Source organism: Paenibacillus xylanilyticus (assembly GCF_013359935.1).
Lineage (GTDB): Bacteria > Bacillota > Bacilli > Paenibacillales > Paenibacillaceae > Paenibacillus > Paenibacillus xylanilyticus.
In genome coordinates this window covers 115,343-172,860 of the sequence record NZ_JABMCB010000178.1, presented here as the reverse complement: position 1 = coordinate 172,860, position 57,518 = coordinate 115,343, and the positions used below count along the sequence as shown (strand labels likewise).

The 57,518-nt window shown below is 48.3% G+C and carries 56 protein-coding genes, 1 pseudogene and 1 riboswitch (1 of these 58 cut by a window edge); of the genes and pseudogenes, 36 read left to right on the top strand and 21 right to left on the bottom strand.

Annotated features, from left to right (window positions below):
• Positions 1 to 207 precede the first annotated feature (207 nt).
• The 10 genes from HP552_RS13080 (at position 208) to HP552_RS13035 (ending at position 10,528) form a co-directional block, all read left to right on the top strand.
• Positions 208 to 1,578, top strand: coding sequence for a transcriptional regulator (locus tag HP552_RS13080; protein ID WP_175395890.1), 1,371 nt, complete (start codon positions 208 to 210; stop codon positions 1,576 to 1,578).
• A gap of 139 nt (positions 1,579 to 1,717) precedes the next feature.
• Positions 1,718 to 1,894 carry an aspartyl-phosphate phosphatase Spo0E family protein gene (locus HP552_RS13075; protein ID WP_175395889.1) on the top strand — a complete coding sequence of 59 codons (177 nt, stop codon included), beginning with the start codon at positions 1,718 to 1,720 and terminating at the stop codon, positions 1,892 to 1,894.
• Positions 1,895 to 2,123: 229 nt separating this feature from the next.
• Positions 2,124 to 2,315: an aspartyl-phosphate phosphatase Spo0E family protein gene (locus HP552_RS13070; protein WP_095361627.1), complete on the top strand. Its 192-nt coding sequence runs from the start codon at positions 2,124 to 2,126 to the stop codon at positions 2,313 to 2,315.
• Positions 2,316 to 2,610: 295 nt separating this feature from the next.
• Positions 2,611 to 4,446 (top strand): cache domain-containing sensor histidine kinase, encoded by a 1,836-nt coding sequence (locus tag HP552_RS13065; protein ID WP_175395888.1) that lies wholly within the window; start codon positions 2,611 to 2,613, stop codon positions 4,444 to 4,446.
• Positions 4,439 to 5,215 carry a response regulator transcription factor gene (locus HP552_RS13060; protein WP_175395887.1) on the top strand — a complete coding sequence of 259 codons (777 nt, stop codon included), beginning with the start codon at positions 4,439 to 4,441 and terminating at the stop codon, positions 5,213 to 5,215. Before HP552_RS13065 ends, HP552_RS13060 begins: the two co-directional genes overlap by 8 nt.
• Positions 5,216 to 5,345: 130 nt before the next feature.
• Positions 5,346 to 6,539, top strand: a complete 1,194-nt coding sequence (locus HP552_RS13055) for an ABC transporter substrate-binding protein (protein WP_312884289.1) — start codon at positions 5,346 to 5,348, stop codon at positions 6,537 to 6,539.
• Positions 6,540 to 6,671: 132 nt separating this feature from the next.
• A complete protein-coding gene (locus HP552_RS13050) occupies positions 6,672 to 7,358 on the top strand; it encodes a hypothetical protein (protein ID WP_175395886.1) in 687 nt (228 codons plus the stop codon).
• Between the two features lie 113 nt (positions 7,359 to 7,471).
• Positions 7,472 to 8,305 (top strand): carbohydrate ABC transporter permease, encoded by an 834-nt coding sequence (locus tag HP552_RS13045; RefSeq protein WP_376768956.1) that lies wholly within the window; start codon positions 7,472 to 7,474, stop codon positions 8,303 to 8,305.
• A complete protein-coding gene (locus HP552_RS13040) occupies positions 8,289 to 9,143 on the top strand; it encodes a carbohydrate ABC transporter permease (protein ID WP_175395884.1) in 855 nt (284 codons plus the stop codon). The genes HP552_RS13045 and HP552_RS13040 overlap by 17 nt, the downstream gene beginning before the upstream one ends.
• Before the next feature lie 29 nt (positions 9,144 to 9,172).
• Positions 9,173 to 10,528 (top strand): FAD-dependent oxidoreductase, encoded by a 1,356-nt coding sequence (locus HP552_RS13035; protein ID WP_246310867.1) that lies wholly within the window; start codon positions 9,173 to 9,175, stop codon positions 10,526 to 10,528.
• A gap of 105 nt (positions 10,529 to 10,633) precedes the next feature.
• Here the strand turns inward: HP552_RS13035 and HP552_RS13030 are convergent, their stop codons facing one another.
• The 4 genes from HP552_RS13030 to HP552_RS13015 form a co-directional block, all read right to left on the bottom strand.
• Positions 10,634 to 11,284, bottom strand: coding sequence for an amino acid ABC transporter permease (locus HP552_RS13030; RefSeq protein ID WP_175395883.1), 651 nt, complete (start codon positions 11,282 to 11,284; stop codon positions 10,634 to 10,636).
• Positions 11,285 to 11,337: 53 nt separating this feature from the next.
• Complete coding sequence (locus HP552_RS13025) at positions 11,338 to 12,060, bottom strand: amino acid ABC transporter permease (RefSeq protein ID WP_175395882.1); 723 nt, start codon at positions 12,058 to 12,060, stop codon at positions 11,338 to 11,340.
• A gap of 106 nt (positions 12,061 to 12,166) precedes the next feature.
• A complete protein-coding gene (locus HP552_RS13020; RefSeq protein ID WP_175395881.1) occupies positions 12,167 to 13,000 on the bottom strand; it encodes an ABC transporter substrate-binding protein in 834 nt (277 codons plus the stop codon).
• A gap of 39 nt (positions 13,001 to 13,039) precedes the next feature.
• On the bottom strand, positions 13,040 to 13,768 hold the full coding sequence (locus HP552_RS13015; RefSeq protein WP_175395880.1) for an amino acid ABC transporter ATP-binding protein: 729 nt from the start codon (positions 13,766 to 13,768) through the stop codon (positions 13,040 to 13,042).
• A 462-nt stretch (positions 13,769 to 14,230) separates the two neighbouring features.
• Between HP552_RS13015 and HP552_RS13010 the strand changes: the two genes are divergently transcribed.
• A complete protein-coding gene (locus HP552_RS13010; RefSeq protein WP_175395879.1) occupies positions 14,231 to 15,850 on the top strand; it encodes a glycoside hydrolase family 28 protein in 1,620 nt (539 codons plus the stop codon).
• 191 nt (positions 15,851 to 16,041) lie between these two features.
• Here the strand turns inward: HP552_RS13010 and HP552_RS13005 are convergent, their stop codons facing one another.
• Positions 16,042 to 16,893 carry a helix-turn-helix transcriptional regulator gene (locus HP552_RS13005; protein ID WP_175395878.1) on the bottom strand — a complete coding sequence of 284 codons (852 nt, stop codon included), beginning with the start codon at positions 16,891 to 16,893 and terminating at the stop codon, positions 16,042 to 16,044.
• A 212-nt stretch (positions 16,894 to 17,105) separates the two neighbouring features.
• Between HP552_RS13005 and HP552_RS13000 the strand changes: the two genes are divergently transcribed.
• A complete protein-coding gene (locus HP552_RS13000) occupies positions 17,106 to 17,564 on the top strand; it encodes a cupin domain-containing protein (protein ID WP_175395877.1) in 459 nt (152 codons plus the stop codon).
• A 104-nt stretch (positions 17,565 to 17,668) separates the two neighbouring features.
• Here HP552_RS13000 and HP552_RS12995 read toward each other — a convergent pair whose 3' ends face one another.
• Positions 17,669 to 18,496: an aldo/keto reductase gene (locus tag HP552_RS12995; protein ID WP_217506407.1), complete on the bottom strand. Its 828-nt coding sequence runs from the start codon at positions 18,494 to 18,496 to the stop codon at positions 17,669 to 17,671.
• A gap of 355 nt (positions 18,497 to 18,851) precedes the next feature.
• Between HP552_RS12995 and HP552_RS12990 the strand changes: the two genes are divergently transcribed.
• The 4 genes from HP552_RS12990 (at position 18,852) to HP552_RS12975 (ending at position 22,375) form a co-directional block, all read left to right on the top strand.
• Positions 18,852 to 20,108 carry a DUF445 domain-containing protein gene (locus tag HP552_RS12990; protein WP_175395952.1) on the top strand — a complete coding sequence of 419 codons (1,257 nt, stop codon included), beginning with the start codon at positions 18,852 to 18,854 and terminating at the stop codon, positions 20,106 to 20,108.
• Positions 20,109 to 20,444: 336 nt separating this feature from the next.
• Positions 20,445 to 20,726 (top strand): hypothetical protein, encoded by a 282-nt coding sequence (locus HP552_RS12985; protein WP_127539116.1) that lies wholly within the window; start codon positions 20,445 to 20,447, stop codon positions 20,724 to 20,726.
• A 33-nt stretch (positions 20,727 to 20,759) separates the two neighbouring features.
• On the top strand, positions 20,760 to 22,046 hold the full coding sequence (locus HP552_RS12980) for a Tle-like phospholipase domain-containing protein (RefSeq protein WP_175395876.1): 1,287 nt from the start codon (positions 20,760 to 20,762) through the stop codon (positions 22,044 to 22,046).
• 56 nt (positions 22,047 to 22,102) lie between these two features.
• Positions 22,103 to 22,375, top strand: a complete 273-nt coding sequence (locus HP552_RS12975; protein WP_175395875.1) for a hypothetical protein — start codon at positions 22,103 to 22,105, stop codon at positions 22,373 to 22,375.
• A gap of 92 nt (positions 22,376 to 22,467) precedes the next feature.
• On the opposite strand, the pseudogene HP552_RS12970 reads toward HP552_RS12975, so the two are convergent.
• Both HP552_RS12970 and HP552_RS12965 read right to left on the bottom strand, forming a co-directional pair.
• Positions 22,468 to 22,624 (bottom strand): annotated as a pseudogene (locus tag HP552_RS12970) (IS3 family transposase); the annotation flags it as partial.
• Positions 22,625 to 22,694: 70 nt separating this feature from the next.
• The gene (locus HP552_RS12965; RefSeq protein WP_175395874.1) at positions 22,695 to 24,032 is read right to left on the bottom strand and encodes a chymotrypsin family serine protease; all 1,338 of its coding nucleotides are present in this window, start codon (positions 24,030 to 24,032) and stop codon (positions 22,695 to 22,697) included.
• Positions 24,033 to 24,338: 306 nt separating this feature from the next.
• Here HP552_RS12965 and HP552_RS12960 point away from each other — a divergent pair, with 306 nt between their 5' ends.
• The gene (locus HP552_RS12960; RefSeq protein WP_175395873.1) at positions 24,339 to 24,833 is read left to right on the top strand and encodes a hypothetical protein; all 495 of its coding nucleotides are present in this window, start codon (positions 24,339 to 24,341) and stop codon (positions 24,831 to 24,833) included.
• 226 nt (positions 24,834 to 25,059) lie between these two features.
• Here the strand turns inward: HP552_RS12960 and HP552_RS12955 are convergent, their stop codons facing one another.
• The 4 genes from HP552_RS12955 to HP552_RS12940 all read right to left on the bottom strand — a co-directional run bounded on the left by HP552_RS12955 (position 25,060) and on the right by HP552_RS12940 (position 29,234).
• Complete coding sequence (locus HP552_RS12955; RefSeq protein ID WP_246310866.1) at positions 25,060 to 25,842, bottom strand: YcnI family copper-binding membrane protein; 783 nt, start codon at positions 25,840 to 25,842, stop codon at positions 25,060 to 25,062.
• A 29-nt stretch (positions 25,843 to 25,871) separates the two neighbouring features.
• Entirely contained in the window at positions 25,872 to 27,566 is a 1,695-nt protein-coding gene (locus tag HP552_RS12950; RefSeq protein ID WP_175395872.1) for a copper resistance CopC/CopD family protein, read from the bottom strand.
• Positions 27,567 to 27,745: 179 nt separating this feature from the next.
• The gene (locus tag HP552_RS12945) at positions 27,746 to 28,402 is read right to left on the bottom strand and encodes a response regulator (RefSeq protein WP_175395871.1); all 657 of its coding nucleotides are present in this window, start codon (positions 28,400 to 28,402) and stop codon (positions 27,746 to 27,748) included.
• A gap of 1 nt (position 28,403) precedes the next feature.
• Complete coding sequence (locus HP552_RS12940) at positions 28,404 to 29,234, bottom strand: sensor histidine kinase (protein WP_175395870.1); 831 nt, start codon at positions 29,232 to 29,234, stop codon at positions 28,404 to 28,406.
• A 288-nt stretch (positions 29,235 to 29,522) separates the two neighbouring features.
• Between HP552_RS12940 and HP552_RS12935 the strand changes: the two genes are divergently transcribed.
• On the top strand, positions 29,523 to 29,690 hold the full coding sequence (locus HP552_RS12935) for a hypothetical protein (RefSeq protein WP_175395869.1): 168 nt from the start codon (positions 29,523 to 29,525) through the stop codon (positions 29,688 to 29,690).
• Positions 29,691 to 29,819: 129 nt separating this feature from the next.
• Here the strand turns inward: HP552_RS12935 and HP552_RS12930 are convergent, their stop codons facing one another.
• The 3 genes from HP552_RS12930 to HP552_RS12920 form a co-directional block, all read right to left on the bottom strand.
• Positions 29,820 to 31,652, bottom strand: coding sequence for a bifunctional diguanylate cyclase/phosphohydrolase (locus HP552_RS12930; RefSeq protein WP_175395868.1), 1,833 nt, complete (start codon positions 31,650 to 31,652; stop codon positions 29,820 to 29,822).
• Positions 31,653 to 31,903: 251 nt separating this feature from the next.
• Complete coding sequence (locus tag HP552_RS12925) at positions 31,904 to 32,536, bottom strand: DUF5317 domain-containing protein (protein ID WP_175395867.1); 633 nt, start codon at positions 32,534 to 32,536, stop codon at positions 31,904 to 31,906.
• A gap of 236 nt (positions 32,537 to 32,772) precedes the next feature.
• A complete protein-coding gene (locus tag HP552_RS12920) occupies positions 32,773 to 34,215 on the bottom strand; it encodes a hypothetical protein (protein WP_175395866.1) in 1,443 nt (480 codons plus the stop codon).
• 278 nt (positions 34,216 to 34,493) lie between these two features.
• Between HP552_RS12920 and HP552_RS12915 the strand changes: the two genes are divergently transcribed.
• From HP552_RS12915 to HP552_RS12890, 6 genes are all read left to right on the top strand, one after another.
• Complete coding sequence (locus tag HP552_RS12915; RefSeq protein WP_175395865.1) at positions 34,494 to 35,525, top strand: BMP family lipoprotein; 1,032 nt, start codon at positions 34,494 to 34,496, stop codon at positions 35,523 to 35,525.
• Positions 35,526 to 35,813: 288 nt separating this feature from the next.
• Positions 35,814 to 37,313 (top strand): ABC transporter ATP-binding protein, encoded by a 1,500-nt coding sequence (locus HP552_RS12910; protein ID WP_175395864.1) that lies wholly within the window; start codon positions 35,814 to 35,816, stop codon positions 37,311 to 37,313.
• Complete coding sequence (locus HP552_RS12905) at positions 37,310 to 38,377, top strand: ABC transporter permease (RefSeq protein ID WP_175395863.1); 1,068 nt, start codon at positions 37,310 to 37,312, stop codon at positions 38,375 to 38,377. Before HP552_RS12910 ends, HP552_RS12905 begins: the two co-directional genes overlap by 4 nt.
• Positions 38,361 to 39,284: an ABC transporter permease gene (locus tag HP552_RS12900; protein ID WP_175395862.1), complete on the top strand. Its 924-nt coding sequence runs from the start codon at positions 38,361 to 38,363 to the stop codon at positions 39,282 to 39,284. The genes HP552_RS12905 and HP552_RS12900 overlap by 17 nt, the downstream gene beginning before the upstream one ends.
• A 23-nt stretch (positions 39,285 to 39,307) precedes the next feature.
• Entirely contained in the window at positions 39,308 to 39,979 is a 672-nt protein-coding gene (locus tag HP552_RS12895) for a sulfite oxidase-like oxidoreductase (protein WP_175395861.1), read from the top strand.
• Position 39,980: 1 nt separating this feature from the next.
• Positions 39,981 to 40,739, top strand: coding sequence for a nucleoside phosphorylase (locus HP552_RS12890; RefSeq protein WP_175395860.1), 759 nt, complete (start codon positions 39,981 to 39,983; stop codon positions 40,737 to 40,739).
• Positions 40,740 to 40,862: 123 nt separating this feature from the next.
• Here HP552_RS12890 and HP552_RS12885 read toward each other — a convergent pair whose 3' ends face one another.
• On the bottom strand, positions 40,863 to 41,747 hold the full coding sequence (locus HP552_RS12885; protein ID WP_175395859.1) for a LysR family transcriptional regulator: 885 nt from the start codon (positions 41,745 to 41,747) through the stop codon (positions 40,863 to 40,865).
• Between the two features lie 105 nt (positions 41,748 to 41,852).
• Here HP552_RS12885 and HP552_RS12880 point away from each other — a divergent pair, with 105 nt between their 5' ends.
• From HP552_RS12880 to nfsA, 11 genes are all read left to right on the top strand, one after another.
• Positions 41,853 to 42,743 carry a DMT family transporter gene (locus HP552_RS12880; protein ID WP_175395858.1) on the top strand — a complete coding sequence of 297 codons (891 nt, stop codon included), beginning with the start codon at positions 41,853 to 41,855 and terminating at the stop codon, positions 42,741 to 42,743.
• Between the two features lie 182 nt (positions 42,744 to 42,925).
• On the top strand, positions 42,926 to 43,441 hold the full coding sequence (locus tag HP552_RS12875) for an HXXEE domain-containing protein (RefSeq protein ID WP_175395857.1): 516 nt from the start codon (positions 42,926 to 42,928) through the stop codon (positions 43,439 to 43,441).
• A gap of 32 nt (positions 43,442 to 43,473) precedes the next feature.
• Positions 43,474 to 44,085 carry a hypothetical protein gene (locus HP552_RS12870; protein WP_175395856.1) on the top strand — a complete coding sequence of 204 codons (612 nt, stop codon included), beginning with the start codon at positions 43,474 to 43,476 and terminating at the stop codon, positions 44,083 to 44,085.
• An 87-nt stretch (positions 44,086 to 44,172) separates the two neighbouring features.
• Positions 44,173 to 44,355 carry a hypothetical protein gene (locus HP552_RS12865; RefSeq protein WP_175395855.1) on the top strand — a complete coding sequence of 61 codons (183 nt, stop codon included), beginning with the start codon at positions 44,173 to 44,175 and terminating at the stop codon, positions 44,353 to 44,355.
• Positions 44,356 to 44,453: 98 nt separating this feature from the next.
• Positions 44,454 to 44,942, top strand: coding sequence for a GNAT family N-acetyltransferase (locus HP552_RS12860; protein ID WP_175395854.1), 489 nt, complete (start codon positions 44,454 to 44,456; stop codon positions 44,940 to 44,942).
• 127 nt (positions 44,943 to 45,069) lie between these two features.
• Complete coding sequence (locus HP552_RS12855) at positions 45,070 to 45,471, top strand: metal-sensitive transcriptional regulator (RefSeq protein ID WP_175395950.1); 402 nt, start codon at positions 45,070 to 45,072, stop codon at positions 45,469 to 45,471.
• A gap of 51 nt (positions 45,472 to 45,522) precedes the next feature.
• Positions 45,523 to 45,723 carry a copper ion binding protein gene (locus HP552_RS12850; protein ID WP_175395853.1) on the top strand — a complete coding sequence of 67 codons (201 nt, stop codon included), beginning with the start codon at positions 45,523 to 45,525 and terminating at the stop codon, positions 45,721 to 45,723.
• Positions 45,724 to 45,886: 163 nt separating this feature from the next.
• The gene (locus HP552_RS12845) at positions 45,887 to 48,409 is read left to right on the top strand and encodes a heavy metal translocating P-type ATPase (RefSeq protein WP_175395852.1); all 2,523 of its coding nucleotides are present in this window, start codon (positions 45,887 to 45,889) and stop codon (positions 48,407 to 48,409) included.
• A 249-nt stretch (positions 48,410 to 48,658) separates the two neighbouring features.
• Positions 48,659 to 49,819: a YhgE/Pip domain-containing protein gene (locus HP552_RS12840; protein WP_175395851.1), complete on the top strand. Its 1,161-nt coding sequence runs from the start codon at positions 48,659 to 48,661 to the stop codon at positions 49,817 to 49,819.
• A gap of 223 nt (positions 49,820 to 50,042) precedes the next feature.
• Positions 50,043 to 50,639, top strand: a complete 597-nt coding sequence (locus HP552_RS12835; RefSeq protein WP_175395850.1) for a TetR family transcriptional regulator — start codon at positions 50,043 to 50,045, stop codon at positions 50,637 to 50,639.
• Positions 50,632 to 51,375, top strand: a complete 744-nt coding sequence (gene nfsA, locus HP552_RS12830; RefSeq protein WP_175395849.1) for an oxygen-insensitive NADPH nitroreductase — start codon at positions 50,632 to 50,634, stop codon at positions 51,373 to 51,375. The genes HP552_RS12835 and nfsA overlap by 8 nt, the downstream gene beginning before the upstream one ends.
• 71 nt (positions 51,376 to 51,446) lie before the next feature.
• Here nfsA and HP552_RS12825 read toward each other — a convergent pair whose 3' ends face one another.
• From HP552_RS12825 to HP552_RS12805, 5 genes are all read right to left on the bottom strand, one after another.
• Entirely contained in the window at positions 51,447 to 52,253 is an 807-nt protein-coding gene (locus HP552_RS12825; RefSeq protein ID WP_175395848.1) for a TatD family hydrolase, read from the bottom strand.
• 98 nt (positions 52,254 to 52,351) lie between these two features.
• Positions 52,352 to 53,161 carry an ABC transporter ATP-binding protein gene (locus HP552_RS12820; protein ID WP_175395949.1) on the bottom strand — a complete coding sequence of 270 codons (810 nt, stop codon included), beginning with the start codon at positions 53,159 to 53,161 and terminating at the stop codon, positions 52,352 to 52,354.
• Between the two features lie 142 nt (positions 53,162 to 53,303).
• Complete coding sequence (locus HP552_RS12815) at positions 53,304 to 54,062, bottom strand: ABC transporter permease (protein ID WP_175395847.1); 759 nt, start codon at positions 54,060 to 54,062, stop codon at positions 53,304 to 53,306.
• Positions 54,062 to 54,352 carry an MTH1187 family thiamine-binding protein gene (locus tag HP552_RS12810; RefSeq protein WP_095291668.1) on the bottom strand — a complete coding sequence of 97 codons (291 nt, stop codon included), beginning with the start codon at positions 54,350 to 54,352 and terminating at the stop codon, positions 54,062 to 54,064. The genes HP552_RS12815 and HP552_RS12810 overlap by 1 nt, the downstream gene beginning before the upstream one ends.
• A gap of 34 nt (positions 54,353 to 54,386) precedes the next feature.
• Entirely contained in the window at positions 54,387 to 55,427 is a 1,041-nt protein-coding gene (locus HP552_RS12805) for an ABC transporter substrate-binding protein (protein WP_175395846.1), read from the bottom strand.
• A 313-nt stretch (positions 55,428 to 55,740) separates the two neighbouring features.
• Positions 55,741 to 55,853: riboswitch (TPP riboswitch) on the bottom strand.
• Positions 55,854 to 56,378: 525 nt separating this feature from the next.
• Here HP552_RS12805 and HP552_RS12800 point away from each other — a divergent pair.
• Positions 56,379 to 57,518, top strand: the 5' portion of a protein-coding gene (locus tag HP552_RS12800; RefSeq protein ID WP_175395845.1) for a phospholipase D-like domain-containing protein. It continues 150 nt past the right edge of the window; 1,140 of the gene's 1,290 nt are visible here — the first part of the coding sequence; the start codon lies at positions 56,379 to 56,381; its stop codon lies off the right edge, out of view.

Genomic DNA, 57,518 nt, shown 5'->3' with positions numbered 1-57,518 from the left:
ACACTTTCCTCTCAACATGGAACAGGAGATTTGTAAATAATCGTGTGTTATTAAAAGATTTCATTAAAAACAGTGCGGTTCCTAAATTTAGGACGCGCTGTTTTTATTATAGTAGTGATGATTGACCGTTGTAAAATACAGGATTAAAATTACATTTACTATACATGGCATATCATTAAGAAGTTTGGATTGTTGGGGGTGAGATATTTGCAACTTGCACCTACGATACGCTCGCATATAGAAAATCATATCAAGGTTAAGGGGTACAAACTTCAACAATTTTCTAGTATCTGTGGAGTTAATGTTGGTACGATGAGTGCCATACTTAAAGGAAGCAGACCTATAGCCATGAATCAATTGGATCAAATTACTGCTGGTATGGGACTTGAAAAGGGATACTTCTATGAGATGTACTGCGTGGAATGTTTCGTGGAAACTGCCCCACATTGGAGACGCTTGGAACCTTTTTTATATCGGTGCGCCGAACTAAACAAGCTGGATTGTATTAAAAAGGTTGTGGTCCAGGTAACCGATGATCGATCTTATACTTCAGAATTGTTTGAAATGGCTGAGAAGATCTATAACGAAGAGATGAATGAAGCAGCACTTATTTTGTATGAATGCGTGGCTGACAGTGAGAAATATCAGCACTCTGAACGGTTGGCTTTATGTCAGTACCGCATTTTTTCAATCAATAAAACCATGAGCAAATTCGATAATCTAAGCGCTGCAGTTCACATGGAACCTTATGTAGAAAAGTTGGATGAGGAAATACAACTGGATGCAATTAAAGACTTGGCCAATATATACCTCACAATACACCTCTGGGATAAGGTTTATTATCTGGCTGATGAGCTGGAAAGAAAAGTTGATTTTCAACTTAGTCTTCAATCTCGAAGACGAAAAAGCAGACAAAGAATTGCGTTTTATCCCTTATTCACGTACAAAGCATATGCAAACTTACTGAAGGCAGGTGTGTGTGAAGCTCGCCAAGAATATGAAAAGGCTTTAGAATACACCGATATTTATGAACGAGTCATTGAAATTCCAAACCCGACTGAAGAAGAGCAAGAATTAATAGAGCGTTTTCAGAGTTGGGCTAAGGGGAATCGATATTTATATCAAATGTTGTTAGGAAATCATAAGGTGCTTGAATCTTATCTGGATTATCTCAATGATCATCCTCAGGAGATTTTAACTGCCTTCGTGACTATTGTACAAGCAGCCAATCAACACGCACTAGATATCGATTTTGCGTTGGAGAGATTCGATCCCTACATTAAACAATTCAATACAGAGGAATATGTAAAAGGGACATATACTGATCAGGTAATAAATCATAGGTATATACGATTTTACTATGAACTTGCGAAATATAGGCTCAGCCAACAAAAGTACAAACAAGGAATGGAGAATTTACTCATCAGTTTGAAGCTCTCATCTGCCAGTGATGATGACTTAATGTCTATAAGATCTATTGATTTATATGGAAAGTTCAGAAATCATGCCAGTGACTCGCAGGAAAAACAGTATAGTTTGCTAATGGATAGTCTAAGTACCCAACATTTTGGAGTATAAGACTTATAATCAATTTAGGGGAAATTGTTGTGCATCCAGCTTTTTTCATTAACTTGCGTATCGGTCTATTTGCATCTATTTCCAGAGTATTTTCTTGTGATAACTTCCCCTAAAATATGTTGAAAAAGGGGTGCATGGCATGAAAGAAGTAGAATGGCACAAGGAACATATCGAACTGAACAGACAAGAGCTGCGTCGCTTGGTGCAAAATCATGGCATGCAGCACCATAAAGTTCTTCTTCAGTCCAGAATACTGGACGAACTAATTAATAACCATTACAAAATGAATGCTGTTAGTAAGTGTGAAACTCTCTAAGAAAATTTTTTGAGTAATGAATTAAATGCGTTCAGGGATACGATATGTGGACAGTTATATTTTTTTCGATCTACATATTGATGGTTTTGAGTTTGTTAGAGAACTGATGCAAAATGCTTGATTATGAAAGAATAACTATGTAAATAAACTTTTTAATTTGCAAAGGAAAAAAATATGAATTTTTTGGCAATCTATCCTAAAATGGTCTACAAAGAGGGGGGTGCATGCTATGAAAGGACCAAGTCAGGTTGTAGACCAGATTGAACGGAACAGGCAAGAATTAAGTCGTTTGGCGGAGCATCATGGCATGCAAGACTACAAAGTCCTTCAACAATCCATGGTACTGGACGAACTGATCAATGAATATAACCGATTCAAATATAGAAAACAACAATATATGAATAGACAGCCGATTGCATAATGCAGTCGGCTTTTTTAGTTGGATAAAACGACACAGCGCTATACCATCCATCTACTGGATAAATTGCGTCCCCTTTTGATTGACCAGATTCGTTTATATAAAACAGTCGACTGTCAGCGATACAGTCGGCTGTTTTTGTTTTTGATGAGGTGAAGCTTGCATCTCTTGAAATTCCGCACCCATTGAGATGTTGGCAGGATAGCTAACCATCATTAAAACTGAATATGATTAAATCCAATTCGTTCCTATTTTTTTGAAGCAATTCTTGAATGACGGGAGAGGGAGGATCCAGTGAATGATGGACAAAGCACTAGATTATTCGAAAAGAAACATGAACCTGCGCACCAAGCTGCTGGTGTTGTTTTTGGTACTGACTTTGCTTCCGCTAAGTTTGCAGGGATGGGTCAACTATCACCATTTTTCACAGACGATTGATCGTAAAACCGAGCAGTTCACTATTGATATTATTCGCCAGATTAACACCAATCTGAATCGGCTGCTTAAGGATTTCGAGCGTTTATCACTTCTGCCGCTCTACGATCAGATGGTGCTGGGCATTCTGGGGAAATACAATGCCCCAATGGGGACTGCTACGTGGGCAAAGTCTGACGATTACTTAAAGATGAAGCTCTATACTTCGGGTCAAGCCTATGATCGCCCCGAAATTCGGGGCATCCACCTCATCTCGAACAGTGGCATCCTGTTCTCCAACCTGGATTCGTTAGCGGTGAAGCCGGTATGGGACAGCAGGCAGGATGATTGGTTTGCAGAGCTTGGAGGCTCAGAGGGGGAGTGGCGACTGCTCCCTCCGCATAATCCAAGTTATTACACAGGCAAGAATGAAGAAGCCTATATCTCCGTTGCTCGAGAGATCCGTGATCCAAGCACCCTCAAACGGCTGGGATATATCCTGATTGATATCCGGCTGGACGCCTTTCGCCAGCTGCTGTCCAATCTGAATTTTGAGGAAAATGCGAGTCTCATGATTGTGGACAGCAAACAGCGCCTTGTGTTTGAGCGAACTTCAATCGGTGGACGGTCCGCGTACAACCAACTGCTGCAGCATGGACAACTTCAGGGTTATGCAGGAAACCAAAAGGTGGTACTGGATGGGAGTTCCTATCTGTATGTACAGCACCATTCAAATTATTCAGGACTATCAGTGATTAGTCTTACACCCAGTTCTGTCATTCAGAAGGAATCAGGAGAAATGCTTACGTTCACGTTTGGGTTCGCTGTTCTGTGCATGGCAGCAGTAGCCATTCTGGCTGCTCTATTATCCTACCGAGTAACAAGGCCGTTAATTAGTCTGAAGCAGAATATGATTCGTGTGGAGCAGGGGGATTTCACCCAACGTGTGACGAGCTTCAGCAGTGATGAATTCGGACAGATCAGCCGGGGGTTTAACCGAATGATGGAAGAGATTCACCGCTTGTTTAACGAGGTTTTTCTGCTCGGTATTCGGGAGAGGGAAGCAGAGCTGTCAGCATTGCAAAGCCAAATTCATCCTCATTTTATATACAACACGCTCGAGTCTATTAATATGATGGCCATCCGCAGGAAGCATGCAGAAGTGTCCCATATGGTGACGGCACTTGGCAAGTTGCTTCGTTACACGATTGATAAGGTGGACCGGATTGTTCTCCTGCAGGAGGAGATAGCTTTTGTCCAATCTTATGTACGCATTCAACAGGTACGGTTTGACGGTAGGCTGGAGGTCATTTTTGAATTTGAAGAAGAGGTAATGAGCTGTCCAATCCCCAAATTAATTTTGCAGCCACTGGTGGAGAATGCAGTTTACCACGGAATTGAAGGACAGGAGGATGGGGGAACGATTTGGGTATCGGCCTTACAGTTTGATCAAGAATTGCTGCTTACCGTTCGAGATAATGGGAAAGGTCTGAGCCAAGAAGAAATTGATGAATGGAACGAGTCATTATCCCAGATACCCTCTAGCGAATCCCTGCGCTGTAACGCGGAAGACAACTTAGGGCTTACCAATATCGCACAGCGACTCCACCTTATTTATGGTCAAGCCGCCAGTTTGAGCGTTTACGGAAGTTTAGGGCATGGCTTAGCCGCAACGATTACGATACCGCTTCAGGAGAAAGGGGATAACGTGCATGTATAAAGTGCTGCTTGTGGAAGATGAAAAAGTCATCCTCGAAGGGTTACGGGAAATGATTAGCCAGACGGCTCCCCAGTTTCGAGTTATGGGGACAGCTGCTGGCGGGACCGAGGCCCTTGAATTCCTGAGAAGTGATGTGCCTGACGTGCTGATTACGGATATTCGTATGCGCGAAATGGACGGACTGACCTTGGTATCCAAAGCAAGGGAGATGTACCCCGATCTGCTGATGGTCATTATTAGCGGCTATGGCGAGTTTGAGTATGCTCGCAGAGCGATGGAGTATGGTGTATTGAATTATCTGTTGAAGCCAGTGGAGCGCCATGAATGGGTAACCGCGATCCAGAAAATTCAGCTGCTGCTGGACCGCAGATACGGTGTTTCGTCCAGCCAGACGATGGATACACCGGGGGAAGCAGAGTGCAGCAGTGGAGATACACGAAAGATCATTCGGGATGTAAAGGAATATATCAGGCTCCATCCAGATGGGGATCTGCGTCTGCAGAACATAGCGGACCTTGTTCATTTGAACCCAACCTATCTGAGCAAACTCTTCAAAAATGAAACGGGAACAAATTATTCAGAATACGTCGCTGAGGCGCGCATGGAGCGGGCCAAGTGGCTGTTGGTCAACACTCAACTGAAAATCTATGATGTAGCCAGATTGTCCGGGCATCAAAGTCCCAAACACTTCATGCTGGTGTTCAAACAGCAGGTGGGCTGGACGGCAGGGGAATATCGTAACCGATTCAGCACGGATGAACAGCTGTAGCAGGTGCCTATCGATTTAAGTCCTTGAAAAACCATACCATTTCTGTAGCTGGCGTGATTTAGGAACAAGTTATTCTTTCGCTATACTTTGGTTGCACGTGTATATCACTAAGCGTATAAGGGGGATTTCCATGAAAAAGGCAGGACTGACGTTGATGCTCGTATTCATCATTGTTGCATTAATTGGCTGTGCAGGTGCTGATTCCGGCAGTGATCCTGAGAATGCATCCGCAGGAGATGGAGAGATTGAACTGAAGTTCATGATGTGGGGAAATCAGGCGCATATGGACGTGTATAACAAGTTGATTGATAGCTTCACACAGGAAAATCCCGGTATCAAGGTGACGATGGAATCCGTACCCTTTGCGGAATACCAGCAAAAAATTTCTGTGCTTGCCGCCGGCGGCTCGCTTCCGGATATCGCCTGGGTCTCTGAGCGGATGGTTCCACAATTCAAATCCAATCACATTCTGGCAGACGTATCCGAATTCAAGGATGATGCAGAGTTCAAGCTGGATGATTATATTCCAAGTACGCTGGATCTGTTTCGGGACGGTGACCAACTGCTTGGCTTGCCGTTCTCCACGCCTCCTGTCGTCATGTTCTACAACAAATCTCTGTTCGACCAGGCTGGTCTGACCGACCCCAACACACTCGCTGCACAAGGGCAATGGACGTGGGAACGATTTGAAGAGACAGCCAAAACAATTACCAGCAAGGAAGCGACAAACCGAATCTACGGTGCCAACTTTTTTCGTGATTGGAAGACTTGGGCTGTTCTTTCCTCCTATGCCTGGTCCTATGGCAGCGGGCCTTTCGATGAGGGGATGAAGCAGTTCACCTGGAATGATCCGTATGGTGTGCAAACCTTTGATTTATTGGAACGCATGATGTTTACAGATGAATCGCATCCGAAGGCGGGTGAGCAGGTCAGCTTCGATGCGGGCAATGTGGGTATGTTCTTCGACAACTACAGTTATGTGTCCAAAGCAAGAGACATAACGGATTTCGAATGGAGTATCGCACCGATGCCTTCAGGATCACAGGGTAGTGTGCCCATGCTGGGCCAGGCGGGATATGCCTTGTTCAACGATAGCAAGCATCCGGAAGAAGCGAAGAAATTGCTGAAATTTTTCGCCAGTGAGCAGGGAATTCAGGCAACAGCAACTTACTTTGTCCCTCCCCGCACCTCTGTACTGAATTCGGATGCTTTTATTAATCAGCCGAATAATCCAAGCAAGGAACATATTGTTCAGGCAGTGATTGATGAAATGCCAAAAGCACGCTTGATTCCGGGCCATATTCGCTGGCAGGGATATCGATAATGCAGTGCTGCAAGGTTTCGATCGTTTATTCGCCCGTTTAGCCACATCTCAGGATAATTTGAAGCAGATGCAGGAAGAGATTCAGGGTTTGCTGCAATAATAAATAATGGCTTAAATGCAGGAGGTAAGGATATGGGGCAATTGATGGAGGCACTGAACGGACAACGTATGCTGCTTGTGGTCAGCCTGCCCGCGAACAATGCAGCACTGGCCCAGGCAGCGATTGAAGAAGGCGCTGACGCGCTGAAAGTGCATTATAATGTCGGACACCGCGCAAGTGGAAACCATTTTGGTCCGCTGGATGAATATATCGATACCTTTCGTGAAATCCGATCCCAATTTACGGGTCCGCTTGGGGTAGTTCCTTCGGGTAGCATTGATGGGACACGACAAGAAGATGTGGGAAAGCTTTCCGGTCTGGGTTTTGATTTTTATTCCATATATGCTCACCATTTACCATCCTTCATGTTGGGTGAGCTCGGTCTGGATAAAACATTTGCCATCAATGAACACTACGACCCTTCTCTAATTAGGGAGGCAGCTCATTATGGTTTTACCGCGCTGGAAGCATCCATTGTGCCCGAGTACGGCACACCGCTAAGCTTCTCAGATGTCCTCCGGTATCGCCGGTTAGTAATGCAAGCACAGCTTCCCGTGTTGATCCCTTCCCAGCGGAGACTGGTACAGGAGGATGTGCGGGTGCTACACGATACCGGGATTAAGGCGATTATGCTTGGGGCAGTCGTAACAGGTAAAACGGAGGAAGAGCTGCGAAAAGCCGTAAATGGCTTTCGCAATGCCATGGACAAACTGAAGTAGAAGAAAGACGGATGAGAAGAGGAGGGCCAGAGTTGACCCATTCACGCAAGCATTCAGGAAGAGGACCGCTCGCAAGAGAGGCCCAGATTGCAGGATGGCTTTTCGTATCTCCGATGGTTCTTGGTTTTACTCTGCTGCTGCTCTTTCCAATGGGCCTTGCATTATACATGAGTTTGACCGATTGGCCATTGCTTGGAGATCATCACTTTATTGGGCTGGATAACTATCGCGAGATCATGACAGACAAAATGTTTTGGCGGGTACTGGGAAAAACGGTTTATTTCACAGCTGGACTTGTTCCGCTGAATATTGTACTGGCGCTGCTGCTCGCTTTGCTGCTATCCAAAAGTCTGCGGGGCATCGGAATATTCCGCACTGCCATCTTTGTTCCGGTCATGACTTCCCTTATTGTATGGGCAATTGTATGGAAGCTTATGTATGCAACCGAGTCGGGACTGATCAATCAGCTTCTGATGATGATGGGCATCAAGGGACCGGCTTGGCTCTACAATCAGGATCTGGCGATGCCCGCGGTTATAGTGACCAGTGTGCTTAAAAATGTTGGCCTGAATATGGTATTGTTCATAGCTGCCATTCAGCAGGTGCCGCGATCATTGTACGAAGCGGCCACACTGGACGGTGCAGGCAGGCGGAGGGCCTTTTTCCACGTGACGCTTCCCATGATTACGCCAACCGTGTTCTTGACCATGGTGATGACGGTCATTGGCTCGCTCAAAGTGTTCGGGCAGATATATGTGATGACACAGGGAGGTCCGAGCAATAGTACCAAGGTGTTGGTCTACTATATATGGGAAAAAGCGTTCAAGCTGTTTCAGTTTGGTTACGCCTCCGCATTGGCGTATGTGCTGTTTGCTATCGTACTGATCCTGACGCTGCTGCAATGGCAGCTTCGAAAGAGGTGGGTATTCAATGAAGGCGATGCCTAAGCCATCTGTTCGTACAGCAGGGGGTGCAATCGGTACGTATTTGTTGCTGACCCTGATTTCGCTGATTATGATTGTGCCGTTTATCTGGATGATATCTACGTCCTTCAAGGAGCCCCAGAGTATATTCACGTATCCACCGCAGTGGATCCCGGAACCGTTTCGTTTTCAGAATTATATCGATGTTTTTCGATTGATTCCGTTTCATCGATTCTATTTTAATAGTGTGTATATTGCTGTTGTGGTCGTGCTGGGTACAGTGTTTTTTGCTTCCCTTGCCGGATATGCATTTGCCAAGATTCCATTCAAGGGCCGCAATGTGGTGTTCCTTATCCTGCTGAGCGCCATGATGATTCCCCACGAGGTGACGGCAATTCCGATGTTTTTGTTCATGCGGCAGCTGGGCTGGATTGATACACATCTCCCGCTGATTTTACTTCCCATCTTCGGGGCAGGTGGCGTATTCGGCATCTTTGTGATGCGGCAGTTCTTTATTACAGTCCCCACCGAACTGGAGGAAGCAGCGATGATTGATGGCTGCAACCGGTTCCGGATATATGCGCGGATTATGCTGCCCATTGCCAAACCGGGCATGGCGACACTGACCATTTTTACCTTTGTGACCATCTGGAATGAGTTTTTTGACCCGCTGATATTCATTAACTCGCGCGAGTTGATGACACTGCCGCTAGGGTTGTCCCTGTTCACGGATGAAGTGGGTACGGCATGGCATTATCTGATGAGCGCCACCGTCATGGCAACCGTACCGCTTCTGGTTGTATTCTTCATAGCGCAGCGGCGTTTCATTGAGGGTGTTGCAATGACAGGGCTGAAAGAATAGGCGGCTAATCGATGGAGGAGGAGTGGAACATGAGCAAACGGATAAGCATGAAGACGGAGCAAGCCGATGTTGTTATTGTGGGAGGCGGACCCGCGGGCATTGCGGCGGCCATTGCTGCCGGACGACAGGGCGTGCGTACGGTGCTGATAGAGCGATATGGGTTCGTTGGCGGGATGTCGACCGCCGCCATGGTCTACCCTTGGATGACTTTCCACACAGAGAGCGGCGAACAGGTGATCAGAGGCATTGCCCAGGAGATCGTTGACCGGCTGAAGGAGCGAGGTGGTTCTCCAGGGCATCTCCGAGATACAGTTGGGTTTGTGCATACCGTTACACCATACCATCCGGCCATTTATCAAGTGATCGCGGCCGATATGCTGCAGGAGGCAGGTGTTCGGCTGCTGTTGCACAGCTTCGTGGATGAAGTGATTGTTCAGGATAATCGGGTAGAGGCGGTTCAATTGACAAACAAGTCGGGCCGATTGGAGCTTAAGGCCAAGATATTTGTCGATACCAGTGGAGATGCGGATGCAGCTTATCTTGCCGGTGCTGCTGTCGCGAAGGGACGGGATGGAGATCATCAGTCCCAGCCCATGACCATGAAATTTCGGATGCGCGGCGTAAACCTTGAGCGAGTTAAGCAGTATATTCTGGAGCATCCGGAAGATTTCTATGCCAAGACACCTTTCGCAGAGCTGGATCGTATTCCGCTCACCGGGGTGAGTGGTTTTTATTCGCAATGGCAGAAGTCGGGTATTCCGATTAACCGCGATCAGGTGTTATTTTTTACCGGGCCGGCTGAAGATGAAGTGCTGATTAACTGTACCCGGGTCCAGGGACTGGATGCTACCAATGCAGAGGATCTCACCTCTGCTGAGCAGGAAGGCAGAAAGCAGGTACTCATGATTGCTGAATTCTTGCAGCGCGATGTACCTGGATTCGAGCGGGCTTCGATTTCTGCAGTTGCTCCCCAGATTGGCATACGTGAATCCAGACGGATTATTGGACATTATTCTTTGACGAGGGAAGACGTAGTTACGGGGCGAAAGTTTGACGATGTTATCGCTAGAAGTGGTTATCCCATTGATATACATGATCCTTCAGGTCAAGGCGTAGCGGCTGCATTTATTGAAGGGGATGGAGCATACGACATTCCATATCGCTGCCTGATCTCTAGCAATATCCGAAACCTGCTGGCAGCAGGACGCTGCATCTCCACCACACATGAGGCCCATGCTACAACCAGGTTGACTCCCAGTTGCATGGCTACGGGGGAGGCTGCCGGAACATCCGCTGCATTGGCAGTGCAGCTGCAGCTTGATCCGCTGTCACTCCCGGTTGCGTTGCTGCAGAAAGAATTACGGCAAAATGGAGTGGCGATATGAAATCGGAAACAATACGCAAATAATAAAGAGTCCAGTTAGACACAGATATGTGTTTAGCTGGACTCTTATTTGCATACACAATGCCTTTCGATAGATCTAACCGAATCAATTCATTCTTGCCTCAAGGCGCCGGGCCACGATGGAAAGGGTGTAGTTGATGACAAAATACAATACCGCTGCGAGCAGAAGCGCCGGGATAACGTAATCGAAGCTCTGACCGCCCAGGATCTGCACGTTGTGCATCAACTCCGGCAAGGAGATGATAATGGCCAAGGACGTATCCTTTAGCAGGGAGATGAACTGACTGACCATCGGCGGCGACATGCGGCGCAGTGCCTGTGGCATAATGATGCCGCCCAGGGTCTGCATATAGCTGAGACCGGAGGAACGGGCAGCTTCCACCTGTCCGCGCTCGACCGATTTGAGACCGCTACGAACGATTTCGGCGATCATGGCGCCTTCGAACAGACTCAGTCCAACGACAGTGGACCAGAAGACAGACATTTTAATCCCCAGCTGGGGCAGTACAATATGAATGAAGAAAATGATCAGCAGCAGCGGCAGATTTCGAATCGTATCCACGATAACCGCAACGATCTGAGACAGGACCGGAATCCGGGTATACCGGACGGTACCCAGCACGGTGCCGAGGACAAAGCTGAAAACAATCGACAGCCCTGCGACTTGCAAGGTGATCAGAAATCCGTGCAGCAGGAAACGAAGGTTGGGCCAGGCATAGGCCCCGCTAAAGTCCATCGTACATCGACCTCCTTCTGTGAGTGGAACAATGGCTGAATAGTTGGCTGATATTACATCGTAACCTGTCCTGCTGGTTTGTTTTTCTTCGTCTTACCCTTGGTACTGCGTGCCTCGGCGTCACTTTGTCCGAATCTGCGCTCCAAATAATGAACGAGGAAACTGAGTGGCAGCGTCAGCACCAGATAGAACAGCGCAACAATGGTATATACACTCAGCGGCTGGAACGTATCCGAATTGACCAGGTCGGCAAAATACATCAGATCCATGCCGGCAACAACCGCAAGAATGGATGAGTTTTTGACCAGATTGATAAATTGATTGCCGATCGAAGGCAGTACAATCTTGATTGCCTGCGGCAAAATGACCAGGTTCATGGCCTGTACGTAAGAAAGACCGGAAGACCTTGCAGCCTCCAGCTGTCCCCGGGGTACGGTCTGAATGCCTGCACGGATGGCCTCTGCAATGAAAGCTGCCGTATAGATGGTCAGACCCAGCGTACCCGAGACAAACCCATCCAGCGAAATGCCGAGCGCAGGCAGTCCAAGGTAGAAGAAAAAGACGACCAGCAGGAGAGGGATATTCCGGATGAACTCCACAAAAGCCGTACCTATCCAGTTCAGCGGTTTGATCGGAGAAATCCGGAAGATCGCCATGATTGCTCCAAGGATAAAGCTGCCGATCAAGGCCATGATACTTACCTGAATCGTATTGAGGAACCCTTCCAAGAAACGGTCTGAATGTTTGAACAGAACATCGAAATCCAATTTGCCCATATAGGCGAAGCCTCCGTTCTCCAGATGGCGAAGCGGCGATTTATGCTGTGAAGATGATTCGGCTCCTTACAGATGAAACCGCCGCTCCCTCATCAATTAATCGAGTTTACTCGGGCTTGCTGCCAAGCCATTTCTCATGTAACGTATCGTATTCGCCGCTGTCTTTCATACTTTTGAGCAGGCTGTTCACTTCTTCTACGAAGGCAGAGTCGCCTTTGCGAATCGCCATTCCATAAGGTTCACTGGTAAAATTGCCGCCCACCAGTTTGTAGTTGTTGTCCGTTTGCTGCATGCCGATCAGGATGATGTTATCCGTGGTCAGTGCCTCACCTTTACCTGCTTTGAGCGCAGTGAAGGCATCCTGGTAGTTATCGAATTCGAGTACCTCAGCATCAGGGGCTTTCTCACGGATATTTTGTGCAGAGGTTGAGCCCTTAACGGCAAGCACCTTCACGCCTCCCAGACTCTCCAGTCCGGTAATCGCACTATCGTTTTTAACAAGCAGTGACTGCCCTGCCTCGAAGTAAACGTCACTGAAGTCCACTTGCTCCTTACGCTCGTCGGTGATGGTCATCGTCGCAATGATGATGTCAATATCACCGTTTTGCAGCATGGGAATACGGGTTTTGGATGTGACCTCTTTCAGCTCGACCTTGGTCTCGTCTCCAAGGATCTGTTTGGCGAGTGCCTTGGCGATATCAATATCGAACCCTTCCACCTCACCGCTTGCCGGGTCTTTCAAGCCAAAGAGCTTCGTATCGTATTTAACCCCGGCAATCAGTTTGCCGCGCTCCTTGATCTGCTCAATCGTACCTTTGGCAGCAGCATTCTCACCACCTCCACTGCTGTTGGTTGTTTCCTCTCCCGTACTACAGCCGGACAAGACCACCGAGAGAATCAACACAAGGACAAATGACGGCCACTTCAATACATTCTTCATGAATAAAGACCCCTTTCAAAATGGAATATTCTATAATTCTCAATGATGAATCAGGCGGCTGAGGAACTGCTGTGCCCGCTCTTCTCGCGGATTATCGAAAAATTCGGCGGCAGCGGCCTCTTCCACGATTCGGCCTTCGTCCATGAAGATAACCCGGTCTGCAACTTCACGGGCAAACCCCATTTCATGGGTGACAACCACCATGGTCATTCCGTTATGAGCGAGAGAGCGCATGACATCCAGAACTTCCCCGATCATTTCGGGATCAAGCGCAGAAGTCGGTTCGTCAAAAAGCATGATTTTGGGCTCCATGGCGAGCCCTCTCGCGATGGCTACCCGCTGCTGCTGTCCACCGGACAACTGGGAGGGATAACTGTCGGCCTTATCGGCGATGCCCACCCGGGTCAAGTATTTCATTGCTGTGGCGGCTGCCTGTTCTTTGGGCTGTTTACGAACCTTCACAGGTGCAAGAGTGATGTTATCAATGACTTTTTTGTGAGGATAGAGATTGAAGTGCTGAAATACCATGCCAATGTCACGGCGGAAGAGGTTGATGTCCACCTTTTTCTGATGTAAAGGGACACCGCTGACGACTAGCTCGCCTTCTGTGATAGTCTCCAGACGGTTAATACAACGGAGCAGCGTACTTTTGCCGGAGCCGGAAGGGCCGATAATGACAACGACTTCTCCTTCTTCAATGTGAAGATGAATATCTTTGAGGACATGAAAATGACCAAAGTGCTTCTGCACACCCCTAAATTCAATCAAGAGTACACCCCATCCTTTCTACGAGCGTCTGTTTGAAGAGGAATAAAAAGGAATAAATTGAAACTAGTTATTTAATCATACATAGTCATCCTGCTTATGGCAATTGGTTTGTGATAAAACATGACATAAGTATGGGGTTGAGTAGGGCTGTAGCCAGAATTTGTGTTATGTGTTTGTTATATTATGGAGTGGTTTGTGACGAATCCTGACAGAAAAATGAATCGAATCTCCTAGTGGATTTACAACCATTGGAATAGATGTATAGAGTATACTGATGTTGATACCCATCATATGTCCAAGGTAATGGAGCATATAACCTCAAGTTCCAACTCTACATGGCAAAAAAGCGCAACCTTGGGCCAGATCGCGTTGATATGATGGGGATAATACACATTTATGGAAACTATATAATACCAATCACAGTCCAATCCCAATTACAGAGAAGAGAGGATGTTCTGAACGATGAATACATACAACTCCCCATTAAGTACAGGAGAAGGTATCCAATCGGATATGAAAGCCTATGAGGTTGCTCTGCCTGTCATTCCTGCTCGAGATTTTCGGATTACGGACTATGGAGCAAAAGGAGACGGCGTGACGGACAATACCGAGGTGTTCAGGCTTGCTATAGCGGCTTGCGCGGAAGCGGGCGGAGGTCGAATCGTCATCCCGGCAGGTGTCTGGCTGACAGGTCCGATTGTGCTGCGCAGCCGAACCGAGCTTCATACAGAGGCTGGAGCATTGGTTACGTTTAGCCGCCATTTTGATCATTATCCTCTGATTGCATCAAGCTTTGAGGGCTGGCAGGTGGTGAGGTGCCAATCTCCAATCGATGGCGAGCTTCTCGAGGACATTGCGATTACGGGTGAGGGAATATGGGATGGCAGCGGTGAAGCATGGCGTCCTGTCAAGCGATCCAAGATGACCGCTTCGCAGTGGGATCGATTGGTTGCTTCAGGTGGAGTGGTGGAGCGTTCAGACGGAGACGGCAATGAAGAAATCTGGTGGCCTTCTATTGCGGCTCTCGAAGGTGGAGCTATAGCGAGTCGTCTGCACATGGAGCAGGTACGTGAGCTTACGGCTTACGAAGGAGTCAGGGACTTTTTACGTCCGAACATGGTTAGTTTGCGCAGATGCAAGCGGGTACTGCTGGACGGTCCGACGTTCCAGAATTCGCCTGCATGGAATCTGCATCCTTGGGCATCGGAGCATGTTACTATACGGAACGTGAGTGTACGAAATCCGTGGTTTTCTCAGAATGGGGATGGATTGGATATTGAATCATGCCGTCATGTTGTCGTGGAACGCAGTGTGTTCGATGTGGGGGATGACGCCATCTGCCTGAAATCTGGCAAGGATGCCGAAGGCCGCGAACTCGGTCTGCCATCCGAATATATTACCATTCGGGACTGCACCGTGTATCACGGACATGGCGGATTCGTGATTGGCAGCGAGATGTCTGGGGGTGTGCGGCATGTCAGAGTGTCAGATTGTACGTTTATTGGAACTGACATTGGGCTCCGATTCAAGAGTGCGCGCGGGCGAGGCGGGGTTGTCGAAGATATTGAGATACAGCGCATTTATATGAAAGATATCATCATGGAGGCCGTTTCGTTTTCCTTTTTCTATGCCAATCTGGAGGGATCGGCTCGCGGCAGCGATCTGTTTCAGGAGATTAGCGAAGAGACGCCGGTGTTCCGGGATATTCGCATATCGGATGTTGTCTGTGCGGGTGCGGAGACAGCTTTATTGGTAAGTGGGCTGCCCGAGATGCCTTTGGACGGTTTGGTCATTGAGGGGTATAACGTCACTGCGAGAAACGGGGTGCAGTGTGCTCATGCGAAGCACCTGAGAATTGCTGGGCTGAACGCCCAAATTACCGAAGGATCACTGATCCATCTGCATCAGTGCAAGGGAGCTGAAGTAGAAGGGATTGGGGGCAGGGGCGCGGATGGGCGGCTTTTGATTGTAACCGGGCATGAGTCTGCCGGGATTGTGTGCCGGGAAGATGATGCAGATGAAGAGGGGCGTCAGATTTCCATCGGACCTGAGGTGAGAAGCGGTGTGCTCATCCGGAGATAACAGGCCCTGACATAGGAACGACTACAATGATTCAATTTCAGCCGCAGTGGCGTAGCCGCATATCCAGTTATCCTGATTTATCTTCGATATAGGGATACGCATTCTTTTGAGCATGGCTACCCACACGGCTTCCTTTCCATTACCTATCTCTGGCTTAAATCCGGCTCGAAGAAGCCAAGACCGGTCGCTGATCATCGATGCTCTTTGCGATAGCGAAGAGGGGTGGTTCCTGTAACCTGTTTGAATGTTTTGTTAAAATGAGCCGTGTGCTCAAACCCGACTTTCTCCGCGATTAACTGCACCCGCTCCTGAGTGGACAGCAAACGCCTCTGTGCTTCCCGAACCCTCACCACCCGCAAATATTCGCTGAATCGAAATCCGGTAAACCGACTGAACATCCGACTCAAATAGGATGGACTGATATAAAAGCGTGCTGCTGCATCTTCAAGTGTAAGGGGTTCGTTATAATGTCTGTTTACGTAAGAGGCAATCTCGCTGATTTTGTCCTGCATCGGATGAATGGGGCCGGGTGACACCAGGCGGTTATTCTCCTCTACCCGATGGATATGAATAAGGAGCTGGGCGAGCAGGCTACGTACAACCATTTCATAGTGTGGGCGGCGCTCCTTGCATTCGCGCAGCATCTGCCAAAGCATCCGTTCCATCTCTTGCTGCTCTGCTTCAGGGAAGTGAAGGAGCCTTGAGCGTTCAAATGGGAGCAGGCCACACACGCCGAGTTCCATCCCGGTGGCAAATGAAGGTGAGAAACCGATGAGGATACGTTCAAATCCGGGCCTGTTTCCTCTGGAGGTTGTATGTACATCATGCGGATTAATGAGAATCAGATCACCCTTGCTGGCGGTCAGGAGCTGGCCATTCATGGAATACACCCGTTCCCCCTCAAGCAGATAATACAGCTCGTAAAACGGATGAGCGTGAGGCTGAGGCATGGCGCTGCCATCATGTCTGCGCATATGTTCGATGGTGAACGAATCTTCTCCAATGCGATATTTGGGTCCGATTCGATCCTCTATAATGCTCATAATCAAACTCCTCTCTGCTTCGGCTGCTTTACGTTTATATCCATATCATAACGGAAAATCCAGTTTGTTGTAAACGCTATCAAATGATGAGTACAAAAGGGATGAAAAGGTCTCAAGGGTGACAAACGACCAACGATGTTTTACAGTAGGGAGAGTGAGGCCAAACTCTGAATAGGGGGTCTCCAATATGATTTGGAAGGAAGGAACTGGTTATGACGACACATGAATTATCGCCTCTGGTTGCTGCGCTGGATATGCAGCCCCACGTTGAAGGCGGTTGGTATAAGGAAGTATGGAAGGCTTCTTATCAAATCCCGCAATCCGTTCTGCCGGAAGCATATTCGGGCCCAAGATTCTCTGCAAGCTCGACCTATTTTCTGCTGCACTCGCATGAAATTTCCGAGTGGCACACGGTCCTGTCCGATGAGCTGTGGCTGTGGCACAGCGGCAGTCCAATTGAATTGAAACTGGGTGGCAAAGGGGAGAACCCAGGGGATGAGGAAGTGCTTGTGCTTGGCATGGACCTTGCTGCAGGGCAATCACCGCAGGTGCTTGTTCCAGCGGGTGTATGGCAAACAGCGCGTCCGCTGGGAGACGAACCTGTGTTGGTAACGTGTGTGGTTGCGCCAGGTTTCCACTATGATGATTTCAAGCTGGTCTCCAAAGGTTAATCTGACAACGAATGAATGGTAAAATCCCGGTTCGGATACAGCATCCGAACCGGGATTTTTTGATTTTTCAGAACTTCATCAAGCAAGTACCCTTGTACAAGCTTCTAGAAGTTAAAGTTATCCGGATCCGAACCGAAGCGTTTGTTTTCGTTCAGTCCATTAATCTGTTCAACCTCATCCGCAGTCAGTTCAAAATCATATAGATCAGCATTCTCTCGAATACGCTGTGGCGTAACGGATTTGGGTATGGTCACGATGCCGTTTTGAAGATCCCAGCGCAAAATGACCTGTGCGGGGGATTTGCCGTACTTCGCTGCAATTTCATTAAGAAGCGGGTGCTCCAGCAGATTGCCTTGGCCGAGTGGAGACCAGGCCTCAATCTGGATCTGGTGTTTACTGCAGTAGTCTCGCAGCTCCGATTGGATCAGCAGAGGATGCAGCTCAACCTGATTCACAGCTGGCTTAATGGTGGCATCCGTCATCAGATCCTCCAGATGATGAATCTGGAAGTTGCTCACACCGATGGCGCGAATGCGTCCTTCCCTGTGCAGTTTCTCCAGCGCTCTCCATGTATCCTTATACTTGCCTTTGACTGGCCAATGAATCAGATAGAGGTCGAGATATTCAAGTTCGAGTCGTTCCATGCTGGCTTCGAAGGCGGCCAATGTCGATTCATAGCCTTGGTCGCTGTTCCATACTTTGGTGGTAATGAACAGATCCTCGCGGGCAACTCCGGATTCACGAATACCTTGGGCTACACCGGTCTCGTTATTGTAGGCTTTGGCTGTATCGATGCTGCGATAACCTGCCTGAATGGCCGTTTTGACGGCTTCAACCACTTCTTCTCCATCTTTCACTTTGAATACGCCAAAACCCAGCCAAGGCATTTTGACTCCGTTATAGAGTGTCGTTGTGTCCTGCACGTTTTTCATGATCCGAATTTCCTCCCCTGTTCCTTCAATTATCCCAATATGTAATTACCCTGCTGTAAGGCAGCCAATCGTATATGATAGGCCATCTTTCCTGATTATACTAAAAGCTCTTGGGGAATGGAAAAAGGTAGGCAGCAATTTTACGGAAAATCAATCTCTTTTACTCTTTTTTGGCAGCTGGAGGTTTGGTTTTGGTGCTTGCGGGTGATAAGATGAAGTATACGCGATGTGGAAGCGAGAATAATGAAAAGTGCTGGTTACGGCCTTGGAATACTCACATTCGAAAAAGAACGGAATATGCACGGATGGGTCAATCGGGATCAGACGTGCGATTAATGATAAAGGAGCAAGAATGATGGCAAAACCTAAACAAACTAAAAAGGCAGCAGCCTGGTCACTCGTCGTAATGGGGGCAGGCTTTGCCGCTTCATTGCCGTTTCAGGGCAGTGTTGTAGGCAAGCTGCTGGTGGGTTCATTTGAAGCGGGATTGGTAGGGGGGCTTGCCGATTGGTTCGCTGTAACGGCATTATTCCGCCACCCGCTCGGCATTCCGATTCCGCATACGGCCTTGCTGCCGAAGAACCGGGATAAGATGACGGAGGGCCTTGTTTCTGCGGTGGAGAACAATCTGCTCAACAAAGACAGCATTACCGAGAAAATTGCCGGTTTCAAGGCAGCGGAAACGGTACTCGACATCATGTCACGTGAACTTCACAATGATGGCGTCAAAACGATGATCGACACGCTATGCAAACGCATTCTGGCTGGACTGCCGCTGGAGCAGATCGCCCCGATGGTTGCGAGCGAGATCAAATCACAAGCCGGGGCCTTCGATCTTGGACCTATTCTGGAGCGGGCATCCATCCAATTGAGTGAACGCGGATATGACACGAAGGCACTGGACTACGGCTTGAAGCAGGCGGAAGAGTGGTTGGTGAAGCCGGAGACCATCACGTTTCTGGGTGAGAGCGGCATGAAGGCAATAAGTGGAATTCAGATGAATGGCCTTATGCAATTTGCCATGAATGCCTTCCTTGGCTATATGAATGAGGAGAAGCTTGGCAGCATCCTGCAGGGATATTTGTTTGACCAGGTGGAGGATATGAAGCGTGAGGGAAGTGCCCTCCGGTATAAGGTGTTAGGTCTGGTTCGAACTCAAGCGGTGCGTCTTGCCTTGAACGAAAGTATGCGCGGCGGATTGAACGGCTGGAAAGACAGCCTGCTGGACAGCTGGAACGCAGAAGAAACCGTGCTGAACAAGCTTATCGAACTGAGGGAAAGAGCACTCACCGCTATGGAAGATGGAAAGTATGTGGAGGCGTATGCGCTCCCTGCCATTGAGCGGGTATTATCCGATCTGCGCTCAGACAGTGCATTGCTGGATGGCATGAATGCCAAGATTGTCGAAGGCGTAACAACGCTGCTGGAAAAAAACCATTCCAAGATCGGTAATCTGGTGCGTGAAAATGTCGATAAAATGGATAATGCCTCGTTGATCTCGTTGATTGAGGATAAGGTTGGCCAGGATCTTCAATGGATTCGGATCAACGGTGCCGTGACCGGATTCGTTATTGGTATTGCGCTTACTGCCTTAAGAATGGTGCTGGAATAAAAAGATCATATACGCAGCAAGTTGGAGGGCCGCTCTTTCATGAGCAGGCTCTCTTTTGCGTGTCTGCGCAAATCCTGTAAAATTGTTGCAAAAATCAGGAAATGGGGTAATGTAACCCGAATCCTTTGCTGGAACCATTTAGGAGGAAAGTTACATAAAAACGATGCCGTGAGCCGATGTAGTCATGTTGATTTTGTACTATGATGCACTTAACAACAATAAATTGAATTATTGAAAATCAAAGAGAAGGTGATCATCGTGCGGTGGATACGCCAATTATCATGGTTATGCTTATTAACCATATTATCTGCTTTTATTTTGGGAGGGTGTCAGAATATGAAGGAAAGTGAAAAACAAGCCTATTTTACTGAGGCGGAGACGGAAGCAATAAAGTATTTTAAAGATAAGTTTGAGTTGAACGTCGTTATTACAAATAAGGAACTGCTACCTGAGATGGCGCTGGATTCCATCGCGCTGGAGGGACATGTGGCCGAGCATGAGGATCAGGAATTTACGATTTCATATGACTATAACGAGAAAAAGATGAAAAATTTTGGCATGAGTCCTGCTATCAAGGAAGCAATTATAGCTAAAGGCTATGACCCTTTTGAAAAATAGAAGTCCAATGATTCTTTTTGGAGGTGAAGCAGCGTGGGGGACGCGCAAAGAATTGATGATGAAACATACCGTTTAATGTCCGAATTGGCTTATGAAAATGCAAAAGCGGGCACGGAGTATGCGAATCTGCCTGGCTGGCAGGTTCTCGAAGATACGCATGGCAATTCTTATTCCGGTTTTGATGCCGTGACCTTTTATAACCCGGAAACCGAACAGGCGGTTATTGCCTATCGGGGCACAGAGGGAAGTGCCGGATGGGATCGAAAAGGCCGTGACTTTTACGCCGATGGACAGATTGCCATTCCTGAGCTGGGAAGGAAAATTGAGCAAAGCACGGATATCACACCCGACTGGTTATCTAGTGGAATCCAGAAAGTCAGGGATGTGACGGGTATAACCACCGTAGAGAATGCAGTGGGTGAACTGGATAAGAAGCTGGATAAGACATTCAGCATAGGTCCCAACCAAATGTATGAAGCAGAAGACTATGCCAAAGACATGCAGAATAAATACAAGAATTTGGATTTCACGTTGACGGGACATTCACTCGGAGGAGGAAATGCACAATATGCTGCTGCATATACGGGGCTTCCGGCAGTTACTTTCAGTGCACCTTCCGTGATCTCAAGCCTCACGCCAGAGATGAAACGAAAGGCGGAGGAAGGTGGATTTGATAATCAGATTATTAACTATGGGCATCCAGGAGATTTTGTGGCGAGTGGTTTTTTCGGAGGGTATGATCGTCATGTTGGGTCCATGTATTACATCAATTCCAACTATAAAGACATGAATGACAGCATGAGTATGATGGATAAGATCAACAATACATTTGGTGGAAAAGAGTACCATGATCTGAAACAATACCAGTTCGAGAACGGCTATATCTCCAATGATTTGTACGACCCGGTCACAGGTGAGAAGATAGGATATTCTCCCCGTCAGCCGTCGAACGCTTTGTTGGATCTCGCTGCCTTCATGCGAAATATGGGGGCGCAGGCAAGCAGCTTGGCGAGAAATATGGCTGCAGCCGCATCCGGTCTGATTCAGGTAACGCCGGAAGAACTGAAGAGCGTCGCTTCCCGCTGGAAGCAAAATGCACAGCAGTGCAACGCTGAGCTCAATCAGGTGCGCAGCCGTATGGCTCAATATCTGCATACCAGCCGCAGTCGCAGACTGGAGCCCATTGTAACCCAGCTTGATGCGTCCATTAACGAATTAAGTACATGGCATATGAAGCATACGAGTCAATTCCTCGACTTCATTGATCAGAAGGCAGATGCCTTCCGCCAGGCTGATGAGAGTCCGGTTCATTTTAATTAAACACCGGAGCTGCCAGGAGATCGATAGCGATATGTACATAAGGGGAGGGGATAGGCATGAGCGGACAATTGCTGGTGGAACTGAATGACCTTCGAATTGCGGAGAAGGAGCTTACACGGCTGCTGGCCCGCCTGCAGGCAGATGAGCAGGAAGCCAGAGCCCTGTATGCGCGGCTAAATGACTGGAAGGGTCAGTCGGCTGATTACACCAGGCAGCAGATTGAAGGATTCTTCGCAGGGCTGTCCAGTCGAATCCATTCAATTGAACAGCAGAAGCGGAGCTTGCTGCAATATATTGAGATCATGGTCCAGACGGATCAGGAACGTTGATTCTTTCATTACATGGGGGCGGCGTCCGAACCTTATAGAAAGGAGCCTTGGCATATAAAGTGTACCCACTGTAAAGGACAATTTGAAAAGAGCTAGGCAACTTGTTGAAACTGCTGTCTGTATTTTACAGGCAGCAGCTTTTTCAAATTCCATTGCCCTCGATAATGATTGTAATACGTCATATAACCGGTCGTTATCCCAAAAATTTCCTCGACGTGATATAGATTGACTTAAACCCATTTTCTTCATGTATGCCAGAGACAGAAAATAAAAGGCCCGAGTCCTTTGACAAAAACTTGGGCCTAGTGTTTACTCTCTTTTATTTAGAAATAACTGTGATTCCTGACAAATTTAAATCACTGTAGGTAGTCCAAATGGGCTCATACACTTTATAAGTTCCAGGTGGGATAGGGCTTTGATTACTAGTTAAAGTTACAACGCCAGTATGAGTACCGGCCAAGTCAAATGTCCAGCCTTGCAAAGAATTGTCGTAGGCGTAGTTGGTCAAAATAGGACCTCCACTGTCACCTCCCATAGAAGTATACCCTGTCGCAAGTACTTCGTTGTGTTTGTAACCGTACCCATTCCCTCCCCAATAAATATCAACGTTTGAATAAGCAATTTTTCCTGAAGTAGTAGTACCGCTATTTGCTCCTCTTAGGTACACTGTATCCCCGGGAGTGTCGCTAACATATACACCAGTAATCATAGCCATATTTGAAGTTGATGGATAGGGAACTCTTGGGCGTCCTGAATAATCGGAGTTCAATGTTATATATCCTGCATCCGAAGAAGCATTTGAGCCGTCCCCCGAAGAGGTTGTTCGGAATGTGAAATTACCAATAGTAGAAGAACTCCAAGTGGGTTGGTACCAAGCATTGACTGTGTCTGTTGGTTGACAATGACCGGATGTAACTAATACCTCTTTGTTGTTTTGATTTACACCGAAGTAGCCAGCTGTACACACGCTATATTGATAACTGTCTTCACTTACCTTTCGGTAATTGCCTCCTATTTTAGACCCCATAGGAAACTGTGAACCGTAATGAGTATTATCCGTTTCAACCGTCAGTGAAGAGGCTGGTAAAGTAGTAAATTCAAGCATATCAGACTGTTTAACAAGAGTAGCAACTGATTCTTCAGTTAATTTAGCATCTTCATCCATCGCGATAATTAGTTTATTATTTTGTACATCGGGAATAAGGGCGCGTACGGTACCTGGTTTAACATTTTCTCTAATTGTTTTCTTGGCATTCTCAATATCTTGCCAAGAAAACTTTGTGATTTGAAATTCAACTTTATCACAATTTTGAACAGAGTTTAGAACCTTGGTTTTTAATTGTTCAGAATCCTGGGTAATCTGCACTACCACACTTCCCGTATCTTCAGCATAATAATGTCCCGAGAACTTTGTAGGTTCGTTTTCTATTAAATTTTTAATTATAGGAATATCATACTTAATTCGGTTTTTTTCCACATAATTTTTTAAAAGGGATGTTGTTTGGAGTTTTTCTGGAGAATCTACCATTTGTAAGGGATACGGAGTTTCATTCAAATTGTTTTTCTGTGTGACTTCTGCAATATCCCAGATTGAACCAGTTAAGGTTTTCCATCCATAATCATTATTGTTGGCTTCTGCACTTGAAATGCCACTCATATTGGGACTGAGTAGCATAGAAGAAGTTAGAGCAATCAAACCTATTATTTTTTTATTTTCATGTTAGGAATCCTTTCTCTTTCGTATTAGAAGATTGTCCAGCAAAATTGCAGACGAAGCTACTAATAAGTTGAAAATCCCTCCTTTTTTACTTCGCCTTTTATGTAATATTATATAATATAAAACATTATTTGTATTTAATTTATTTAAATAAAATAACATATTATGATTTTATTATTAAAATATCTTGATTTATGAAAAAAATTATGAAGTATCTACGTCTGATTACAAGGGAGGTGAATTAGCTTGAAAGTATTTATAGCTGTGGTTGTTTTACTGAATTTTTATAGTTTCCAATTCTTACATGAGGGTAAAGTTATGATGACGAATGCATGGGAGGGATCATCAAAATTGGAAAACAAAGAGGAAGCCCTGTTCTCAGCCATTATCTCGGCTCCAAAGAAAGTAAAGTCCAATCAAATGTTTACGGTCAAAGGTAGTTTTGAAGTGAATTCCAATCAAACACTGCAAATAGCTAGCAGGGAGAAATTGTTCACGTTTCTGGTCAAAGACAGCAGTGGACAACAGATTAATTCTTTTTTTGTTACCGATGTAGGGAAGATCCGTGAAATTCTAGGAAAGACTAGCATCCCAGAGAAATACAATTACAAAATTAAGGAGCCTGGCATCTATGAAATATCTGCTGTTGCTGAATTTACTATAAACAAGGGCGACAAGGCACAAAAATATACCATCAAAACGAACACTCAAAGGATTGAAGTTATTGAAGATGAGAAGTAGAAGAGGGCTGTCTCATCAGCCCTTAAAAAAGGCGGGTGAGAAATTAACTTATTATAGTCAATACAGATACCAATGGAATTAAAAAAAAGGTGAGCTCTGTAGCATACAGAGCTCACCTTCTTAAAGCCATGTAAGTCTTTTTTTTTAAGAAATGTCTTTCACATAGAGTACACTTTATACCTGCCAGGGCTCTTTTGTTACGTTAACCAATATATAAGACCGCGTGTTATCTCTTTTTGCGGCGTGTGGCGAGCGCGATGCCCAGGAAGGACATGATTAATGCCAGAATGGATACAATCAGCGTGGCCTGCTGAAGCTTCAATGTACCTGGATCACTATCGGTGTTATTGGGCTCTCCTGTAACCGTGTCGTTCAACGCATCGCCAAGAGTGGTATCATCGTCTGCCTTGGTATCATCTGCAGCATTGTTGTCTCCAGCGGCTGCTTCGTCATCGTTTGCATTTCCGGCTGTACCTGCACTATCATGACCGCCCGTTGTGGCTTGATTGCCTGCCGCTGCAGGATCTTCACTAATGGTCGTAATACTGTGAGGTGTGCTGTCACTCGGCTGGCCTGTCCACTCCACGATGCTGCCATCACTATAGTATTGGAAGGCGTCCCAAGCTACTTCCGTTGCTGTATCCGGATTTTGGACAACAAAGTTAAATTGCTGGAACTGTCCAGCGAGGATACCTTCGTTATCGCCATCCACTTCCCAAGTAATCGATGTCACTTCGTTGGAACTGTTTTTCTCTGTTGTGATTTTCCACCCAGCCAGTGGCTGATATTGCTTGAACGCCACACCTTCCGGAACCTTCATCGTAATTTTGGTTGTTGGCAGGTCCTTCTCCGAAGGGATTTTGATTGTGTACGTTTGCCATGCGCTCGTCTGTGCAGCCGTTGGGCTGACAGTGACGTGTGCACTTGCGAAGCCGGCGAACAGCATCAGCGCTGCAGCACCTGCTGCTATAGTGGATGTAAGTTTGGAAGTCCAGGATGTTCTTTTCAAAATAAATTACCCCTCTCTTTTATTAGAAACTATGGATTGGCTGTGTCGATCTCGAACTCGGCGTCCAGCGAATCCAGTGACCGGGTCAGCAGGTGAACCTTAATGCTCCATCGTCCAGGCATGGAGATGTATTCTTCAGCCTGATAGACTCCGGTATCATTTTTCGGAATGGTGACTTCATAGATACCCATATCCATATCCAGATGGGTCAGCGTTAACGTGATTTGTTCCAGATCATTCACAATGCTGCCGTCAGGTCTCTTTACGCCAACCTCAAACTGATTCTCGCCCGTAACATTCGGGCTGACCTGGAGCGTGATCGCTGAGCCATCCTCTGTGGTTTGTACTTCCTTGAATGGGCCAGCGGCTTCAGGCTGGCCGGGGGACAGATGGGTGAGTACAGCAGCCAGAGCCAGCACAACGGCACCTATAGCGAGCTCTGCTTTAAGACTGCCTGCGAGTCTGTTATCCTTGCCCTGTCTGGCCGTTCGGGCATGGCGCCATGCGAATGCAATCATCACCAGCAGTAAAACGATCTTCGCGAGCAGCACATAACCATAAGTGGTGGTGAACAGGGACGTCAGTACAGGTTCGGGTAAAATGACCAAACTGCTATAGATCCCTGTAGCAACCAGAGCGGCTACAGCACCAATGCCCCAAGCTGCAAAACGGCGGATAGCTCCCCAATACACCTCTCCTCGTACCTTCGGAGGAAGCTTGTCAGCTAGTGGAGGCAGACAAACCGCCATGGCCGTCAGGGCACCAATCCAGAATGCTGCTGCAATCAGGTGGACATAGTCCATGGTTATGGCAAGTCCACGCTGCTCGGCTGCGGCAGGATGACCTGTCATAGCATGCGTGAGCAGCCATCCCAGTACAAGTACCAATGAACCATAAGATGACCAGATGCGGATCTTCAAAGAGCGATCCCGGTCATATCCTGACAGAATTGTGACTGCAAGCAGCATCAGAATGAGCATTTGTGCCATCCAAATGAGGCCAAAGGACGTCAGCTTCAAGGCACTGCCCATCAGTCCCCAGCTGAATTCATTGAGAGATACCCCTGATTCATACAGGGTATTCAGCGGCAAACTGATGATCGCTGCGACAGAAGCAGCGGCATAGCTGATCCATAACAGCTTATAGCTGCCGGGCACTTCCATGGGTTCTCTCGCCATGGATGCCGGAGCGATCCGGAAGAGCAGGAAGGCGAGCGTGCCCAGGATGACGGATAATCCAAGATACTGGATCCAATCGGTCAGGGACAGAATCCATTTGATCGGCCCGCCAGCCTGACCTGTGCCGGAGGTCAGATCCGCCAGTCCGGCAGGCGAGCCTGAGGGTTCACCGATATGGAACACATAGGCTCCCTGAATGGGGTGACCATCAGCCGATACAGCTTTCCAGCTGACGGCATATGTACCGTTGCCAAGTCCGGTGCGCAGTCCCGTTTCAAGAATGTGGGGACGCTCTGCATCTATCTGTACATTGCCGTCATCGGCCTGTGTACCGTCAGGTGCGGTAATTTTAATATCATAAAAGGCCGTCTGCAACGATTCATTAAACTCCAGCGTCAGACGCTCTGGAGCAGTGGCCACCTGCTCGTTCTCTCCTGGTGAAGCCTTAACAATATAAGCATGAGCTGATGCCCATTGCGGCATGACAAGACAACACAGAAGCAGGAGAGAGACCATTACGGTCCAGTGCCGTTTGCCCAATCTCATCGTAAAACTTCCTAAACTCAAAAAAACATCACCCTCGGGTTATAGAATTGTAGTTATTCTTCGGATGCCGATAACAATCTATACCATTATAACTTTGTCCAAAATAACGGCGTATGACTACATCGGGCTATAAAAAAACGATTATATTCCATGAATTGTGACAAAAGCATGAATGCTTGCTATTTGCGCAGTTTGCGTCCAGCGAGGCCGCTTTCGAGCGCATACCGGGTCAGTTGAACCCGATTTTCGAGCTGCAGCTTCTGCAAAATATTTTTGAGATGGTTCTTTACCGTTTGATCCGAAATACCAAGCTGGTCAGCAATTTCTCGGTTCGTATAACCTGCAGATACCCATTGAAGGATCTCCAATTCCCGCGTAGTCAGCGGGTTATTCGGCACATCTTCACTGCGTGGCGCAGGGAACTCCTGCAATATCCGGTACGCCAGTTCCTTGCTGAGCGGTGCATCATCTGACACAATGGCACGCAAATATTCAAGCCAGGTGGAGGGAGACAGATTTTTAAGCAAATACCCTTGTGCCCCTTGCTTCAGTGCTTCGAACAGATACGTTACATCATCCGAGACCGTCACCATAACGATGATAACGTAAGGGAAACGCAGCTTGATGAGCCGGGTAGCCTCCAATCCATCCATATCGGGCATCTGCACATCCATCAGGATGAGATCAGGCATCCACTGTTCGGTCAGCTCCAATGCTTCCTGTCCATTCGATGCCGTACCAATCACTTCAAACAGACGGTCTTCCGATAAAATGCTGCATATCGCTTCACGCGCATGTGCGTGGTCATCGACAACCAGTACACGTACATGTTCCATGTCAAACGTCCCCCTTACCAATCGTCATTCGTGTTAAGCCGGGTTTGGAATCCAGAGTAAAGGACCAGCCCATCTGAATGGCTCGTTCCTTCGTAATCCGTAATCCATACCGGTCCTTAAGATGCATCGGATCGCCACTGACTCCTACTCCGTTATCCTGAATGCAAACAGACCAGGAGAAGGGGTTGCCCTCTGCCTCCACCCGCACTTCGGTGGCCTGGGCGTGTTTACGCACGTTAATCAAGCCTTCTCGAATACAGGCAAGGAGCTCAACTTGTTCTTTGGGTGAAAAAAAGGTGCTATCCAGGACCCAATGGACCCGGGCTCCCGGTACAGTTTCCTGAATTAATGATTCGGCCTGTTCATGAAGAGAGGCCCCTGTGAGCACGGCAGCATTCCCGGGGACATATCGCAGCTGTGCGATCGCCTGCCTGACATAGGCATTTACTTCATGCACGGTCTCGCGAATTTCCTGGATTTCATGCTCGTGGCCGCTGCCGGCCAATCCACGCTCGGCCTTATCGGTTTTGACAGACAGGAGAAAGAGCGATTGGGCAATGCCGTCATGAAGCTCGCGAGCCAGCTGGTCACGCGCCTCAAGAGCGGCCTTGGAGGCGCGTTCCTGTTCCAGCGCTGCTCTTGCGCCTTCCAGCATCTTGAACAGACGGCTCAGCAGGGTGACGCTAACGAGGTATACGATAACGGGAGTCAGCCAATTTCCCGCATCCATGGAGAGATGGGGCATCAAAAATTGGTGACGTATGTATTCCCATAGACCAACGGTTAATGTAGGGATCAGCAGGATCATCCACTTGATTTGTTTGTAGGACATGTATCAAGAACTCCTTTGATATCGACTCTTTGTTCGAATCTATGCCCCATTATAACCCAACCTGTCCCGGGTACCTAGTCTGTAGGTCTCGAAGGATTTGTGGGTGGATCAGGGAGTATATAGAAGGATATCTAAGAACGACATGTCGTGACAGAATGTCACGGAGTGTGAGGCTTGATGCATGAGGCAGAGGGGAGCTGTGCCCGTTTTCCCTGAGGCGGAAGGTTCTTTATACTTATATAGAACGTGAATTCATGACAAACCATGTTAAGGAGTGAACGCAACAACATGAATCAAGAGGTATTGGAACGTCGTAGTGAGTTGCTCAAGAAGAATATTCATCAAATGCTTCTTCAAGACAATCAGCACGGAATCAGTCGCCAGGATAACATGTTTTTGCAGCAGATGATCAAAGAGCTGCATCAAACTTCACATGAACTGAATACTGCTCGTTAATTGGAATCGGTTCAGGAACCGCTCTGGATTTCAATGATTTATCCAACGATAAAATGAAAATGGCGCTATCCCCAATGGACCGGGGGTAGCGCTTTGGCGTTATCTAGGGATTTTGTAGTTAGGCAAACGTTAGGATAGCAGCTGCTGCGCCGTCTTTTTCTGAATGTAACGGATGAAAAGCTCCGCCAGCTCAGGGTCAAATTGGGAGCCCGAACATGCCCGAAGTTCGTTGATCGCTTCATCCACGGTTTTGGTTTTCTGATACGGTCGTTCGGTGGTCATGGCGTCGAATGAATCAATGACCGTCAGCATTCGGCACAAGCGGGGAATTTCACGGTCTCTTAAACCGTAGGGATATCCTTTGCCGTCAAACCGCTCATGATGCAATTCAATATACGGGATCAGATCCGTGAAACGTTCGTTGGTCATCACCATTTTTTTGCCCCAGGTGACATGTCCCTTGATCGTTTCCCATTCCTCCGCAGTAAGCTTTTCCTTTTTGTTCAGGATGGACCACGGAATTTCAAGTTTACCGATATCATGGATCAGTGCACCCAGTACAAACCGCCGTTTCTCCACGTTGTCGAGCTCCAGCTGCTCGCTAAGGTCGAGGGCATATTTGTACACTCTTTTGGAGTGCTTAAATGTATCGATATCCTTGTATCTGAACAGGTTGAGCTGCTGCTCGATATCCCGCACATCCTGTACCAGATCAATCTCATGCTCCATGCCGTCATTGCTGCCGTGACGGTGCACGTTGTTTTTGCCCTGTTTTTTGGCATAGTAGAGTGCTTTGTCCGCTTGATCCACAAGCTGTGATTTGTTATACATATCCACCTGATATCGTGCTACTCCAGCGGAGAAGGAGAGACACCCGTGCGGAAATACCTCGACTCCTTCAAAAGGGGTATCATTCAGCTGCTTACGCAGCCTGTTCATAAATGTATAAGCCTCGTCCAGCTCCATGCCAGGCATGAGTAACGTGAACTCCTCCCCGCCGTAACGAAACGCGGTAATCTGCGTGCCTTCCGTCTTGCGGTTGAGAAAGTCTCCCAGAAGGGCGAGCAGGCTGTCGCCCTGCAGGTGACCGAAGCGGTCATTGTACTTTTTGAAATCATCAATATCAATTAGTCCCAGCGAGAGCGGGGTTCCTTCAGCACGGGCAGCAGCCAGTTCATTCTCCAGCATGTTTTCGAAATAGCTGTGGTTAAACAGGCCGGTTCGCTGATCCGTATTCGCCTTTTCTTCAATACTCTGATACATCAGGAACAACTGTTTGAATGCATGGGATAACAGAATACTGAGACTTAGATAGAGCAGCAGACCCAGAATCCCGTTATGGATGACCAGTATCGTCAACACTAGTGCCAATATGAGTGTACATAGATACACGAGCAGCGACTCGGTCACGAATGCACGCTTCATCTGCTGCAGGGCATCCTTGGTGGAGAAATGAAAGAACAAGCCGAGCGTGATCGTATTAATGATGAAGTATGCTGCGAGTGCAGCAAAATAAGGCAGCAGGTTATACCCATCGAGTGTGCCTGGAACACCGCCAGTCCATATGAATACAGAGGCTGCTCCAGCTATCATAAGACTGTAGATGCTGAAATTAACGATGTGTTTCCACCAGGCAAGCTTGCGATCCTTGATTAACAAAATGAGGGAAACGGGCAACAGCACAGACAGGCTGAACGCGCCGCCAAACATGAAGATACAGGCAAGATACACGGAAGAGTCCATAGACTGCTGATTGCCTTTGGGAGGAATCTGGAAGGTGAAGTAATCCAGGATTAGCGCGGCACCCAGCATCGTATAGACCATAACCCATTCCTCCGTGGAGAGGTGCAGGTAAGATAACTTGTTCATATACAGAAAAATACCGATGCCTGCGCAGCTCAGCAAAACAACGTACATGCTGCTTCGGTCTGCTTTATGGATAAGGTTACGAATAAAGTTCATAAAAATTCTCCTGCTTGGTTTAGTCGGCTCTTGATGTATAGATATCGGTTTGTACTATATAGATGTATAACATAACAAGTTACTTGGCAAAAATCCAGAAAGAAAAAACAGGCCGTTGGCAGCCTGTTTGTCTTGGTTGGCGAGTATATACTAGCCGCCCAGCTTGTATCCCGAAGTCAACGCGACAACGACTGAAGCTACGATGATTGCATTGATGACGATTCGGGAATATTTAATGCCTTCGAATTTTTTCATGGAAAAGACCTCCCTTCCTTGGAGTCTGTCCTAATCTCTTCAGGCCGGATGGATGCCGCTGGCGGTACAGCCTTGCCGGAACGATTCACCACCATGTACTGGATAAACAGGAATATACCAATGTTCATGACCACATCGCCGATGCTGATCACCTGGGTCCGCGGGTAGGGGCTGGAGAGCGGGATGATATCACCCAGGAAGGAAAGGTGGGTAGATGCATCCATCATATAATGTTTCGACACCGCTCCACCTTCGCGAAGCATGTCCACATAATAAGGTCCGAGTACAGCAGAAGCCTCTACGGAAACAGGCATGCGTCCACCATTCACCGCCATGACGATGAAATTGAGGAACACGCCGATCCAGATCAGCGTAAAACCTCGGTGATGCCGGTTCAGCCACAAAAAGGCGAGCCCTGTGACGTAAACTGCCGCAAAAAGGTACCCATTAATGGATGCAATCCAGTCCAGTCTCTCCTGCAAGAAAAAGATCAGGAACTGGGCAAGCAGCAACAGTGGGAAAATCCACCCGCCGCGAAGTTGAAGTGTTGCGAACTGATGGAGACCATACCGGTACCCGCCCCGGAACAGTCCAATGATCAAACCGAGCAGAATGCCGTCATATACCATGATTAACTCCTGTCATACAGTTATGTTTGATTGCGGTTTCTTATTGTTGTACCTATGTTATTCGACCTTTTACTGGTAAATCCTGCAAAGGGAGAATGATTTTTAAGAAGAAATTTGCAAAAAAATAAATGAAAAGCCATCTTTACGAACCAACGGATGAATCTCACCGCGCAGTTCGGTAAAAATGGCTGTTTTTACGCCAAAATACGAGAATATCTAGGGCAATGCTTATTCTGTTACTCCGATTCCCCGTTCAAATAATTGAAGAATGGCTGATCCACCCAGAAGTTGTAACGGGTAATGTCGGCATCAGGAGCAAGTTTCCGGAAACCTTGCTGAATTGCTGAGGCATTCTCCTTCAATGAGAAGGATTGTGCATAATAGTTGCCGAGTGAGATTTTGTTGTTGGTAATGACCGGGTAGTCCTGAATAGCTGTCGGTGAATAATACAGCGGCTGCCACCAAGAGGCATGAATGAGAGCAGAGGCATCGTCACTGTTCTTTTTGGCGTATTTTAGAATAATGTCGTTGAAGCGGGTTTTGTCTGCCGTGTTGTTAAATTCAAATTGAATGTCATATTCCTTGGCATAAGCAATATAATTGCCGTTCTCGATTTGGGTCACTTTGTAATCCGGCGTTTCTTTGGGCTCGCCCCATTCCTTCAGATAAATGAAGGCAGATGTCTTCGGCTGGAATTGCACATCGGCGTCAATGCCCTCGCTCCGAAGCAGACCAATCAATTGTACGGCGTGTTTGATATCGTCATGTCCGTAAGTCAGAGTCAGCTCATCAATAAAGTTGGAATCGAAGCGGCTGTCCTTCAGGTTGTAACCTGTAACGAGGTCATCCCGGAGCGCCTGATCTACAATCTCTCTTAATTCTGGTGCTTCAATCAGATCCGCTGTGCGATAAGCGGCATACAGTTTCGAATAGATATCGGCATCGCCAGAACGCCCAATCTCATGCTTGTATTTCCCTTGACTGGTCAATACCCGCCCAAGCAGGACGTTGGCAAAATCGGAACTTGCCGCACCGCCCTTACGCAGAGCAGGGTACAGACTTTCCGGGATCAGGCCGGTATCAATGGCGGCGGCGAGTTCCTGAGCAGCTTGGCCTTGGACACGGCCGGGGCTAATGCCGAGCTTGGTGAGAGCCTGTGTTGTTTTTTCTGCTGGGTATGTATACGCAAGTTCCTTGAATCCAGCGGCCTTGACGGCGATGAATACGGCAGCATAGGTGCTCAGGGTGTCACCAGCACGCACTTCCGTTCCGGACAGGACACCATTGTTATGTAAGGTAACTGCTGCATCATAAGTTGAATCTCCCAAGCTCAGATCGGTAAAGGCAGGAGCCTGGGTCTGACTGTCACTGGTTTCTTCCGAAGCTTCATCAGGTTGCTCCCCTTCAATAATGGCTGCTATGGCCTGAATGAAATCACCCTTGGTTAACTGCTGCGGCAATTGGATGCCGTACTTGGCTTGCAGGAACTGGGCGTAATCAGCCGCACTCTCGGTGTATACAGATGGAGTTGGAGTTACGGTTGCTTTTGCAGTCAGTGATGCGGATGGTGTGACGGGTGAAGCGGATGCTGTGGAAGCAGAAGCGGGCAAGCTGAGGCTTCCGATGGTAACCGGAGCGGCGAGCAGGGCCGCCAAGGTGAACTGGGTGATCTTTTTCAAATGAATAGCCTCCTTAAAATGTGGTTGGAAAATGAAGTGGTTTGCGCTATAATTCTGACAAAACCGATAAGGATTTAATAATTGGATTGACTTTAGCATGGAGAAGCTCTTCATGTCAACGGGAAAAAAGCCTGTTATAAAGCGCTTTCGAGAGTGTCTCGGCATGCAAATAAACAATTATATTTAATTTGAGTCTTTGTGCTCAAAGATTTATTGACAAGGATCGACAGTATCCGCTAGGATATAAAAAAAGAATGTGGAAAAGGGGAATTTTCAAAATGAAAAGAGGCTTATCGTTCGTCTTATCGATCATCATGTTGGCAGTTTTGTTGGCGGCTTGTGGGACTTCGGCTTCCAAAGACGAACAATCGGCCCAAGGTGGCGAAAGTGAAAAATCACTGCGCATGGCACTCGTACTTCCTGAAAAAATCGGGGTAAACCCGTTCTTTGTACAAATGGATGAAGGTTTCAAAAAAGCAGGTGAAGAGTTTAAGGTAGATACCAAAACGATTGAATCCACAGACCCGGCAGCATTTGAGCAAAATCTGCGTGCTGCGGTTGCGGAGAACTATGATCTGATTATTACGGCAACATTCCAGGCAGAGGATGCACTGAAAAAGGTTGCTGCCGAGAATCCGGACAAGTCCTTTGCCATCGTGGATACAACGGTTGATCTGCCGAACGTACGCAGCGTTGGTTTCCGTGAATATGAAGGAGCGTACCTGCTTGGTGCGGCTGCCGGACTGTCCACCAAAACGGATAAAGTCGGCATGATCGCAGCGATGGACGTTCCATTGATTAAGAAATATACCGAAGGTTTCAAAGCGGGTCTGGAATCCGTTAATCCGGATGCAGAATTCCTCGTAAACTACGTTGGTGGATTCAATGACGTAGCCAAGGCGAAAGAGCTGGCTTTGGTTCAATTCGGCAAAGGTGCTGACTTCATCGCTGGTGCATCTGCTGTAGGCGACCTTGGCGTATTTGAAGCAGCGAAGGAAAAAGGCTTCTATACTTCCGGCCAGGATACAGACCGTACCGTTGAAGATCCGGAACATATCGTATTATCCCAATTGAAATCAACAGATACGGTTGCTTATCAAACCGTGAAGGATTTCGTGGAAGGAAACTTCCAAGCAGGCGCTGTAAACTACGGCCTGAAAGAAGATGGTGTTGGTCTGACTTTCGTTACACGTGATAGCGAGTCCGCACTGAGTGATTTTGTTGGACAAGAGGTTATCGACAAGGTGAAGGCAATCAATGAAGATATCGTATCCGGCAAAATCGTTGTGAAAGATCCATTGCAACAATAGCATTGATTGTTTCATGGAATTGTAATGATCAGCCGGCTGCCCGATCAGGCAGCCGGTTTTGCTGCTATTAAATAACCTATATATGTTCAACTAGTTTACAAGACAACGGCAGAGGACAGAAAAAACCTGAAGAAGCGGAGCGTTCGTGTTTATCTGCGGATTTTCCCTTTTAAAAAGGAATCAAAAAATCTGGGGATAACAGTGATCGGAAGGTTGTTCTGTCATCGTAGTGGCCAGTGTAATATCTTTAGTTGAACTTATATCGACCGAGAGGAGCGAACGCGAGATATGCTGTTGGAGATGGATCAGATTACGAAGAAATACGGCGGCTTCACCGCCAATCGGGACATCCGTTTTAATTTGCGTGAGGGAGAGATTCATGCTCTCGTTGGTGAGAATGGAGCGGGTAAAACAACCCTGATGCGCATGCTCTACGGAATGGAGCAGCCAACGTCAGGTACGATCAAAGTCCGTGGGCGCGAGGTGAGCTTCGCCACCCCGTCTCAGGCCATGGCAAGCGGCATTGGCATGGTGCATCAGCATTTCATGTTGTTTCCTTCCTTTACGGTGGCCGAAAACATTGTCATTGGCCGCGAGCCGGCGGCAGCGGGCGTGTTTGACCGCAAACAGGCAGCCGCTCAGGTGAACGAACTGGGCAGGAAGTATGGCATGCCGGTTGACCCGTGGAAAAAAGTATCCGAGTGTCCTCTCGGCTTGCAGCAGCGTGTGGAAATTCTCAAGGTGCTGCATCAGGGTGCAGATATCATCATATTGGACGAGCCTTCAGCGGTATTAACACCGCTGGAAGTCAAGGAATTGCTGGCGAATATGAAATCCCTTGCCAAGCTGGGCAAGACGTTTGTATTGATTACGCACAAGCTGCAGGAAGTCATGGACGTAGCAGACCGGATCACCGTTCTTCGAGATGGTCAGGTAACGGGAACATTGGAAGCGAAGGACACCAATGTGGAGGAGTTATCCCGCTTGATGGTTGGCCGTGAATTGGTCCGACTGAACAAGCAGCCATCTGTTCCTGCAGAAGCGGTACTTCAGGTGGACGGAGTAAGCTTGTCCGGAGCAAAGGATCGGTCTGCGCTTAAGGATATCCATATGGAAGTTCGAAAAGGCGAGGTCGTTGGCATTGCGGGCATCTCCGGTAACGGCCAGTCCGAACTGATCCAGGTCATTGCCGGACTGCGCAATGCAGACAGCGGCCGTATTTTGCTCTCAGGGCAGGATACAACGAATTGGCCTGTCCGCCGTATTCGCGAGCATGGACTTGCTCACATTCCCGAGGATCGGTATATGTGGGGAGCGGCCAAGGATGCGAGTGTTCGTGAGAACGGACTCATGGGACATCATCATCGGCTGCAGACGAGGGGTGTCATCAAGGCCAAGGCCGCACGAGCCATGGTGGAGGGCTGGATCAAGCAATTTAGCATCAAGACAGGTTCAGCGGAGACGAAGGCGCAGTTCTTGTCGGGAGGTAATCTGCAGAAGCTGATTGCTGCGCGTGAATTCGCGCAGGATGCACCGTTTTTGATTGCGGCGGAACCTACTCGGGGTGTGGATATCGGAGCAATGGAGACAATCCATGCCGAGCTGCTTCGCAAGCGCAATGAAGGTGCTGGCGTGCTGCTCGTTTCCTCCGAGTTGTCCGAGATTCTGCAATTATCCGATCGGGTCATTGTGATGTATGAAGGTGAGATCGCCGGGGAACTGAAGGCGGACGAAGCCACAGAAGAACAGATTAGCTTGTTGATGGCAGGAGGGAAAGAGCGGATATGAATCGGGTAAAAGAAACACTTCGCGGTCTCGTACAGCCGGTGCTTGCCATATTGATTGGTTTGCTTGCAGGAGCTGTGGCTATTCTGGTCGTTGGCGGGAATGTATTGGATACGTACGCAGAGATGTGGAAAGGGGCCTTCGGCAACTTTTACTTCTTCACCAATACACTGGCTCGTTCGACACCCATTATACTTGCTGGACTGGGCGTAGCACTTGCATTCCGTGCTGGATTTTTCAACATGGGGGCGGAAGGCCAGATGATTCTCGGGGGACTCAGTGCCGCGCTGACGGCGCTCTATCTGCCAGGCCCGGGCTGGTTTGTCTGCATTGCAGCCATTGTGGCGGGAATCCTGGCCGGAGGGATCTGGTCGGTGTTTGCAGGTTGGCTGGATGCCAGGTTTGGCATGAACCTGTTGATTACAACATTGCTCCTCAACTATATTGCCATTTATTTTGGCGGATACATGGTATCCTACCCATTCAAAGATCGTACCGGATCCGCAGCAATGGCTCAGACTCCGATGATTGATCAGGCTGTCTGGCTGCCGAAGCTCTTTCAGGGCATGGGGCTTCATGCCGGATTTATCATTGCCATCGTAGCTGCAATCCTGATCTACTGGTTCACACACAAAACCGTAACCGGTTATGAGATTCGAATGCTCGGAAGCAATCCATCGTTCGCGACTTACGGCGGGGTACGCCGAATTCGGATGATGATGCTGTCCATGGTGATCAGCGGTGGACTGGCCGGTCTGGCGGGTGCTGGGGAAGTGCTGGGAACGCAGTATCGTTTCCTGGACGGATCACTGTCATCCGCAAGTTATGCATGGAGCGGTATCATGGCGACACTGCTTGCCCGCTCGCACCCGCTCGGTACCGCTGTAGCGGCGATCCTCCTTGCTGCTCTTCAGACAGGCGCAATGGGCATGGAACGGAATACGGATGTGCCACTTGAAGTGGGCAGTGTGATCCAGGCCGTGCTGACGTTATTTGTATCAGCCCAGATCGGGTATTCATTCCTGAAGCGGAGAAAGGAGAAAAAGTCCAATGCAGCAACTGTTTGATGCAGCCATGTTTGGCTCTACCTTGCGGATTATGACTCCGATCCTGCTTGCAGCGCTCGGCGGGGCATTATGCTCCCGTGTGGGCCTTTTCAATGTGGGTCTTGAAGGACTTGTTCTGATCGGCGCCTTCTCCGCGATCGTCGGTAACTATTTGTTCGGTAACGTACTTCTGGCCGTTTTGTTCTCCATTATTATCGTCATGTTATTCTCGGCACTGTTTGCCTTTATCAGTATTAATCTGAAGGCCAACGCCATCGTGGTCGGGATCTCACTGAACTTCCTGGCGACAGGATTAACGACCTTTGCACTGCGGGCCATTTTTGATGTGAAGGGTGCATACTACGACAAGGACATGGTGGGACTTCCAAAATGGGATATTCCCCTCATTAAGGACATTCCTTGGGTTGGCGATGTAATCTCGGGGCATAGCCCGCTTGTGTATCTCGGAATCATACTCGTTATTGCATTACAATTTTATCTGTTCAAAAGTGTGTCCGGTTTCCGCCTGCGTTCCGTGGGTGAGAATCCCATCGCGGCGCAGAGCATCGGTATCAAGGTGCGCGGTATTCAGTATGGTGCAGTTCTGATGTGCGGTATCCTGTGTGCCCTTGCTGGCGCTCAGTTGTCTCTAGGTCAGGTTACAATGTTCACCGAGGGTATGACCGCAGGCCGCGGCTTTATCGCATTGGTCGCTACCATGCTCGGACAAGCAAATCCGCTTGGTGTGATGGGCTCCAGTGTACTGTTCGGCTTCATGGAAGCACTCAGCATTCGTCTGCAGGGCTTCTCCCTGCCAACGCACTTTACGTTGATGCTGCCGTATATTTTGACGCTGGTTGCGATGTTCTTTTTCAAAGACCGTACCTACGCGCAAGATGCACTGAAAGCGGGCGGAAGCTCGCGTTAATGTAAAAAGAAGGAGGGTTAACATTGCATAACAAGGCTGAACGTCTGAAAAAAACCAAAACTCCAGCACCCAAAGCGGGTGCTGAGCATGGAGATCGGCTGCCGCCGGGACAGATGCTAACCGAGAAATTCCCGATTTTGCATGAAGGTGAAGTTCCCGAATACGACATGTCCACGTGGGATCTGAAAGTGTTCGGCGAGGTAGAGGAAGAGAAAGTGTTTTCCTTCGCCGAGCTTCAGGCCATGCCGCAGGTAAATACCGTAAGTGATATTCACTGCGTAACCCGCTGGTCGAAATTCGATACACCGTGGGAAGGCATTCGTTTTTCGGATTTCATCAAGCTTTTGGGCGTCAAACCGGAGGCCAAATATGTCATGATCCATGCCGATCATGATTATGAGACGAACGTTCCGCTCGAAGAATTGCTGCATGACGACGTATTGCTTGCTTTCAAATATAACGGCGAGCCGCTTACACCGAAGCATGGCTACCCGCTGCGCCTGGTGGTGCCGCAGCTGTATTTCTGGAAGAGTGCCAAATGGATACGCGGTCTGGAATTCATGACAGAAGATCGTAACGGATTCTGGGAGAGCAACGGGTTTCACCACTTTGCCGATCCGTTCAAGGAGCAGCGCTTCTCGGGCGAAGATCTGCCGATTCCGGAAGACGAATGGACGAAGAAGGAGTTTGATTAACATGTTGATGCCCATTTTACAGATTCATTCGGAGGACATGCCTGCTTATGCCATTGTCTGTGGTGATCCCGCTCGTGCCGAGAAGATTTCCCGCAAGCTGGAGCAGGCAAGAGAACTGGCGTTCAGCCGGGAGTATCGCACATTCGTGGGGCTGTATGAAGGTGTGGAGATGGCTGTTGTCAGCCATGGCGTTGGTTCACCGGGGGCAGCTGTCTGCTTCGAAGAATTGATTCGTGCTGGGGTGACTACCCTGATTCGTGTCGGAACAGCAGGTTCGTATACTGCGGATTACCCGGCAGGCAGTTTGATTGTCAGTACGGCAGCGGTCCGCTCGGACGGATTGACCCGTCAACTGGTGCCGGATGGTTTCCCTGCGGTTGCTGATATCGGAGTTACACAGGCATTGATTGAAGCTGCACAGGAGAAAGGGAATGCCGACGCGGCAACTGCTGCAGGCAAAGTCGGCGTAGGCATCACAGTGACACTGGATGCGTTCTTCACAGGGGTGGAGGAGATTCCTCACCGCAAGTATAAACAGGCTGGTGCGCTTGCAGCCGAGATGGAAATTGCGGCACTCTACATTGTCAGCACATTGCGCGGTGCACGTGCCGGAGCGATTGTGGCGATCGATGGTTTCGCGGACAGCGATCTGGCAGCCGAGTATGATCCGCATACGGATGCAGTAGCACATGCAGTTGAACACGAGATGAATGCGGCTCTACGTGCGCTTGCTGCGCTCGCACGCCAAGATCAGGCGTAGGCATCGCTCATCGGGGTGCAACGTAAGGTAAAGTAAAGCTCCATCTGAAATGGTTGGTTTGAAAAAGGGACGTTCACTTGGTCATGTTGTATGACGTAGTGAACGTCTTTTTTATATCGCGAGTTACTTCCCGAACAAGTGCTGCGCCGTCTCGATAAACAAACGGGATGCCGGGGAAGCTTCAACCAGGGAAGGGACAGCAATCTCAATATTGCGATAAGCCTTCGGTTCGGTAGGGACTGCTTTTACACCAGGAGGCAGCCAGGAAAGAGAAATGGCAGGCAGCAAAGCAGTACCCAGTCCCTGTTCAATCATGCTAAGGCAAGTGTTGACGTTATGCACAATAAACCCGAATTTGAGCTCCGCTTCCGCCCGTCTGAACAAATCCACAATGGGCACTTCGTATCCGCCATTGCATATAATCATCGGATGTTGGTTCAGCCTCTTCACCGGCAGGATCTCCTGATCCGCAAATGGCTCATCCTCCCGAAACACAGCCAGCATCTCTTCATTATACAGCGGCAGCGTCTCATAAGCCCTATCCAATGGTTCCTTATCTGTCACAATAATGAGAGCAACATCAATAGAGCGTGAATTAAGCCACTCCTGAATCTCATGAATATTTCCCTCATGCAGCTCAAACTCAATGTGCGGATAGCGGTCACGGATGGAGCGGATAATTTTGGGCAGCAGATGGGCAGATGACATGGGAAAAGAACCAATGCGAATGGTACCAATCTCAAGTCCTTTTTCAGCCGCAACAACCTGTTGAACTTTATCGTATTGCTGCAAGATCCGACGGAAGATGACCAATATTCGCTGCCCCACATCGGTAAGTAAAATTCCGTTCCGCCGATCCCGTATGATCAGGGTGACGTCCAATTCATTTTCAAGAGATGAGATGGCCCGGCTGACCGCAGGCTGCGTCATATTCAGTTCCTGTCCTGCACGGGTGAAACTTCCGGTTTCGGCAACTTTCACGAACAACTGTAATTGTGAATTGGTCATAACTAATATGGTATGCTCCTTATGATTAACATGCATTTCAATTATTTTGGTGATTATTGTATCATGGAGACACGGAAACGATCAACGGATAGGAGAGATTGACTTATGGCTTTATCACGTGCAAAAGCAGGCTGGGTCCTGGCTTTTCTGGTACTTATGTGGGGAGTAAACTGGCCCCTGACCAAATATGCGTTAAATTTCACACCACCGCTTTTGTTTGCAGGCATGCGACTGTTAATTGGCGGACTGTTGCTTGGTATCTATGCTTTTCCACGGTACAAAACGCTGCGGCTCCGGGAAACCTGGCATATCTATGCTATCTCTGCGGTGCTGAACATTATTTTCTTCTACGGCTTTCAGACCGTTGGTCTGACGGAAGTGCCCGCAGGTTTATTTTCCTCCATTGTGTTCCTTCAGCCTGTGCTGCTCGGGATCGGGGCCTGGCTGTGGCTGGGCGAGTCGATGTATGGATTGAAAATCGCCGGACTGGTTCTCGGGTTTGCCGGTGTGGCGACGATCAGCATCGGCGGCATGACAGGCAAAGTATCCCCCGAAGGGGTTATGCTTGGACTGTTTAGTGCGATCAGCTGGGCGATTGGGACCGTATATATGAAGAGAACATCAACGAAGGTGGACGGGATCTGGATGACGGCGATTCCGATTCTGCTTGGCGGGGTTGTCCTGACGTTGACGGGTACAGCCACAGAGAGCTGGGCTGAAGTGCAGTGGGTACTTCCTTTTATACTGGATATGCTGTTCATTTCGGTGTTTGTCATTGCAATGGGATGGCTCGCGTTCTTCAAACTGGTCAGCTCCGGTGAAGCCAGCAAGGTGGGATCCTTCACATTTCTGATTCCGCTGATTGCTCTGTTATGCAGTGTACTGTTCCTTGGGGAATCGGTGACGGTCAATCTGATCGCAGGTTTAGTCATGATTATAGCCAGCATTCTGCTCGTAAATCTGAAGGTAAAGGGCAGCAAAGTCGCAAAAATATAAAAGCTAGTGGTGAACCTCCTCGATCCAGCTTTCCAGCTGGGCGGGAGGCTCGCCACTTTTTTATTATTAAGTGAATGAATTATAATTCCATGCCAAGAAGGGGGAGAAGGTGTGGAGTAGCGAATTAGTTTATGAGCATACAGAATTTAACATGATCTAACGAGGAGGTGTTTTATTAACCCATGTCGCTTACAACACTCATCTGGTTATTTCTTGTCACTTTTCTGCTTCATGATCTCGAAGAAATCATTTGGGTAGGTCCCTGGATTCGGAAGAATAAAACAAAAGTTCTCCAGCGTGTCTCGCCAAGGGTCTCCGAACGTCTGGAATCCATGCTGCGGATCAACAGCAGCCAGTTCGGTGTGGCTGTACTGCTGGAATTTGTCGTCTTCATACCCTTTGTGTATATAGCTGCAGAGTATGGACATTATTTTATGTTTTTGGCTTTTAATACACTCTTTTTGCTGCATGTATTTACACATATCGGGCAAAGCTTGTACCTGAAAATGTACACCCCGGGGGTAGTCAGCGCAGTATGTATCACGTTGCCGTACGGCATGTATCTGTTTTACCGATTTCTGAACGAGGGAATTGTAACTTGGGGGGAGGTATTGGTAAGCATACCAGTGGGACTTGTAGTTCTGCCCATTGTTATGTTGGGTCACGAACTTGGACGCAGACTTATACCGGATACATAATAGAATTTCATTAAACAGGAGGCGAATGGAATATGGGGTGGAGTGAATTTCGTGCAATTCCTTTTGAATATAATGATGAGGTGCGGCAGATTGATGAACAACTGCTTAGACTGGTCGCTGCACGGAAAAATATTACGGGAGCGGTTCAATACCATCCGCCTCAAGAGATTATAGATGAATGGGTAACATCACTGGATATGAAGGAAGAAGACATCCGTTATGTTATTCGTAATGTTCAACCCATGCCGCAGATGCATTTCTTCCCGCGCGAAGAACTGCCATTGATCGGTGTGGTGTCAATTATGAAGAAAGCAGTAATCGATTCATGCGAGTACCTTATAACCCATTCCATGCAATATGAGACAGAGAGCATAGTTCATCTGGAGATTCAATATAAAGGGAAGGAAGCTGAGCGTGTACATGTGGTACCACATCTGGCGCTAGAGATTATTAGTGGGCAGGGTTATATGACGATGAGACATAGCAGTCGTGGAGGGGGTGGCGACACACAAATGAGTTTTCGCGTGGTTCCCGCCCTGCCTTCCTCTCTGGAAAATATTCAATTCTCACTGATCCCTTCAATCCCGGAGTTGGAACATAAGATAGAAGAAGTCATATTGGACAAACAGGTGGACTTCGAATAGCACATATGGCGAATGGGAATGAAAAAATTGGGTAAGTTATATAAAGGAACATCATTATGATGATGAAATATAAAGGAGGACTCTAGAATGACACAGAATAATCAACCTCAAGATGAGGCGGAAATTCGCAACAAGCTGGACGAAGACGGGGATTCCTTGATGGAGAAAAAGAAAATCATGAACGGCGTAGATATCGAGCCCGAAGCGGATGATTGGGCTGCGAAGCCATCACCGGTTGCATTTGATGAGGGGAAGTCCTCCAAAGAATAAGACGAAACGAAAGAGTCGTTTCTAACCAAAGCAGATACCGCCTGAGGTATCTGCTTTATTTTGTTATATAATAATATAATTCAAGCAAGGAAGGTGTGATGAGAGTGGATCGTATCCATATCAGAAAGGCAGAGGCTCGAGACTATCCGGGCGTATCGCTGCTAATGAATGAATTGCATCAGATGCATGTTGAAGCTCGGCCCGATGTGTATAGAGCATTGCAGTCCAGGATGGAGAAGCAGGAGTTTGTAGAATTACTGGATACGGACATGCGATATCTATTTGTTGCTGAGTCATCAAGCACAGGTAGAATTCTTGGTTACGGAAGTGCACAATTAAGTTTGATACAAAATGTGGATCTGCTGTGTGATCGCAAAATACTGTATATCAATGAATTAGTTGTTGGAAGCGGTCAGCGGGGTCAGGGAACAGGGAAGAAGTTGATGCATGCGCTGATTGAAATGGGCAGGGAGCTCCAGGCAGACAGTGTTGAATTGACGGTATCTACATTTAATACGGGAGCACAGGCCTTCTATGAACAAATGGGTCTGTCTGTCCGAAGCAGCAGGATGGAGTACATACTGTAGCGGTTTCTTGCACATTTTAAAATAATACGGGATTACATTGGCGAATAAACAAATTTATATTTAACGCTTGAATACCCCCATGGGGTATGTTACACTGTGAAAAGAACGAAGAAAAGGGGTGTTCATGATGGATCATCAGAGCCATCCCAAGGAACCCTTGGAACCATCAGTAACGAACCAGCCGGAAGCGGCTGTACCGCCCGATCAACAAGCGGCTGCATGTCATTCTGAAGGCAGTGACGGGAAGCATGTGCGCAAGAGCCATCACTCGCAGGAGATGAAGGGTAACTTGATATCCCGTTTGAACCGGGTAGAAGGACAGATCCGCGGGATCAAGGGACTGATCGAGAAGGACACGTATTGTGACGATGTGCTTACCCAGATTGCGGCTGCGCAGTCTGCGCTCAATTCAGTGGGCAAGCTGCTGCTTGAAGGTCACATGAAGAGTTGTATCGTTGAACGGATCCAAGCGGGGGAACACGAGGTTGTAGATGAGCTGTTGGTTACGGTAAGGAAATTGATGAAGTAATGATATGCAGAATGAAGTAATCATTTATATATGCCAAGGAGGAAATGAATTATGTCTAACGTTACACTGAATGTTACTGGAATGTCGTGCAACCACTGCGTGAAATCAGTCGAAGAAGCTGTGAAAAGTGCGGGTGCCAAAGGACAAGTGGATCTGGCAGCGGGAACCGTTGCAGTGGAATATGATGAACAGCAAGTCAATGTGGAGCAGATCAAGGCTGCCATTGAAGATCAAGGATACGATGTAGTCTAAGAAGTTGGCTTAAATGGTGTTCTCTCGATTTATGGCTCAGTCCAAAGTGCCGACAGGCGTTGATCACAAGAGGGTGCATCGTTTAAGCCTGATTTTTTGTCTGTTTTATACCCCCCAGGGGTACAATAGGATAACGATTCAAGTATGAAAGGAGACTGACATCATGGATAAATCATCATCAACGGATAATACACCAAGAGCCGGATCGCAGCCGGATGGTTTGCAGACAACGCTGCAGATTACGGGCATGACCTGTGCGGCCTGTTCCACACGGATCGAAAAGGGATTATCACGTATGGAAGGTGTTCAGCAGGCCAGTGTCAATCTTGCCATAGAGCAAGCAAGCGTGACCTACGATCCGAAAGCTGTTAGTCTAGGCGCATTGCGGGATAAGGTGGAGGCGCTTGGCTACGGTACAGTGACGGAGTCAGTTGATCTGGACATTACGGGGATGACGTGCGCCGCATGCTCTGCCCGAATTGAAAAGGGGCTCTCCCGATTGCCAGGCGTATCGCGTGCGAATGTTAACCTGGCGCTGGAGACAGGGCATGTTGAATATGCAGCCGGAGCATTGAAACCTTCCGATATCACGGCCAAAATCAAACAGCTTGGCTACGGTGCTGAGTTGCAGCAGACACAGGAAGAAACCTCATCTGTCCGTGAGCGTGAGCTGCAGCGCAAGAAATGGAAGTGGATGATATCCGCTCTATTATCAATACCTCTGCTATGGGCGATGGTAGGTCATTTCTCGTTCACTTCTTGGATATGGGTGCCTGAGCTGTTTATGAATCCGTGGTTCCAACTGGTGCTGGCAGCTCCGGTACAATTCGTGATTGGATGGCAATTTTATGTGGGGGCTTATAAGGCCTTGCGGAATGGCAGTGCCAATATGGACGTCCTGGTCGCTTTGGGTACAAGTGCGGCATTCTTCTATAGTCTTTACCTGACCCTCACAAGTGGATTTGTAACCCCAACGACAATGGATCATGGTGGGATGGGGGCGAGTACAACGGCCACCATGCCTTCAATAGAACTCTATTATGAAACCAGTGCCATTCTGATTACATTAATCTTGCTTGGCAAATGGTTGGAAGCCGTAGCAAAAGGCCGCTCATCGCAGGCAATTAAAAGCCTGATCGAACTGGCTCCTCGTGAAGCCCGGGTAATCCGGGACGGGCAGGAAGTGGTTGTTCCTGCAGCATATGTGGCGGTAGGTGACCTTGTTCTAGTAAGACCAGGGGATAGCATTCCCGTGGATGGTATCGTGGAAGAAGGGCAGTCCTCAGTAGATGAATCCATGCTGAGCGGCGAGAGTTTGCCTGTCGATAAAAAGCCTGGTGACGCCGTTACGGGCGCTACGCTGAACAAAAATGGTGCACTGAGACTGCGCGCGACCCGAGTCGGTTCAGATACGGCGTTATCTCAAATCATTAAAGTGGTTGAACAGGCGCAGGGTTCTAAAGCGCCCATTCAGCGAATTGCGGATGTCATTTCGGGAATCTTTGTCCCGATTGTGGTCGGGATTGCTGTATTGACATTCCTGATCTGGTATCTGTTCGCAAGTCCCGGTGATTTCGCCGGATCGCTTGAAAAAGCGATTGCTGTACTTGTCATAGCCTGTCCATGTGCACTCGGGCTGGCGACACCAACCTCAGTCATGGCCGGGTCAGGGCGTGCAGCTGAGTATGGCATCCTTTTCAAAGGCGGCGAACATCTGGAATCGGCACAGCAGATTCAGACGGTTGTACTGGACAAAACAGGCACGGTCACTCAAGGCAAACCGGTACTGACAGATGTAATCACAGCATTTGATTGGGCAGAAGCGGAGCTGCTGAAACGGGTTGGAGCAGCAGAGCAGAGTTCTGAGCACCCGCTGGCGGAAGCCATTGTAGCAGGAATTCGAGCCAAAGGACACACCTTAACCCAATCGGAGCAGTTCGAGAACGTGCCGGGGTATGGCGTTCGGGCCAGAGTCGAGGGTCAGGAAGTTCTGGTTGGAACACGGCGGCTGCTTGCAGATGCTCATGTGGAGGTTCCGGAGGCGACCGTTCAACAGATGAACGATTTGGAGGAACGCGGTCGCACGGCGATGTTGGTTGCGGTAGATGGCCGCTGGGCAGGTATAGTGGCTGTCGCAGATACAATCAAGGATACATCACGAGAAGCCATTCAGCGTCTTCAGGCCATGGGGATAGATGTCATCATGATTACGGGGGATAATGAGCGTACTGCTCGTGCTGTAGCGGAGCAAGCGGGTATCCATAATGTCCTGGCAGAGGTCCTGCCTGAGGGCAAAGCTGCTGAAGTGAAGAAGCTGCAGGATCGCGGGCTCAAAGTGGCTATGGTCGGCGATGGGATCAATGATGCTCCTGCTCTGGCTACAGCAGATATCGGCATGGCGATCGGAACAGGGACAGATGTAGCGATGGAAGCGGCGGATATTACGCTGATGCGTGGCGATCTTAACAGTATTGCGGATGCGATCGAAGTGAGTCGGCGCACCATGGGCAATATTAAGCAGAATCTGTTCTGGGCGCTTGGCTATAACGTGATCGGTATCCCTATCGCGGCAGTGGGTTTCCTGGCTCCTTGGCTCGCTGGAGCGGCCATGGCATTCAGTTCGGTATCGGTCGTGCTGAACTCGCTGCGTCTGCAACGGTTGAAGTTGGAACGTAATCACAAATAGGCTGTGAATGGAATATCCTTGACGTCACATGTAAGAGAGATGAAGCGCGGTTTGCTGCGGCGAGCCGTGCTTTTTCTTGTCTTCTTATGAAAATGGACAGCACTATTTGTGAAATGTAAATTATGTTTTCTGAACATTTCAGAAATTAGTTGACAATAGTGACATATGCCATTAAAATTTAAACAATTGTTTGATTCAAACGATCGTTTAAATCAAATTAGAACTATTTTGTAATGGGGGACCTTATTCATGTTACAGGCATTACGCATTTTATTGAAAAAACCGCCAGTGATTGTAGGGATCGTTACGGCACTTATGTTCCAAGTGATCTTTAGTGTCATCTGGATGACTGCATACTCCGGCGTGAACGACCGCACGAATGAATTGACGGTTGCGATTGTGAATGAAGACGGAGAAATGTCCCAAGGGATAGCGGATAGTATGGCTAAGACACTGCCTTTCCACACGGTATCCGATCTCAGTTCTGCTGAAGCATTGGATCAATTGAATCATCACGAAGTGCATATGGTGCTGAATATTCCGGCAGGCTTTAACGAGCTGCTTCAGACCGCGGGTTCCACCGCCGAAATTAAGTACACGATTAACGAGGCTAACCCGGTTACGATCAAAAGCATGATGCAAGGTGTATCACAAAGTGTAACAAACACGATTAACAAGCAAGCAACAGCTCAAGGTGTACAGACCCTGCTGACGGCTACAGGAGCACCTGCGGATCAGGCTGCAGCTGCTGCTGCCAACCTGGCTTCCCGGGTCGAAGGAACAACAACTTCGATTAACCCCGTGAATGGAATGAATAATCAGATGGTACCGATGATGATGGTACTGGCTTCTTATGTCGGCGCCATGATCATGGGTATGAATCTGCAGACAGCAATGGGGATGCTGTCAGCTGCGCACTCCCGCCTGACGCTGTTCGGTGCAAGAATTGTGATTAACATCGGATCCGCTCTGGTGGTATCGCTTCTCGGCTCATCGTTGATTGTTGCGCTGGGGGGACAGATTGCCCAAGGATTCGTTGCTTTCTGGTTGTTCCAGGCTCTGTTCCTTTGCACGTTCATGTTCTTCTCCCAGTTCTTCCTGATCTGTTTCGGACCTGCAGGAAGCCTGTTCAACATCATCTCACTGTCCCTGCAGCTGGTATCTTCCGGTGCTATGGTGCCACGTGAACTGCTTAACAGCTTCTACAGCGGAATTGGACAGTATCTGCCTGCAACTTACGCGGTTCAGGGTATTCTGAGCGTTCAACTTGGTGGACCTGGAGTTCAGTCGGCAGCAGGCTCTGTTGCCATTGTCCTGGTCATCGCGGTTGCACTCTCCCTGGTTGTGACCATGCTCAAAAAACAGCGCATGCCAGCAGGCGCACCAAGCCCGGCTCAAGTGAACGGCTAATATTACAGACGTACATGACTCTCTATAGCATTGGAGCAGGCACCCCGGTGGACTTCACCCGGGGTGCCTGCTGTTCGTTACGAGTACGATTGCTGCTTTTTACATGGCATTGATCTTGCCTTGCGCTTTGATATACAAACTTTCATAATAAATAGATGGAGCAGCCTGGCTGCAGCCCGGGAAGCTGGAGCATAGAAAAGAACGGATAAGAGGAGCGGACGGAATGACGGAACCGGAATTGGATATCAAAACGAGGATTTTGCTTGCAGCCAAGAAACTTTTTGCACAGCAGGGGTATGACGGGACAAGTGTTCGTCAAATCTGTGATGAGGCAGGTGCCAATGTGTCACTGGTCTCGTATCATTTTGGCGGAAAAGAAAAGGTGTTTGAAGCCATATTCGAGCACTTCTTTCCTGGTCACATGCTGAATGATTTGGCTGCGGAGTCCATGTCCCCTGTTGAGGGTATCACCAAAATTGTAGGTGAAGTCGTAAAGTTCACGATGAATGACTGGGAGATGAGCGATATTGTACAGCTTGAAATAACGCTGAATACCCATCGCACGGCTACCGTATTTCGCTTCCTGGACCCTGTGTGGACCAAAGTGAAGGACTTGCTGCAAGAAGGCAAGGACCAAGGGATATTCCAGATCGATTCCGTATCTTATGCAATGCTTCAGGTCATGGGTGTGGCTCTGGCACACAAACGTGCCAAAAACTCACGGTTTACGTTTAACTATGAGGATATGGATACAGATCAGCTGGCTGAACAGACGATTGAATTCGTACTACGAGGACTGGGAGTGAATAGACATGAATGAAACGATTGAATTGATGATGAAACACCGCTCGGTGCGGAAATTCAAGCCGGACCCGGTAAGTGAGGAACAGCTGGCGGCAATTGTAGCTGCCGGGCAGATGGCTTCCTCATCCAGCAGCGTACAGGCATATAGCGTCGTTGCCGTGACGGATTCGAAACTAAAATCGAAACTCGCTGCATTGGCAGGTAACCAAGTCTATGTGGAAGAATGTCCTGTTTTTCTCGTATGGTGTGCGGATCTGTACCGATTGAGTGATGCGGCAAGACGCCACCTGCCAGAGAAGGAATCCTATGCCGATTCCACAGAGAACTTCATGGTTGCAACCATCGATGTGGCCCTGGCCTCCCAGAATGCCGCTCTGGCGGCTGAGTCGCTTGGTTTCGGGATTGTATATATTGGCGGGCTGCGTAACCGGATTGAGGAAGTGACTGAATTACTGGGATTGCCGGAAGGGGTTTACCCTGTATTCGGTATGTGTATCGGTGTAGCCGATCAGGAAACCGGAATTCGCCCACGTCTGCCACTGAATGCGGTACTTCACCGCAATCGCTATGATGCCGAGCAGACGCTCCAGGGCGTGGAAAGCTACGACGAAACAACGACAGCATACATGAAAGCTCGCACGAACGGTGAACGTACAACACCGTGGTCCGAGCTGATGGCGAAACGCCTTACGGAGCCGGCACGTCTTCAGATGAAGCCTTACCTCGAAGGCAGAGGATTTATGAAGCGCTAAAGTGGTTGTATAGAAGAAGGTCAGCCGGGGAGTCCGGCTGACCTTTTTGTTGTCGTAATCTGCACCCTGAATTAGGGCAAACGGTAAAAGCGCTTGGTGTTCTGGTAAAAGAGTCGTGCCGCCCGCTCGCTTCCCATGCCGGTAATCTCGCTCCAGGCCTGAATGACCTGTCTCGTCATGGCGGGATGTGTCATGCGCCCCTGAAACGGTCCCTCAAAAGGCCAGGGACCGTCAGTTTCCGCCATGACCTGTTCGGCAGGGTACTGCCTTGCCAGATCACGGATTTCCTCTTCGTATTGAATATCAGGTGTGAATGAGATGAAGTACCCGTTATCAGCCATCCGCTGAACAGTTTTGGGGGAGCCCTTGAACCAGTGAAAATGGGCATGTCTGAACTGATATTGTTCCAGCATGTCACAAACGATGTCGGCATCTTCATATACGGCATGAAGAACGATGGGTTTGTTATGCCTCTTCGCAAGCTGGATAAACCGTTCAAGCAGCTTGATATACCCGCTCTGGTCAAAATCTTGCCCCGCCTGTTCAGCTTCCTGGCGATTGTAGTAAGGCAGTCCCACTTCCCCAATGGCCGCAGCTTGTCCGATGTGCTTTTCAATCCAATCAAAGAAGAGGTCTTGGTCTGCCGCGGCAGGCAAGGACTGTTCCGGGTGGAAGCCGAAGGCCGGATACACAGTTCGGGGATTCTGTCTCGCCAGCTCCAGATTGGCCTGGGCCGAAGACATATTCATGGAAACTGCGATGAGTGCTTCAACCTGTTTGTCCGAAAAGGATTGCAGCATCTCACGTTGCTCTTCTGGTGTGTATTGATCGAGATGAATATGAGCATCGATTAATGGTGCAAAAGCTTGAGTATGCATGGAGGTGCCCCCCTGTAGTCTTTGGTCTTTCGAATAGTGATACGCAAAGGATGCTGAACTGGACCACCACTTTAGGTGAATATAACCAAAAACCCGTACTATGGAGATAGCCGGGCTTTCCTTTGTTCTTCTCTCATCCACTCGGAAATCTGCCGTTTGCGTTCAAGGAAAGCAGGTTCTTCCGTAATTTCTTCACGTCTTGGACGGTCAAAAGGAACATCGACCTCCTGCAGCACTGCAGCAGGTCGATTGGATAACACATAGATTCGATCGGCAAGCAGCAGGGCCTCCTCAATATTATGGGTTATGAACAGCACCGAGCAGCGGTTCTGTTCCCAGATATCAAGCAGCCAGCGCTGCATATCGCTGCGCGTCAATGCATCGAGCGCACTGAAGGGCTCATCGAGCAGCATCAGTTCCTGTGGGCTGAGCAGGGCACGAAGAAATGCAGCACGCTGCTGCATGCCGCCCGATAGCATATGCGGATAGGCCTGTTCGAATCCGGCGAGACCAACACTGGCCAACCACTTCCGTGCTTCCGCGAGTGCTTCTGCCTTGGGCGGAGCACTTGCCGATACTTCACCTGCAAGCAGCACATTTTCTTCAATGGTGCGCCATGGGAAGAGAGCAGGCTGCTGTGGCATATAGCTGATTTTACCCCGCTGTCCGGTAACGTTCTGTCCGTTCATCAGGACCTGGCCTGCTTGCGGTTTTAGCAAGCCTCCAATGATGTGAAACAACGTGCTCTTGCCGCAGCCGGAAGGACCAACGATGGCTGCGAATTCGCCCTGCTCCACAGTCAGGGACAATCCGTTCAGGACCGGGAGCTTGCTCCTGCGTTCCCGAAATGAAGCATGAACGTCCTGTACTTCCAGCGCAGGCAGATTCCTAGTCCCGGAAACGGACATAGCAGCGGGAGCGGGAGTGAGTGATCCTTCATTTGACCCCTTAATTGTGGTACTTCCGCTTGGCACTGTTTGCGCCTGTTCGTTATGTTTGAGTGTCATCTCGCATTCACTTCCTAACCTTGTATATTGCTTATGATGCGATTCAACGCTTCTGTGGTCGCCAGCGAACGAGCAGCTTCTCCAGCAGGGCAATGAACAGGAAGAGCAGCAGGCTAAGCGCTACAATAATCATGATCGCAACGAATAGACGGTCTGTCCGGTAGGCGGACTTTTGAAGCATCATATAATAGCCGATCCCTTTATCCGCTCCGATCCATTCTGCAATGATGGCGCCCATCACGCTGTATGTGGCGGCAATTTTGACACCGGAGAAGATCGAGGGCAATGCGTGCGGCAGCTCCAGCTTCCAGAAGATCTGTCCGCGTCTTGCTCCCGCCATGCGCATATAATTCATCATTGCGGCATCGGTTCGGGTCAGGCCATCCATGGCAGCAACAGCAACGGGGAAGAAGCAGACCAGTATAATGGTAATCAGCTTGGGCAGCAGCCCGAATCCGAACCAGATCAGCAAGAGCGGAGCGAGCGCGATGGTCGGTATATTTTGACTAAGGATAAGTAATGGATAGAGGGCTGATTTCAGGAATGGAATCAGGTGCAGCACCATCGCAATCAGCAGTCCTACCAGTGTGCCCGCCGCGAAGCCGATCAACGTGAGCTGAATGGTCGCCCATGCATGCATGCCGAGCCGTTCTGCCTGGGATGCTGCTTCATGCGCGATGTCGGAAGGTGCCGGCAGCATCCATTTTTCAATGTGAAACAGGGACACCGCGCCCTGCCATATCGCTATAAAGAGAATAACCGCCACAATGGGCGGCCATACACTTTTGAAATAGGTATGCATTAGCGATACTTCTCCGTCAGGGTATCCATGCTGAAGCCGTTCGGGCTATGGGCAATTTTGATCTGGGAGATGATGCTTGGACTGCCAGCCTCCACGAGCACCTCGTGCATTTTGCGGACAACTTCGAGCAGTTCCTCCAGTTCTCCCTCCATCGTGGTGTCGAGCGGGTTGACCTGGTATTTCAAACCGGATTGCTGAATAACTTCAATGGCACGATCCACATAAGGGTATGAATTTTCACCATTTGGCGTTTTGGGAATGACCTGAATGCTAAGCAGTGTGCTTGCCATGAGAGATCACGGCTCCTTTCGGGTTAGTTGTATTTTATTGAGGTAAAAATTCGTTCGTATACGCCTTGGATACATCAATCTGCTCATCGAGCAGTTTTTTGTCGAACATCCAGTCCGTGTAATTTTGCCATACTTCCTGTTTCTGCTCACCCCAGCGCGGAGCATCGTCCTTGTACTTAGGGCTGAGCCATTTTTGGCTTGCCAGGACAAGGTCCTTATCCAGATCCGGTACAGCCTTGATCAGAATGTCCGCAGCTTCTTCGGGATGATCAATAGCGTATTGGTACCCCTCGGAAGTGGCCTTCATAAACGCCTTAACCAGCTCGGGGTCGTTCTGAATGGTCTGTTCGTTCGTAACGAGTACAGGGGTGTAATAGTCCAGCGCGTCGGAATAATCCTTCACATACAGCATGTCGATGGGTTCTCCGCGCAGCTCGGCTTCAATTCCGGTCCAGGCGTAGAAAATCCAGGCAAAATCAATGTCCCGTTTCACTGCGGTAAAAAAGTCGGCATCGCCCATATTAATATTTTTCACTTTGGACACATCGGCGCCTTCGCCTTCCATGATGGATTGCATGACTGCTTCTTCCACAGGGGAACCCCAGCCGCCATAGGATTTGCCTTCAAAATCTTTGGGTGATTTAATGTTTCGGTCCACCGGAGCGGCGAAGCCGGACGTATTATGCTGAATGACGGCTGCAATGGAGACGAGCGGAACGTCCTGTGTGCGGGCTTGTGTTACGCTCTCCTGATAACTTACGCCAAAAGGCACTTCGTTCGACGCAACCATCGTATCCGCGCCCCCAGCACCTGGCTGCACAATCTCAACATTCAAGCCTTCTGCTTGGTAAAAACCTTGATCCACGGCGGCATACAGGCCAGTGTGGTTTGTATTTGGGGTCCAGTCGAGCACGACTTTGACATCCTTCAGTGCTGCGCTATCCCCTTCATTGGTGTTTTCAGTGTTGCTGCTGCCGTTCTGTCCTGTGGGTGCTGCTTCCTGGCTGCCGCATGCAGCGACGGTGACCAGTGTCACACACAAGAGCAGGAGGCCGATCATTTTCCGCCATCTCATCTTGATTTCTCTCCTTCAGTTGTCCGGCCAGTGGCACGGGGTACTCCTTGGCTTCATATCCAAGCATGGTGCATAAATCCTTCGATTTATACCAGCTATGATCCGGATGGCATCCTTTTTTATACATGAAGAAATTAAGAAAAATGTCTTATCTATGTAAAAAAAGAAGCCAGACCGATTTGGCGGCACTTTTTCTTGCAATATCAGTAATTCAGCTTCGAAGCTTAATCTTACTGATAACATCAAAAAAAGCGCCCCGAAATCCGGGACGCGTGCAGGCGTTAGAGAGGTGGCGTACAGCACATGGCTGGGCCTATTCAATATACTCCGATTCCTACGCTGGCATGATCCAGATCAGGTCTAAGGGTTAGTATCTTCGTGGGATACACTCTCAGCCGGCCAATTCCGACTCCCCTGGGAAACTATGAAGTTACGGGCATTACTAGGTGTAATTATAGGCCAGCGGGTGGAACGTGTCCAGTCAGGAACTGGATGGGATACGTATGAACTTATTAAACAGGCCGTTATACATATGTATAACAGCCTGTTTAATTTTCAATAATTATCGTGGCGAATAATATAAGGCAATCTGGCTGAGTACAAAAAATCGGATCCTAAGTGCTGAAGATCTGGAAGGCTCCCCACAAATACTTGGATCAAATCCAATGTTTGATATCTGGTCGAATAAGGGCTGCTTTCCCTATTTCAATGATCAGCTTTTGATCGTTTGACCTTAACCGGAGTCGCTTGATTAATTTAAACAACATAATTTAGATACAGAAGGAGATAGTACTGCTATAACAAATAATTACTTTTTACATAAAAATGGGGGCGTACTGAATGATCCTTAAAATCATATTCGCAATTATTCTGTCCTATTGTGTCTACGTTTTTTTCACAGCTTACCTTTTATTTTTGGTTCCGTCTCCATCTACTATTGAGAATACGGATATGCAAAAATCGTTAACAGCAGGAAGTACAACAGATCGCGTATTGCTCTTGGAGGACGGCTTTCAATCCGGTCAGGTGAGAATCCAGACCATTCGAGAGGCGAAAACAAGCATCGACGTGGCTTATTACTCCATCCAAAAGGGAAAAACATCTCAACTCTTTTTTGCTGCTTTATTCGATGCAGCTGATCGGGGTGTGCATGTTCGAATCATTTTAGACGGGGTTTTTCACAGCATGCGCGGAGAATTGCGTGATATTCCAGATGCCATTGCAGCTCACCCCAATGTGGAGTTAAGGTATTATGAACCACTCCACCTATTTATGCCATGGACATGGCACAACCGTCTGCATGACAAAATCCTTCTTGTCGACAACACATATGGCATCATTGGCGGCCAAAATATTGGTGATAAATACATGGCATTGCAACCCCCAAAAGACTATGTATTCGATCGGGATGTCCTTGTTTACAATCCAAACCATAGTACGAACAGCACGGTTGTTGAAATGAAAAAATATATAGATCGGTTATGGAATCATCCATTCACCAAACCAGAAAAACATGCCAAACGTCAGCATCATACAAAGGGGTTACAAGAGCTGGCTCAGCTGGCTGAGTTATATAAAAAAGCTCAGGCTGAGAGCGATCCTTTTGTTAAAGTGTTGCCGAAGGAATGGGCTCAAGGGGCTCTTCGTTCCGACCACGTCGCTTTCATTCACAATCCAATCCAGAGGCTGTATAAAAACCCGATCATGTGGAAAGCATTTGTTCATTTCGCCAATCAAGCAAAGTCGAAAGTGTACCTTCAGACGCCATATGCCATTCCTACCAAGAAAATGAAGAAAGCCGTACATCTGTCGATGAATCCAAAAGCAGAATGGGTCATGCTAACCAATTCAATCCAGCAGACCCCTAACCCTTTGGCTTTCGCGGGATACTTAAGCTCTAAGAAACGGTTGCTTGATACCAGTCTGGCCATTTATGAATACCAAGGCCCTTATTCCATACACGGCAAATCATTTGTCATGGATGATTACCTCAGCATGGTTGGTTCGTATAATCTTGATCCCAGATCTGCCTTTCTAAATACCGAATCTGCTGTGGTCATTTCTGGTTCTGCATTCGCCAACGAACTAACA

What these genes read in the sequence shown, in the direction of transcription:
- HP552_RS13075 (WP_175395889.1), top strand. Translation starts at nt 1,718, where the DNA reads ATGAAAGAAGTAGAATGGCACAAGGAACATATCGAACTGAACAGACAA.
- HP552_RS13070 (WP_095361627.1), top strand. Translation starts at nt 2,124, where the DNA reads ATGAAAGGACCAAGTCAGGTTGTAGACCAGATTGAACGGAACAGGCAA.
- HP552_RS13065 (WP_175395888.1), top strand. Translation starts at nt 2,611, where the DNA reads ATGATGGACAAAGCACTAGATTATTCGAAAAGAAACATGAACCTGCGC.
- HP552_RS13060 (WP_175395887.1), top strand. Translation starts at nt 4,439, where the DNA reads ATGTATAAAGTGCTGCTTGTGGAAGATGAAAAAGTCATCCTCGAAGGG.
- HP552_RS13055 (WP_312884289.1), top strand. Translation starts at nt 5,346, where the DNA reads ATGAAAAAGGCAGGACTGACGTTGATGCTCGTATTCATCATTGTTGCA.
- HP552_RS13050 (WP_175395886.1), top strand. Translation starts at nt 6,672, where the DNA reads ATGGGGCAATTGATGGAGGCACTGAACGGACAACGTATGCTGCTTGTG.
- HP552_RS13045 (WP_376768956.1), top strand. Translation starts at nt 7,472, where the DNA reads ATGGTTCTTGGTTTTACTCTGCTGCTGCTCTTTCCAATGGGCCTTGCA.
- HP552_RS13040 (WP_175395884.1), top strand. Translation starts at nt 8,289, where the DNA reads ATGAAGGCGATGCCTAAGCCATCTGTTCGTACAGCAGGGGGTGCAATC.
- HP552_RS13035 (WP_246310867.1), top strand. Translation starts at nt 9,173, where the DNA reads ATGAGCAAACGGATAAGCATGAAGACGGAGCAAGCCGATGTTGTTATT.
- HP552_RS13030 (WP_175395883.1), bottom strand. Translation starts at nt 11,284, where the DNA reads ATGGACTTTAGCGGGGCCTATGCCTGGCCCAACCTTCGTTTCCTGCTG.
- HP552_RS13025 (WP_175395882.1), bottom strand. Translation starts at nt 12,060, where the DNA reads ATGGGCAAATTGGATTTCGATGTTCTGTTCAAACATTCAGACCGTTTC.
- HP552_RS13020 (WP_175395881.1), bottom strand. Translation starts at nt 13,000, where the DNA reads ATGAAGAATGTATTGAAGTGGCCGTCATTTGTCCTTGTGTTGATTCTC.
- HP552_RS13010 (WP_175395879.1), top strand. Translation starts at nt 14,231, where the DNA reads ATGAATACATACAACTCCCCATTAAGTACAGGAGAAGGTATCCAATCG.
- HP552_RS13005 (WP_175395878.1), bottom strand. Translation starts at nt 16,893, where the DNA reads ATGAGCATTATAGAGGATCGAATCGGACCCAAATATCGCATTGGAGAA.
- HP552_RS13000 (WP_175395877.1), top strand. Translation starts at nt 17,106, where the DNA reads ATGACGACACATGAATTATCGCCTCTGGTTGCTGCGCTGGATATGCAG.
- HP552_RS12995 (WP_217506407.1), bottom strand. Translation starts at nt 18,496, where the DNA reads ATGAAAAACGTGCAGGACACAACGACACTCTATAACGGAGTCAAAATG.
- HP552_RS12990 (WP_175395952.1), top strand. Translation starts at nt 18,852, where the DNA reads ATGGCAAAACCTAAACAAACTAAAAAGGCAGCAGCCTGGTCACTCGTC.
- HP552_RS12985 (WP_127539116.1), top strand. Translation starts at nt 20,445, where the DNA reads ATGAAGGAAAGTGAAAAACAAGCCTATTTTACTGAGGCGGAGACGGAA.
- HP552_RS12975 (WP_175395875.1), top strand. Translation starts at nt 22,103, where the DNA reads ATGAGCGGACAATTGCTGGTGGAACTGAATGACCTTCGAATTGCGGAG.
- HP552_RS12965 (WP_175395874.1), bottom strand. Translation starts at nt 24,032, where the DNA reads ATGAGTGGCATTTCAAGTGCAGAAGCCAACAATAATGATTATGGATGG.
- HP552_RS12950 (WP_175395872.1), bottom strand. Translation starts at nt 27,566, where the DNA reads ATGAGATTGGGCAAACGGCACTGGACCGTAATGGTCTCTCTCCTGCTT.
- HP552_RS12945 (WP_175395871.1), bottom strand. Translation starts at nt 28,402, where the DNA reads ATGGAACATGTACGTGTACTGGTTGTCGATGACCACGCACATGCGCGT.
- HP552_RS12940 (WP_175395870.1), bottom strand. Translation starts at nt 29,234, where the DNA reads ATGTCCTACAAACAAATCAAGTGGATGATCCTGCTGATCCCTACATTA.
- HP552_RS12935 (WP_175395869.1), top strand. Translation starts at nt 29,523, where the DNA reads ATGAATCAAGAGGTATTGGAACGTCGTAGTGAGTTGCTCAAGAAGAAT.
- HP552_RS12930 (WP_175395868.1), bottom strand. Translation starts at nt 31,652, where the DNA reads ATGAACTTTATTCGTAACCTTATCCATAAAGCAGACCGAAGCAGCATG.
- HP552_RS12925 (WP_175395867.1), bottom strand. Translation starts at nt 32,536, where the DNA reads ATGGTATATGACGGCATTCTGCTCGGTTTGATCATTGGACTGTTCCGG.
- HP552_RS12915 (WP_175395865.1), top strand. Translation starts at nt 34,494, where the DNA reads ATGAAAAGAGGCTTATCGTTCGTCTTATCGATCATCATGTTGGCAGTT.
- HP552_RS12910 (WP_175395864.1), top strand. Translation starts at nt 35,814, where the DNA reads ATGCTGTTGGAGATGGATCAGATTACGAAGAAATACGGCGGCTTCACC.
- HP552_RS12905 (WP_175395863.1), top strand. Translation starts at nt 37,310, where the DNA reads ATGAATCGGGTAAAAGAAACACTTCGCGGTCTCGTACAGCCGGTGCTT.
- HP552_RS12900 (WP_175395862.1), top strand. Translation starts at nt 38,361, where the DNA reads ATGCAGCAACTGTTTGATGCAGCCATGTTTGGCTCTACCTTGCGGATT.
- HP552_RS12890 (WP_175395860.1), top strand. Translation starts at nt 39,981, where the DNA reads ATGTTGATGCCCATTTTACAGATTCATTCGGAGGACATGCCTGCTTAT.
- HP552_RS12885 (WP_175395859.1), bottom strand. Translation starts at nt 41,747, where the DNA reads ATGACCAATTCACAATTACAGTTGTTCGTGAAAGTTGCCGAAACCGGA.
- HP552_RS12880 (WP_175395858.1), top strand. Translation starts at nt 41,853, where the DNA reads ATGGCTTTATCACGTGCAAAAGCAGGCTGGGTCCTGGCTTTTCTGGTA.
- HP552_RS12875 (WP_175395857.1), top strand. Translation starts at nt 42,926, where the DNA reads ATGTCGCTTACAACACTCATCTGGTTATTTCTTGTCACTTTTCTGCTT.
- HP552_RS12870 (WP_175395856.1), top strand. Translation starts at nt 43,474, where the DNA reads ATGGGGTGGAGTGAATTTCGTGCAATTCCTTTTGAATATAATGATGAG.
- HP552_RS12865 (WP_175395855.1), top strand. Translation starts at nt 44,173, where the DNA reads ATGACACAGAATAATCAACCTCAAGATGAGGCGGAAATTCGCAACAAG.
- HP552_RS12860 (WP_175395854.1), top strand. Translation starts at nt 44,454, where the DNA reads ATGAGAGTGGATCGTATCCATATCAGAAAGGCAGAGGCTCGAGACTAT.
- HP552_RS12855 (WP_175395950.1), top strand. Translation starts at nt 45,070, where the DNA reads ATGGATCATCAGAGCCATCCCAAGGAACCCTTGGAACCATCAGTAACG.
- HP552_RS12850 (WP_175395853.1), top strand. Translation starts at nt 45,523, where the DNA reads ATGTCTAACGTTACACTGAATGTTACTGGAATGTCGTGCAACCACTGC.
- HP552_RS12845 (WP_175395852.1), top strand. Translation starts at nt 45,887, where the DNA reads ATGGATAAATCATCATCAACGGATAATACACCAAGAGCCGGATCGCAG.
- HP552_RS12840 (WP_175395851.1), top strand. Translation starts at nt 48,659, where the DNA reads ATGTTACAGGCATTACGCATTTTATTGAAAAAACCGCCAGTGATTGTA.
- HP552_RS12835 (WP_175395850.1), top strand. Translation starts at nt 50,043, where the DNA reads ATGACGGAACCGGAATTGGATATCAAAACGAGGATTTTGCTTGCAGCC.
- nfsA (WP_175395849.1), top strand. Translation starts at nt 50,632, where the DNA reads ATGAATGAAACGATTGAATTGATGATGAAACACCGCTCGGTGCGGAAA.
- HP552_RS12825 (WP_175395848.1), bottom strand. Translation starts at nt 52,253, where the DNA reads ATGCATACTCAAGCTTTTGCACCATTAATCGATGCTCATATTCATCTC.
- HP552_RS12820 (WP_175395949.1), bottom strand. Translation starts at nt 53,161, where the DNA reads ATGTCCGTTTCCGGGACTAGGAATCTGCCTGCGCTGGAAGTACAGGAC.
- HP552_RS12815 (WP_175395847.1), bottom strand. Translation starts at nt 54,062, where the DNA reads ATGCATACCTATTTCAAAAGTGTATGGCCGCCCATTGTGGCGGTTATT.
- HP552_RS12810 (WP_095291668.1), bottom strand. Translation starts at nt 54,352, where the DNA reads ATGGCAAGCACACTGCTTAGCATTCAGGTCATTCCCAAAACGCCAAAT.
- HP552_RS12805 (WP_175395846.1), bottom strand. Translation starts at nt 55,427, where the DNA reads ATGAGATGGCGGAAAATGATCGGCCTCCTGCTCTTGTGTGTGACACTG.